Annotated in this window: 49 protein-coding genes (2 of these 49 running past the window's edge); 30 read left to right on the forward strand and 19 right to left on the reverse strand. The window is 60.5% G+C overall.

Going from position 1 to position 57,671, the window contains the following annotated elements:
• A protein-coding gene (locus tag RRB22_00535) for a TIGR04211 family SH3 domain-containing protein (GenBank protein MDT8382880.1) crosses the window boundary here: on the reverse strand, window positions 1–529 show its 5' portion. Its footprint begins 140 nt before the window's first position; 529 of the gene's 669 nt are visible here — the first part of the coding sequence; its start codon is at window positions 527–529; its stop codon lies beyond the left edge, outside the window.
• A gap of 485 nt (window positions 530–1,014) precedes the next feature.
• Between RRB22_00535 and RRB22_00540 the strand changes: the two genes are divergently transcribed.
• Window positions 1,015–1,674, forward strand: a complete 660-nt coding sequence (locus RRB22_00540) for a c-type cytochrome (protein ID MDT8382881.1) — start codon at window positions 1,015–1,017, stop codon at window positions 1,672–1,674.
• A 196-nt stretch (window positions 1,675–1,870) separates the two neighbouring features.
• Here RRB22_00540 and RRB22_00545 read toward each other — a convergent pair whose 3' ends face one another.
• From RRB22_00545 to RRB22_00575, 7 genes are all read right to left on the reverse strand, one after another.
• Window positions 1,871–2,917, reverse strand: coding sequence for an ABC transporter ATP-binding protein (locus RRB22_00545; protein ID MDT8382882.1), 1,047 nt, complete (start codon window positions 2,915–2,917; stop codon window positions 1,871–1,873).
• Between the two features lie 125 nt (window positions 2,918–3,042).
• Window positions 3,043–3,945, reverse strand: a complete 903-nt coding sequence (gene argF / locus RRB22_00550) for an ornithine carbamoyltransferase (GenBank protein ID MDT8382883.1) — start codon at window positions 3,943–3,945, stop codon at window positions 3,043–3,045.
• Window positions 3,946–3,976: 31 nt separating this feature from the next.
• Window positions 3,977–5,167 (reverse strand): aspartate aminotransferase family protein, encoded by a 1,191-nt coding sequence (locus tag RRB22_00555; GenBank protein MDT8382884.1) that lies wholly within the window; start codon window positions 5,165–5,167, stop codon window positions 3,977–3,979.
• 478 nt (window positions 5,168–5,645) lie between these two features.
• A complete protein-coding gene (locus tag RRB22_00560) occupies window positions 5,646–6,134 on the reverse strand; it encodes a urate hydroxylase PuuD (protein MDT8382885.1) in 489 nt (162 codons plus the stop codon).
• Between the two features lie 487 nt (window positions 6,135–6,621).
• Window positions 6,622–7,338, reverse strand: a complete 717-nt coding sequence (locus RRB22_00565; GenBank protein ID MDT8382886.1) for a rhodanese-like domain-containing protein — start codon at window positions 7,336–7,338, stop codon at window positions 6,622–6,624.
• Window positions 7,339–7,385: 47 nt separating this feature from the next.
• Complete coding sequence (locus tag RRB22_00570; protein ID MDT8382887.1) at window positions 7,386–7,853, reverse strand: hypothetical protein; 468 nt, start codon at window positions 7,851–7,853, stop codon at window positions 7,386–7,388.
• Between the two features lie 229 nt (window positions 7,854–8,082).
• The gene (locus tag RRB22_00575) at window positions 8,083–9,159 is read right to left on the reverse strand and encodes a GGDEF domain-containing protein (protein ID MDT8382888.1); all 1,077 of its coding nucleotides are present in this window, start codon (window positions 9,157–9,159) and stop codon (window positions 8,083–8,085) included.
• Window positions 9,160–9,397: 238 nt separating this feature from the next.
• Between RRB22_00575 and RRB22_00580 the strand changes: the two genes are divergently transcribed.
• Complete coding sequence (locus RRB22_00580) at window positions 9,398–11,227, forward strand: N-acetylglutaminylglutamine amidotransferase (GenBank protein MDT8382889.1); 1,830 nt, start codon at window positions 9,398–9,400, stop codon at window positions 11,225–11,227.
• A gap of 120 nt (window positions 11,228–11,347) precedes the next feature.
• Window positions 11,348–11,686: a Grx4 family monothiol glutaredoxin gene (grxD, locus tag RRB22_00585; GenBank protein MDT8382890.1), complete on the forward strand. Its 339-nt coding sequence runs from the start codon at window positions 11,348–11,350 to the stop codon at window positions 11,684–11,686.
• Window positions 11,687–11,837: 151 nt separating this feature from the next.
• Here grxD and rnt read toward each other — a convergent pair whose 3' ends face one another.
• Both rnt and pyrC read right to left on the reverse strand, forming a co-directional pair.
• Window positions 11,838–12,515 (reverse strand): ribonuclease T, encoded by a 678-nt coding sequence (gene rnt, locus RRB22_00590; GenBank protein ID MDT8382891.1) that lies wholly within the window; start codon window positions 12,513–12,515, stop codon window positions 11,838–11,840.
• Window positions 12,512–13,555: a dihydroorotase gene (pyrC, locus tag RRB22_00595; GenBank protein MDT8382892.1), complete on the reverse strand. Its 1,044-nt coding sequence runs from the start codon at window positions 13,553–13,555 to the stop codon at window positions 12,512–12,514. The genes rnt and pyrC overlap by 4 nt, the downstream gene beginning before the upstream one ends.
• A 167-nt stretch (window positions 13,556–13,722) precedes the next feature.
• Between pyrC and RRB22_00600 the strand changes: the two genes are divergently transcribed.
• From RRB22_00600 to RRB22_00660, 13 genes are all read left to right on the forward strand, one after another.
• The gene (locus RRB22_00600) at window positions 13,723–14,493 is read left to right on the forward strand and encodes a 16S rRNA (uracil(1498)-N(3))-methyltransferase (GenBank protein MDT8382893.1); all 771 of its coding nucleotides are present in this window, start codon (window positions 13,723–13,725) and stop codon (window positions 14,491–14,493) included.
• Window positions 14,490–14,984 carry a DUF4442 domain-containing protein gene (locus RRB22_00605; GenBank protein MDT8382894.1) on the forward strand — a complete coding sequence of 165 codons (495 nt, stop codon included), beginning with the start codon at window positions 14,490–14,492 and terminating at the stop codon, window positions 14,982–14,984. Before RRB22_00600 ends, RRB22_00605 begins: the two co-directional genes overlap by 4 nt.
• A gap of 264 nt (window positions 14,985–15,248) precedes the next feature.
• Window positions 15,249–15,881 carry a PAS domain-containing protein gene (locus RRB22_00610; protein ID MDT8382895.1) on the forward strand — a complete coding sequence of 211 codons (633 nt, stop codon included), beginning with the start codon at window positions 15,249–15,251 and terminating at the stop codon, window positions 15,879–15,881.
• Between the two features lie 349 nt (window positions 15,882–16,230).
• Window positions 16,231–18,894 carry a pyruvate dehydrogenase (acetyl-transferring), homodimeric type gene (aceE, locus tag RRB22_00615; protein MDT8382896.1) on the forward strand — a complete coding sequence of 888 codons (2,664 nt, stop codon included), beginning with the start codon at window positions 16,231–16,233 and terminating at the stop codon, window positions 18,892–18,894.
• Between the two features lie 42 nt (window positions 18,895–18,936).
• The gene (gene aceF / locus RRB22_00620) at window positions 18,937–20,250 is read left to right on the forward strand and encodes a dihydrolipoyllysine-residue acetyltransferase (GenBank protein MDT8382897.1); all 1,314 of its coding nucleotides are present in this window, start codon (window positions 18,937–18,939) and stop codon (window positions 20,248–20,250) included.
• 3 nt (window positions 20,251–20,253) lie between these two features.
• A complete protein-coding gene (gene lpdA / locus RRB22_00625) occupies window positions 20,254–22,074 on the forward strand; it encodes a dihydrolipoyl dehydrogenase (GenBank protein ID MDT8382898.1) in 1,821 nt (606 codons plus the stop codon).
• 19 nt (window positions 22,075–22,093) lie between these two features.
• Window positions 22,094–22,633 carry a cyclic nucleotide-binding domain-containing protein gene (locus RRB22_00630; GenBank protein ID MDT8382899.1) on the forward strand — a complete coding sequence of 180 codons (540 nt, stop codon included), beginning with the start codon at window positions 22,094–22,096 and terminating at the stop codon, window positions 22,631–22,633.
• 79 nt (window positions 22,634–22,712) lie between these two features.
• A complete protein-coding gene (locus RRB22_00635) occupies window positions 22,713–23,927 on the forward strand; it encodes an argininosuccinate synthase (protein ID MDT8382900.1) in 1,215 nt (404 codons plus the stop codon).
• A gap of 208 nt (window positions 23,928–24,135) precedes the next feature.
• A complete protein-coding gene (locus tag RRB22_00640) occupies window positions 24,136–26,538 on the forward strand; it encodes an EAL domain-containing protein (GenBank protein MDT8382901.1) in 2,403 nt (800 codons plus the stop codon).
• 148 nt (window positions 26,539–26,686) lie between these two features.
• Window positions 26,687–26,953 (forward strand): DUF2282 domain-containing protein, encoded by a 267-nt coding sequence (locus RRB22_00645; protein MDT8382902.1) that lies wholly within the window; start codon window positions 26,687–26,689, stop codon window positions 26,951–26,953.
• A gap of 13 nt (window positions 26,954–26,966) precedes the next feature.
• Window positions 26,967–27,833, forward strand: coding sequence for a DUF692 domain-containing protein (locus RRB22_00650; GenBank protein ID MDT8382903.1), 867 nt, complete (start codon window positions 26,967–26,969; stop codon window positions 27,831–27,833).
• Window positions 27,830–28,636: a DNA-binding domain-containing protein gene (locus RRB22_00655; GenBank protein ID MDT8382904.1), complete on the forward strand. Its 807-nt coding sequence runs from the start codon at window positions 27,830–27,832 to the stop codon at window positions 28,634–28,636. Before RRB22_00650 ends, RRB22_00655 begins: the two co-directional genes overlap by 4 nt.
• A gap of 78 nt (window positions 28,637–28,714) precedes the next feature.
• Window positions 28,715–29,182, forward strand: coding sequence for a DoxX family protein (locus RRB22_00660; protein ID MDT8382905.1), 468 nt, complete (start codon window positions 28,715–28,717; stop codon window positions 29,180–29,182).
• A 79-nt stretch (window positions 29,183–29,261) separates the two neighbouring features.
• On the opposite strand, the gene RRB22_00665 is transcribed toward RRB22_00660, so the two are convergent.
• Window positions 29,262–29,693, reverse strand: a complete 432-nt coding sequence (locus RRB22_00665) for a DUF1841 family protein (GenBank protein MDT8382906.1) — start codon at window positions 29,691–29,693, stop codon at window positions 29,262–29,264.
• Between the two features lie 25 nt (window positions 29,694–29,718).
• Window positions 29,719–30,354: an endonuclease III gene (gene nth / locus RRB22_00670; GenBank protein MDT8382907.1), complete on the reverse strand. Its 636-nt coding sequence runs from the start codon at window positions 30,352–30,354 to the stop codon at window positions 29,719–29,721.
• A gap of 605 nt (window positions 30,355–30,959) precedes the next feature.
• Between nth and RRB22_00675 the strand changes: the two genes are divergently transcribed.
• The 7 genes from RRB22_00675 (at window position 30,960) to RRB22_00705 (ending at window position 42,166) form a co-directional block, all read left to right on the forward strand.
• Window positions 30,960–33,197 carry a primosomal protein N' gene (locus RRB22_00675; GenBank protein MDT8382908.1) on the forward strand — a complete coding sequence of 746 codons (2,238 nt, stop codon included), beginning with the start codon at window positions 30,960–30,962 and terminating at the stop codon, window positions 33,195–33,197.
• Between the two features lie 245 nt (window positions 33,198–33,442).
• Complete coding sequence (locus tag RRB22_00680; protein ID MDT8382909.1) at window positions 33,443–33,844, forward strand: VOC family protein; 402 nt, start codon at window positions 33,443–33,445, stop codon at window positions 33,842–33,844.
• 196 nt (window positions 33,845–34,040) lie between these two features.
• Window positions 34,041–34,256, forward strand: a complete 216-nt coding sequence (locus tag RRB22_00685) for a hypothetical protein (GenBank protein MDT8382910.1) — start codon at window positions 34,041–34,043, stop codon at window positions 34,254–34,256.
• A 237-nt stretch (window positions 34,257–34,493) separates the two neighbouring features.
• Window positions 34,494–34,766 carry a hypothetical protein gene (locus RRB22_00690; protein ID MDT8382911.1) on the forward strand — a complete coding sequence of 91 codons (273 nt, stop codon included), beginning with the start codon at window positions 34,494–34,496 and terminating at the stop codon, window positions 34,764–34,766.
• Between the two features lie 187 nt (window positions 34,767–34,953).
• Complete coding sequence (gene argS / locus RRB22_00695; protein ID MDT8382912.1) at window positions 34,954–36,726, forward strand: arginine--tRNA ligase; 1,773 nt, start codon at window positions 34,954–34,956, stop codon at window positions 36,724–36,726.
• 15 nt (window positions 36,727–36,741) lie between these two features.
• Complete coding sequence (locus RRB22_00700; GenBank protein ID MDT8382913.1) at window positions 36,742–37,332, forward strand: SPOR domain-containing protein; 591 nt, start codon at window positions 36,742–36,744, stop codon at window positions 37,330–37,332.
• Window positions 37,333–37,528: 196 nt separating this feature from the next.
• Entirely contained in the window at window positions 37,529–42,166 is a 4,638-nt protein-coding gene (locus RRB22_00705) for a cyclic nucleotide-binding domain-containing protein (protein MDT8382914.1), read from the forward strand.
• Between the two features lie 75 nt (window positions 42,167–42,241).
• Here RRB22_00705 and RRB22_00710 read toward each other — a convergent pair whose 3' ends face one another.
• Together RRB22_00710 and speA are read right to left on the reverse strand one after the other, a co-directional pair.
• Window positions 42,242–42,799, reverse strand: a complete 558-nt coding sequence (locus RRB22_00710; GenBank protein MDT8382915.1) for a DUF2914 domain-containing protein — start codon at window positions 42,797–42,799, stop codon at window positions 42,242–42,244.
• Window positions 42,800–42,956: 157 nt separating this feature from the next.
• Window positions 42,957–44,870: a biosynthetic arginine decarboxylase gene (gene speA / locus RRB22_00715; protein MDT8382916.1), complete on the reverse strand. Its 1,914-nt coding sequence runs from the start codon at window positions 44,868–44,870 to the stop codon at window positions 42,957–42,959.
• Window positions 44,871–45,069: 199 nt separating this feature from the next.
• On the opposite strand from speA, the gene speE reads away from it, so the two are divergent.
• Window positions 45,070–45,927, forward strand: a complete 858-nt coding sequence (gene speE, locus RRB22_00720) for a polyamine aminopropyltransferase (protein MDT8382917.1) — start codon at window positions 45,070–45,072, stop codon at window positions 45,925–45,927.
• A gap of 33 nt (window positions 45,928–45,960) precedes the next feature.
• Here the strand turns inward: speE and RRB22_00725 are convergent, their stop codons facing one another.
• The 4 genes from RRB22_00725 to RRB22_00740 all read right to left on the reverse strand — a co-directional run bounded on the left by RRB22_00725 (window position 45,961) and on the right by RRB22_00740 (window position 49,122).
• On the reverse strand, window positions 45,961–46,419 hold the full coding sequence (locus RRB22_00725) for a DUF4124 domain-containing protein (protein MDT8382918.1): 459 nt from the start codon (window positions 46,417–46,419) through the stop codon (window positions 45,961–45,963).
• Window positions 46,420–46,710: 291 nt separating this feature from the next.
• Complete coding sequence (locus tag RRB22_00730; protein ID MDT8382919.1) at window positions 46,711–47,985, reverse strand: ammonium transporter; 1,275 nt, start codon at window positions 47,983–47,985, stop codon at window positions 46,711–46,713.
• Between the two features lie 18 nt (window positions 47,986–48,003).
• Window positions 48,004–48,342 carry a P-II family nitrogen regulator gene (glnK, locus tag RRB22_00735; protein MDT8382920.1) on the reverse strand — a complete coding sequence of 113 codons (339 nt, stop codon included), beginning with the start codon at window positions 48,340–48,342 and terminating at the stop codon, window positions 48,004–48,006.
• A gap of 120 nt (window positions 48,343–48,462) precedes the next feature.
• Window positions 48,463–49,122 (reverse strand): TorF family putative porin, encoded by a 660-nt coding sequence (locus RRB22_00740; GenBank protein MDT8382921.1) that lies wholly within the window; start codon window positions 49,120–49,122, stop codon window positions 48,463–48,465.
• Window positions 49,123–49,463: 341 nt separating this feature from the next.
• Between RRB22_00740 and RRB22_00745 the strand changes: the two genes are divergently transcribed.
• The 4 genes from RRB22_00745 (at window position 49,464) to RRB22_00760 (ending at window position 55,159) form a co-directional block, all read left to right on the forward strand.
• Window positions 49,464–49,721: an accessory factor UbiK family protein gene (locus RRB22_00745; protein ID MDT8382922.1), complete on the forward strand. Its 258-nt coding sequence runs from the start codon at window positions 49,464–49,466 to the stop codon at window positions 49,719–49,721.
• A gap of 67 nt (window positions 49,722–49,788) precedes the next feature.
• Complete coding sequence (locus RRB22_00750; GenBank protein ID MDT8382923.1) at window positions 49,789–51,300, forward strand: YifB family Mg chelatase-like AAA ATPase; 1,512 nt, start codon at window positions 49,789–49,791, stop codon at window positions 51,298–51,300.
• Window positions 51,301–51,362: 62 nt separating this feature from the next.
• Window positions 51,363–51,824, forward strand: coding sequence for a hypothetical protein (locus tag RRB22_00755; protein ID MDT8382924.1), 462 nt, complete (start codon window positions 51,363–51,365; stop codon window positions 51,822–51,824).
• A gap of 470 nt (window positions 51,825–52,294) precedes the next feature.
• The gene (locus RRB22_00760; protein ID MDT8382925.1) at window positions 52,295–55,159 is read left to right on the forward strand and encodes a hypothetical protein; all 2,865 of its coding nucleotides are present in this window, start codon (window positions 52,295–52,297) and stop codon (window positions 55,157–55,159) included.
• 176 nt (window positions 55,160–55,335) lie between these two features.
• Here the strand turns inward: RRB22_00760 and RRB22_00765 are convergent, their stop codons facing one another.
• Complete coding sequence (locus tag RRB22_00765; GenBank protein ID MDT8382926.1) at window positions 55,336–55,833, reverse strand: DsrE family protein; 498 nt, start codon at window positions 55,831–55,833, stop codon at window positions 55,336–55,338.
• A 225-nt stretch (window positions 55,834–56,058) separates the two neighbouring features.
• Between RRB22_00765 and RRB22_00770 the strand changes: the two genes are divergently transcribed.
• Both RRB22_00770 and RRB22_00775 read left to right on the forward strand, forming a co-directional pair.
• Window positions 56,059–56,523 carry a TerB family tellurite resistance protein gene (locus RRB22_00770; protein ID MDT8382927.1) on the forward strand — a complete coding sequence of 155 codons (465 nt, stop codon included), beginning with the start codon at window positions 56,059–56,061 and terminating at the stop codon, window positions 56,521–56,523.
• Window positions 56,524–56,913: 390 nt separating this feature from the next.
• Window positions 56,914–57,671 carry the 5' portion of an alanine--glyoxylate aminotransferase family protein gene (locus RRB22_00775; GenBank protein MDT8382928.1) on the forward strand. The gene runs 436 nt beyond the window's last position, so 758 of the gene's 1,194 nt are visible here — the first part of the coding sequence; it begins with the start codon at window positions 56,914–56,916; its stop codon lies off the right edge, out of view.

Below are 57,671 nucleotides of genomic sequence, written 5' to 3' on the forward strand. Positions count from 1 at the left end.
GGCGTAGCAGGTCATGCTCGCTCTCCAGTTTCAGCAGGTCCTTTTTCAGCTGCTGATTTTCGTTTTCCAGTTGCAGGGGTTTGGCGGCGACCCGGCGCAGATGGGTCAGTTCTTCCAGCTGTTTTTTGTTTTCGCGGGACAGTGTTTGCTGCTCTTTGCTCAGGTTGCCCTCTTTATCTCGCAGCGCGCCAAGCTCGGTGGTGAGTTGTTCATTGCGGGTTTTCAGCTTGGCCAGTTCCTGATTGGCGGCCTCCAGCAGGAGTTTTGCCGTGGGCTTGGCGGTGATGTACTGGTTCAGTACCCAGCCCTCGGTGCCATCCGGGCCGCGGACCCTGCTGTAGTCTTCCGCCGTCTCGAGGACCTCGAGTTTGGTGTTGCTGGGCCAGGTGCGCAGGATCTGATGCTGGGTGCTTTGTCCCGAGCGCATGGTAATGATCAGGGTGTCGACCACGTAGCGTACCTCCGCTGAGGCGGTGGCAGCCAGGCACAACATGCAGAAGGCGAAAAACAGGCGAGATCGTTTAATCATGATTTATTGGGGTACGGCAAGGTACCAGTCCTTGTTGGTGGTTCGGGTCAGTTTGGCCACGGGTTTTCCCACCAGCGACGATAGCTGGGCAGGGCCGTGACAGGGTCGGCCATTGGACGTCCCTGTATACATGTAATTGTCAGGAGATCAGACACTTGTGGGCAGATCATACTCCATTGTGGCAAGAGCTCAAATGGGCCGGCCGCTACTCTTAATCACGGGTTATGAGCGGGGACGAGTCTGGGTGCTTTATCCACAATGGTTTAAGACGTTGGCGCGGGGGGAGGGGTTCCGTGTCCCCGTCTCCGGCGCTGGAATTGACGCGAGGGAACGGATTGATATACTTGGGCGCTGAGTTTTGGGAGGGGCGGTGATATCCGAATGTCACCCTACACAAGAGCCCGATCGGGCCCCTGGTTGATAACCAGGCTTAAAACATAAAACACAGCACAGATAATAAATTAGAAAACAGGGGAAATACGTCGATGATGAAAAGAATCGGTCTATGGGCAGCACTCATCACGATGATGGCGGCTGTAGGGAGCGTGGGTGCAGAGACGACGATCGCCGGTGGTATGGTGCCGGGCGAGGGCGATGCGAAGGCCGGCAAGGAAAAATCCGAGCTGTGTCAGGGTTGCCACGGCGCCGATGGCATCAGTATTGATCCAGCCACATACCCGAACCTGGCGGGTCAGTTTGCCGGTTATATCTTCAAGCAGGTCCAGGACTTTCAGTTGGGCAATCGCCAGGATGACACCATGAGCGCCATGGCGGCGATGGTGGCCAGCCGTGAAGACCTGCAGGACATCGCCAGCTATTTTGCCAGCCAGAAACCGATGCAGGGTCAGCCTTCCGGTAATACCATCGCCAAGACCGGCGCCAAGATCTTTGAAAATGGCAACAAAGAGCTGGGTACCTATGCCGCCTGTGTGCGTTGCCACGGTGAAAACGGCAAGGGCAAGGGCAAGGACAACTCGCTGTTCCCGGTGATCGGCGGCCAGCAGAAGGCCTACCTCATCAAGCAGCTGAATGACTTCAAGGCCGACCGGCGGGCGAACGATCCGGCGGGCATGATGGCCATGGTCGCCAAAGGCCTGAGTGACAAAGAGATTGAGGCTGTGGCGGAGTATGTCTCTGGTCTGTAATGCCGGCGGTTAACGAGGGTCGGTAAAGCCCGTCACAATCGTATGTTCGCGGCACAGTCGATAAATAGTAGACAGATAGCAGATATAAAAAACGCGCCCCCTGATGCAGGGTGGCGCGTTTTTTTGTGTCCTGGCCTTCGGCAACAGGCTGCCGATAAAACGAGAGAGAGGGCGGTTGCCGTGCTGCGCGGATGCCTCAGTCTGTGGTGAAGGCCACCACATGGTGCATCTCGGCGCGGATGCCGACCCGCTCGCCGATGGCGTGGTCGTGATGACTGGGAAACAGCGATAAGACCTGGTGGCCCGATGGCAGCTCCAGTGTGTACAGGACATCGGCGCCCTTGAAGGCCTTCTGGATGATGAGTCCGCTGAGGCTGCTCTGTGGGTCGGGCACGATGTCGTCCGGGCGGATCAGGACTTCCACACGGGTGCCCGGGGGCCACTTGTAGGCGCGGTCGCCCCGCAGCAGACCCAGCTCGGTATTGACGGTATCGGTGTTGACCATACTGCCCTGCAGGAAGGTGCCCTGGCCGATGAAGTTGGCGACGAAGCGGTCATTCGGTTCATGGTAGAGATTGAAGGGGGTGTCCCACTGCAGGATCCGGCCCCCGTTCATGACGCCGACCTGGTCGCCAAGGGCAAAGGCCTCGTCTTGATGATGGGTGACGAGGATGCCGGTGGTGCCTTCATGTTTGAGGATATCGCGCACCTCCACGCTGAGGCGTTCGCGGGTATCCACGTCGAGGTTGGAAAAGGGTTCGTCGAGCAGGATCGCCTCCGGCTGCGCCGCCAGGGCGCGGGCCAGCGCGACCCGCTGTTGCTGGCCACCGGAGAGCTCATGCGGATAACGGTTCCTGAAGGCCTGCAGGCCGACCGTGTCGAGCATGCGATCCACCGTTTTGCGACGCTGCTCCGCCGAATTCTTGCGCAGCGCAAAACCGATGTTGTCCTCCACGGTCATGTGGGGGAACAGGGCGTAGTCCTGAAACACCATGCCGAGCCGACGCTTTTCCGGGGCCAGGGCGTAACCGGGGCGCGACAGGGTCTTACCGTCCATACGAATCTCGCCGCTATAGATGGGCTCGAAACCGGCGATGGCGCGCAGGGCCGTGGTCTTGCCACAGCCGCTGGGCCCCAGCAGGCAGACCAGGCTGCCGCGATTGACGTGCATCGACAGGCCGCTGACCACGGTCTGGCCACGGTAACGGCATTCGATATCGCGTAGCTCGAGCAGGGGGATCATGCGTGGGACATTCGGTCAGTGGCGGCGTGAGTGAGAATCATTCCGGATATGATACCAGATCACCTGCGCTGGGGCGGGGCAAAATCGTCATCAGGGTGGGTGCTCTCAGCAGGCCGGCTCGGGTATCAACCGATGAGAAATTCCAGTAGGGCCTTTTGCGAATGCAGGCGATTTTCGGCCTCGTCCCAGACCACGCTCTGTGCCCCGTCGATCACCTCGGCGGCGACCTCTTCGCCCCGATGGGCGGGCAGGCAGTGCATAAACAGGGCATCGGGCTGGGCCAGCGCCATCAGTTGCGCAGTGACCTGGTAGTCGGCAAACACCTGCGCGCGGGCGGCCTGCTCGTCTTCCTGCCCCATGCTGGCCCACACGTCGGTGACCACCAGGTCCGCGCCGCGTATCGCCTCGCGGGCGGTGTCCACCAGGCGGGCGTGACCTTCACCGGCGGCGAGGATCTGCGTATCGGGCAGATAGCCGGCGGGACTGGCGATGGCCAGCTGGAAATCAAACTGCCGGGCGGCGTTGATGTAGGAGTGACACATGTTGTTGCCGTCGCCAATCCAGGCCACGCGTTTACCCGCGATGTCGCCGCGATGTTCAAAGTAGGTCTGCATGTCCGCCAGCAACTGACAGGGATGGTATTCGTTGGTCAGCGCATTGATCACCGGCACCCGCGAGTGGCAGGCGAAGCGTTCGATGATGTCGTGCTCGAAGGTGCGGATCATCACCGCGTCCACCATGCGTGACAGCACCTGGGCCGAATCCTCGATGGGCTCGCCGCGGCCGAGCTGGGTGTCGCGTGAGGAGAGGAAGATCGCATGCCCGCCAAACTGGGCCATGCCCGACTCAAACGAAACGCGGGTACGGGTGGAGGACTTCTCGAAGATCATACCCAGCACCTTATTCTTCAGCGGCTCAAAAATCTCGCCCGCCCTATGCTTGGCCTTCAGTTCTATGGCGCGCTGGATCAGACGCCGTAATTCCTCGCGGCTTAAATCGTTCAGGGTAAGGAAATGACGCACAGGCATAGTTCGCTAGTCTCGCTCTATCAATGGGCGTTTAGTGGCTGGAAAGAAACTGGCAGATGAGCGGAGTGAGCTGGTCAACCAGCTGCTGCGCCTGCTCATCGGTCATCACCAGAGGCGGCAGCAGGCGCACGACATTATTCGCCGTGACATTGATCAGCAGGCCTTGCGCCAGCGCCAGGGACACCAGCGCCGCACAGGGGCGATCCAGCTCGATGCCCAGCATCAGGCCCCGGCCACGTACGGCGGTGACACCGGCCACCCCGGCGAGCCGTTCGCTAAACCGGTCCAGCAGTTGCTGGCCGAGTGCCGCGGCGTGGGCACACAGCTGGCCCTTTTCGAGGGTCTCGATCACGCTCAGGCCGACCCGGCAGACCAGGGGATTGCCACCATAGGTGGAGCCGTGCTGGCCGGGCTGAAAAATCTGTGCCGCCTCCCCCCGCGCCAGGCAGGCGCCGATGGGGACGCCATTGCCCAGCGCCTTGGCCAGGGTCATCACATCGGGCACGGCATTGCCCTGCAGGGCAACGTGCTGGTGGGCGAACCAGTGACCGGTACGGCCCATGCCCGTCTGGATCTCATCCAGCATCATCAGCCAGTGGTGCTCGTCACACAGGGCGCGGATACCGGGCAGGTAGTCGTCATCCGGAATCCGGATACCGCCTTCGCCCTGTATCGGTTCCACCAGCACGGCCACCACGTTCTGGTTGTTCTTGGCAACCGCGGCGATGGCATCGAGGTCGTTATACGGCACCCGCAGGAAGCCACTGACCAGCGGTTCAAAACCGGCCTGTACCTTGCGGTTGCCGGTGGCGCTCAGGGTGGCCAGGGTGCGGCCGTGAAAACTGCCCTCCATCACCACAATCGTGGGCTGCGTGATGTCCCGCTGGTGGCCATACAGCCGGGCGAGCTTGATGGCGGCCTCGTTGGCCTCGGCACCGGAGTTGCTGAAAAAGGCGCGCTCCATGCCGGCCAGCGCGGTGAGTCTTTCGGCCAGCGCCTGCTGCTGGGCAATGTGGTAGATGTTGGAGGTGTGTACCAGCTGCGACGCCTGCTGGCAAAGGGCCTCGGTGATCGCCGGGTGGGCATGTCCCAGGCCGCACACGGCGATACCGCTGAGGGCGTCCAGATAGCGTTTGCCCTCGGTATCCCACAGCCAGACGCCCTCACCCTTTTCAAAGGTCACGGGGAGGGGTGCATAGTTTTTCATGAGTGCATCTGACATGTGGCATCGTCCAGGTAGATTTAACGGCCAGAATAACCGTCTGACTAAATAACCCGAAAATAAAAAGGCAGTCCCCAATAGAGACTGCCGTTCAGTATCGGGACAAAATTCTATCCACAATCAGCGGGGGAGGCAACACTAGTACCCTGTAACACGCATAATGACGCATTCAGAGCCCCCGAGCGGCGTTAGGGCAAGGCGCAGCGCGCAGGCAAGGGCCCATTCCCTTGTCAAGCGCTGCAACGCCGCACTGGCGTCGCTCGGGGGCTCCCTTCGGGCGAGGCGATAAGCGGTCACCTGCAGCGTTACTTGCCCTTGAGGTAGAATGGCTACCCCGGCGGGCAAGTGCCTTGCATCTGACCGCTTCTCGCCTCGCTGAAGGTGTCATTATGCGTGTTACAGGGTACTAGTGGCCGGGCCATAAAAAAGGCCCGGTTTCCCGGGCCTCTGATGTTGGTAATTCATGCTGCGTTTTGGATTACATCACGCCGTGTGATTGTGCGGCCATAAAGAACAGCATCGGCACGGACAGCAGGGTGTTGGTGCGGGAGGCCAGAAAGGCGGTGCGTTTGGCCTTGGCGATCTCGTCGGCGCTGGCCTCGACCATGCCCAGAATCCTTTTCTGATTGGGCCAGATGATACCCCAGACGTTCAACAGCATGATGGTGCCCAGCCAGGCGCCGATACCGATGTTGACGAAACCACTCTGCAGGGTGAAGGCGGAGACGAGATTGGGGCCTAACAGGCCGGCGCCGGCAAGCCAGGTGACCAGGGCTGACCAGCGGAACCACAGCAGGGCGCGGGGGGCGATATATTTGCCGATGGCGGCAGGGCCGGGGCCGTCTTTATCGGCCAGGGCGGCGCCCATGGCGGGGACTTGCACGAAGTTGAAATAATACAACAGGCCAATCCAGGTGATACCTGCCATGAAGTGAATCCAGCGTTCAACAAATTGTACGTATTCCATTATTTTTACCTTTTTATCGAGATTAACGTTTGTCGAAATAGTAGAGGGTGGTTCTGCATAGCCACCGGGCCTTAGCTGCCAGACAGGCTCCTGGCGACAAAGACCAGGATGACGGTCAGTACGAAACCGGAAATGAGGGTGCCAAGGATGGAGTCGAGGGGGTTTTTCATTTGCTAGTTCCTTTCTTTTTTCAGGGGTAAATACTTGAGTTTTTTAGTTGGAGATAGCCTAGAGCAAAGCCTGTTTGAATGCAATATTCCTGAATCCGCGGTTAAGCCAGGGATTCAGGATATTATAAACTACTTATCTTCGCGGACCAGCCGGTTAGCGTGGACAGTATCGACGTGATTGGCGGCGGATGAACGGCTGACGGTGGCGACACCGGGTGGTGGGGGATGGCGCGCGGCAGGGACAAAAAAGGGAGGGTGACAGCCTGGCGGCCATCACCCTCCCTTTTTACTTTGCTGATAAAGGAAAAAAGCGGGATTTATTGCGGCATATACACGGTCAGGCCCAGAGACTGCCAGGCCTGCATGCCACCGCGGTAGTAGTGGATTTTTTCGGGTGGATAGCCGAGTGATAGTAGGTTATGGATGGCCGTGGGGGACTGGCCACACCACATGCCGTTGCAGTACAGCATGACCTCCTGCGCGTGTGAAAAATCCCAGGGGCTGTTGGCGGCACTGCTGGCACCGCTGAACAGGCCCTTGATGCTGTCCAGAAAGGAGCCGCCACCGGCCGCTTTCTTCTTCACATCCAGCTTGACCAGTATCTCCGCCAGGGCCTCGGCCGATTTTTCCGGATTGAATTCGGTAAAGGGGATATTGATCGAGCCGGGGATGGTGCCCTTTTGAAACCAGGAGGGCGTGCGGGCATCTATCAGCAGGCCTGTGCCGGCCTCCAGTTTCTTGTCAATGAACTCCAGTAGCTCCAGTTCGCCAACGGTTTCCACGCCTGGCGCCACCCGCAGTGGCTGGATGCAGAAGGGCGGGCACTTGCGCGATGTCTTGGTGAAACCGCCGGTGAGCACATTGTCCGGATCCTGTATGCGCTGGATCGTGATCAGGTCGCTGCCCTGGTGAACGGCCACGGAGTCGATATCCTGGGTGATCTTGACATCCAGTGCCAGGGTGCTGGTGCTGGCCATGCCCATCATCAGGGCCACTGAGCAGCCCAACAGGGTGTGATGGTATCTATGTTTCATAAGATTTTCCTTGCAGGGTGTTGAGAATGAAATAGCGTCATGGGCGTTCACTTTTTGAAGTAGAGGTCCATTACTCTTTTTTGCACATGTGAAAGCCGTTGGTCCGGGGTCGAGGTGGCTGCGCGGTAGTCATCAAAGATGCGGGCCTGATCCTCCAGACTGAGTTTTTCGTAAAATTTATAGGTGGAGGGCTTTTTGTCTTTTATCAGCGCCGCCATTTTTTCCAGCGCCTGATAGTAGGCGTCATCGTGCTGATCGGTGGTCACAATGCTGGAAGAGGACGCCGCTTCGGCAGACAGTGCATCCAGATAATTGCTGCCCACTGCCGGGGTAGCGGTGGTTTTGTTGCCGCTGTTACTGGATTCGGCCTCTAGCGAGCGAAGGTAATCGTCGTCGGCCGCAAAGCCCGGGAAGCTAACGGTAACTAGCAGGCACAGCAGGGGTGCTGACAGGCCGGATAGGTGAAGCTGCGCAAGGGGATGCTCGCAGGTCTTTTTCGGGGCGGCATTATTCAACGTGTAGATCCCTGACGATCGAGTTTGATGGTGCGAAACAGGTTTTGATGGTGCGAAATAAGTACAGATGGTTGTATGTATCGTCAGGGATGCGAAAAACCTTAGTGATAATAACCATGAATGGGCGCGTCGGGGCTGGGCTGACGGGGCGGTAATGACGATCTGGCGGAGGATGGTGCCCGCAATGTGTGTGGATAATGCCCAGTGTTTTTCCACGGTTCGTTGCGGGCTACAGTCTCTCCACCCGGTTACCGCCGGCCCGTTTGGCGGTGTACATGGCCATATCCGCCCGTTTGATCAGGCTGGTGACATCCTCGCCGGGGTGATATTCCACAACGCCGTAGCTGGCGGAAGGCAGCGGCGCGGTGTTCAGGGTCTCGTGGGAAAACAGGCTGCGTAGATTTTCGGCCAGTCGGGTGGCCTTTGCCTGATCGGTGTTGGGACACAGGATCATAAATTCTTCCCCGCCCCAGCGGAAAACGGTATCGGTTTTGCGCGCATTTTCGGTGAGCAGGTGTGCATATTTCACCAGGATGTCATCGCCCGCGGCATGGCCTCGCTCATCATTGATGGCCTTGAAGCCATCAATGTCGAGAAAGATCACGGAAAACGGCGTGTTGTAGCGTTGCTGGTTGTTGATGGCGGCAGACAGCAGTTCAAAGGATTTGGCGCGATTGTAGACATTGGTCAGGGGGTCGGTGACGGACCTGGACTCCAGTGCCGCATGCGAGTCCTCGAGTTCGCTGAGCGTGGTCTGTAGCCGGTTAAAAATCGCCGCGCGGCTGGATTCGTAGTAGCAAAGGAACAGCACGATCACAATGGTGCTGGCGACCAGGTTGGTAAAGCCCAGTTCGGTGATTTTCGAGCCTACTAACAGGTAGTAGTAGCTGAATACGCCGCCGCAAAACAGCAGCGCCAGGAGCAGCCCGATATTTTTCCCATAGATCAGGAAGGCGGCGATGATGAAGCAATAGACCCACACAAAGGCGGCGCTCTCCGCCTTGGAGACGAGGAAGAACAGGGCGAGGATCGTAAACAGCATGCCGATGAACAGGGCCGATGCCCGGGCGATGTTGCGGTGGCGTTTCAGGTGCCAGAGGATGTAGGTCGAGAACACCGCAAAGCTGAAGTCGATGGCCGCCAGCGGGTAGTGGTGATTGATGAAAATGTTGAAAAAGGTAAAAAAGCCCAGGGCGAAAATGGCGACGATCAGGAAATAGCCGATAAAAACGGCCGAGTGGAAGGCTTGCACATCGTGGCCCTCGTCGAGTTCACCAATGAGAAATTTCCTGAGTCGTCCTGACATATGCGATCGTCCTGTCTTATGCTTATTGTTGTTATGTAAACGAAATAACCCCTGTTCGCCATGCCCATGAGGCTCCGCTGAGGGAATTGGTTGCCTGATGCGTGCGAGTATGGGGACAGCAGAAGTGGCTGTCTAATAATTGTGTGGACCATTTTTATATCGTCTTTTTATGGCGTCTTTCACGCTAGAATGGCAGCCAGGTTTTTCCTTCGGCAACTCACTAACAGGGCTCTGATCTATGTGCGGTATTTGCGGCGAATTACGCTTTGACGGTAGTGCCCCGGAGGCGGCGACCCTGTCGCGGATGAACGAAAAGCTGGCGCGACGGGGTCCCGATGATGAGGGCGTCTACATCAGCGGGCCGCTGGGTTTCGGGCATCGTCGCCTGTCGGTGATCGACCTTTCGAGCCGTTCCCATCAGCCGATGGTGGATGAGGCGCTGGGTCTGTCACTGGTGTTTAACGGGGCGATTTACAATTACCGGGCCCTGCGCGACGAGTTGATCGAGGCCGGCTATGCCTTTTTCTCCGAGGGCGACACCGAGGTTATCATCAAGGCCTTTCATCGCTGGGGCGAGGCGTGCGTGGAGCGCCTGCACGGCATGTTTGCCTTCGCGATCTGGAGCGAGCAACGCCAGCAGCTGTTTCTGGCGCGGGATCGTCTGGGCATCAAGCCGCTGTATTACTGTTTGCCGGGGGATTCATCGGGCGGCGAGCCGTCCGCAAAAGTCGGCTTTCGTTTTGCCTCCAATATACAGGCTCTGCTGGCGGCGGGTGGAGTGGATACCGACATCAATCCGGTGGGCCTGCATCATCAGCTGACCCTGCATGCGGTGATCCCTGCGCCGCACACCATCCTCCAGGGGGTCTCCAAACTGGCCCCCGGTCACAGCCTGCTGATCGGGGCGGATGCGGCGCAGCAAAAGATCGAGCCCCGCCAATACTGGCAGCTGTCCGCCACGCGCCCGGCCGAACCCCGGCACGAGATCGAGTGGACCCAGCTGATCCACGATGCCCTGCGCAAGGCGGTGGAGCGGCGGTTGTCGGTGGCGGATGTGCCGGTAGGTGTGCTGCTCTCCGGCGGGCTCGATTCCAGTCTGCTGGTGGGGCTGCTGGCCGAGGCGGGGGTGAAGGATCTGCGCACCTTCTCCATCGGCTTCGAGGATATCGGCAGCGAGGCGGGCAGCGAGTTTGAGTATTCGGACGCGGTGGCCGAGCGTTTCGATACCCGGCACCGCAAAATTCACATTCCCAATGCCGAGGTGTTGCCGCATCTGCCGGATGCCATACGCAACATGGCCGAGCCGATGGTGGGACAGGACGCGGTGGCCTTTTACCTGCTGGCCGAGCAGGTCGCCAAAGAGGTGAAGGTGGTGCAGAGCGGCCAGGGGGCCGATGAGGTATTCGGTGGTTATTTCTGGTATCCGCAGATGGATGCCGACACCGGCACCGACCTGGAGCGCTTCCGGCGGCACTATTTTGACCGCCCGCACAGCGAGTTTCTTGATAGCGTGACGCCGCGCTATCGGGGGGAAGACCACACCTCCCGGCTGGTGCACGAGCGCCTCGCGCTGGGCGGGGCCGACACCTTTCTCGACCGCGTGCTGCGTTTCGATGTCACCACGCTGATCGTGGATGATCCGGTGAAACGGGTGGATAACATGACCATGGCCTGGGGGCTGGAGGCCCGGGTGCCGTTCCTGGATCACGAGCTGGTGGAGCTGGCGATGCAGGTGCCGCCCGAGCTGAAACTCAAGTCCGGTGGCAAACACCTGCTCAAATCCATCGCCCGCGGGCTGATCCCCGATGCAGTGATCGATCGTCCCAAGGGCTACTTTCCCATGCCGGCGCTGAAATATGTGCGCGGCGATTTTCTGCGCTTCATGTCCGAGGTGCTCAATTCCGAGGCCTGCCGGCAGCGGGAGCTGTTCAACCGGGATTACATCGACAAACTGTTGGCCGAACCGGACCGCTACTTCACCAAATTGCAGGGCAGCAAGCTATGGCACATGGCGCTGCTGGAACTGTGGCTGCAGCTGAATGTCGATACGGTGACCGGTGGCAGCTAATACCATACTTTATTGCTCAGGAATTATGGGTTACACTTTAGATCTGGTTTAATTGCCCCATATCGGGGACAGCAGCATCAATATCTTTTTATGACATTCAGCAGTGAGGTGATGAACGCAATGGACGTATTGGAACGTATCAAAGAGCAGGTGGAGAGCCACCCGGTAGTGATTTACATGAAGGGCACGCCCCAGTTGCCGCAGTGTGGCTTCTCCTCGCGCACCGCCCAGGCGCTGCAGGCCTGCGAGCAGGAGTTCGCCTACGTGAACGTGCTGGCGGATCCGGAGATTTTTGAGAATCTGCCGCGTTATGCCGACTGGCCGACCTTCCCGCAGGTGTATGTGGGCGGTGAACTGATTGGCGGTTGTGATATCACCCTGGAGCTGTTTCAGCAGGGTGAGCTGAAAAGGATGGTGACCGAGGCAAATGCCGCGGCGGCCAAGTCGGCCGAGGGTTAATCCACCAACCGGCGTCTGCGGGCGAGTGTGAAAATCGTGGTACAAAAAAAGCGGCCGTGATGGCCGCTTTTTTATTGTTTGGGATTTTCGGTCGTCCAGGCCGACCTCATCCCTTCATGCATGGCGCCGGAGGCCCGCGACGACGCGAGCATCAAAAGGGACTGCCTCCTAGCGTCTTCCAGCGGTTGACGATGATGCAAAACAGTTCGGCGGTCTTTTCCGTGTCGTAGACGGCGGAGTGGGCCGCATTGCTGTCCCATTCGATGCCGGCTGCGGCGATGGCCCGGGCCAGCACGGTCTGGCCATAGGCCAGCCCCCCGAGGGTGGCGGTATCGAAGGTGCTGAACTGGTGGAAGGGATTGTGCTTGATGCCGGTGCGCGCCACGGCGGCCTTGACGAAGGCGAGGTCAAAGGACGGATTGTGGCCGACCAGGATGGCGCGGGAACAATTGCTGCCCTTGAGGATATTGCGAATGGGCTCAAAGATCTTTTTCAGCGCCCGGCCCTCGGGCTCGGCAATGCGCAGTGGGTGGTGCGGGTCGATGCCGGTAAAGGCCAGTGCCGAGGCCTCCAGGTTGGCGCCGGGGAAGGGCTCGACGTGGGCGCTGATGGTCTCGCCCGGGTAGACCAGCCCCTCCGCATCCATGTGGATGGGCACGGCGGCGATTTCCAGCAGGGCGTCGGTGTCGGCGTTGAAGCCGGCGGTCTCGACATCCACCACCACCGGCAGAAAACCGCGGAAGCGACGTGCAATGCGACTGCCCGTGGGGGTGGGCTCGGCCAGTTCCTCGGGGGTCTCGGGGGCGTCAGGATTGATGGGGACGTTCATTGCAGTCTCCACGCCAGGGTCTGGCCGGCGAAAAAGGGCACCAGCGTTTCGCAGCCGAAGCGGTACTCGTCGGCCACCGTCTGCTCCTGGCGCAACAGGGTGATGCGGTCGGCGTTGCGCGGCAGGCCATAAAAATCGGCGCCAAAGTGACTGGCAAAACCCTCCAGTTTGTCGAGCGCATCGGCCTGCTCGAAGGCCGTGGCATACAGCTCCAGCGCAACCGGGGCGCTGTAGATGCCGGCGCAGCCACAGGCGGATTGTTTGGCGCCTTTGGCGTGCGGGGCGCTGTCGGTACCGAGGAAGAACTTGGCATTGCCGCTGGTGGCGGCTGCCAGCAGTGCCTCGCGATGGGTCTCCCGCTTCAGCACCGGTAGACAATAGTTGTGGGGGTGAATGCCGCCCACCAGCATGGCGTTGCGATTCAGTAACAGGTGTTGCGGGGTGATGGTGGCGGCGATGTTGGCGCCGGCCTCTAACACAAAGTTGACGGCATCGCGGGTGGTGATGTGTTCGAACACGATCTTCAGATTGGGAAACTGTTTGGTGAGGGGGATCAGCTGCTGGTCGATGAATACCTTTTCGCGATCGAAGATATCGATGGCGGGATCGGTGACCTCGCCGTGCACCAGTAACGGCAGGCCATGCGCCTCCATGGCCGCCAGCGCGGAATAGGTCTTCTGGAGCTGGGTCACGCCGCTGTCGGCATTGGTGGTGGCGCCGGCCGGATACAGCTTGACGGCATACACCACGCCGCTGTTTTTGGCGCGCGATATCTCGCCCGGAGAGGTGCTGTCGGTGAGATACAGGGTCATCAGGGGCTGAAAATCGCTGCCCTCCGGCAGTGCTGCAATAATGCGCTGGCGATAGGCGACGGCGCGTTCGGTGGTGGTCACCGGCGGCCGCAGATTGGGCATGATAATGGCGCGGGCAAACTGTCGCGCCGTGTGGCCGATAACGCTCGCCATGGCGTCACCATCCCGCACATGCAGGTGCCAGTCATCGGGGCGGGTGAGGGTGAGCTGGGTGATGGCGGGCTTCAAGGTATTCGATTCCAACGGGCTTCAACTTTGGTGGTGTGTACAGACGTTTGGCCGCAGGTCATGGCGAGCGGCGAGATTGCGGCCGTAGTATGCCATGTTTGTGCTTGGTGCGCTGACTCCTGACGGTGCACAATGCGGCCCATGCTGTTTCCTGTTGTGGAGGTTTTGTGCGGATTCCCCGAATTTATCAACCGATCCCCCTGAGTCGCGGCCAGCGGCTGGAGCTGGATGCGCAGGCCACCGTGCATCTCACCAAGGTGCTGCGGCTGCGGGTGGGCGACAGCCTGGTGATTTTTAATGGCCAGGGTGGGGAATATACGGCGCGGCTCGGTGACATGGCGCGGCGCACGGCCACGATCGAGATCGGCGAGTGGATGGAGCGCTCGGTGGAGTCGCCGCTGGAGCTGGTGTTGTTGCAGGGGGTCTCGCGGGGTGAGCGCATGGATTACACCGTGCAGAAGGCGGTGGAGCTGGGCGTGTCGCGGATTGTGCCGGTGATCACCGAGCGCACGGTGGTGAACCTCAAGGCGGATCGCCAGCTGCGGCGGTGCGAGCACTGGCAGTCGGTGGTCAATAGCGCCTGCGAGCAGAGCGGTCGCAATCGGGTGCCGCGAGTGTCGCCCATTGCCTCGTTCGCCGAGGCCATCGGGGAGGCGGCTGCGGCACCAGGCCTGAAGCTGGTGCTGCATCACCGGGCGGCGACAAATCTTATTGCCCTGCCGGCCCCCCAAGGCCCGGTGAGCCTGCTGATCGGCCCCGAGGGCGGCCTATCGGCGCAGGAGATCGCGGCGGCCGAGGCCGGCGGTTTTGTGCCACTGTGTCTGGGGCCCCGGGTGCTGCGTACCGAAACGGCGGCGCTGGCGGCGTTGGCGGTGTTGCAGTGGCAATGGGGTGATTTTTCCGCCAGCGGCGGCATCGCCTGGGATGACGGCGAATGAGCGTGCTGCGCCTGTTGCGGGCGTTGCCGTTTCTCTCGGCACGCCGGCGCCTGGAATGGTTTCCGGCCTTTTTCCTGATGCGGGTCAAGGTGCTGGAGTTGGACGACGACTGGCAAACCGCACGCCTGCGCCTGCCGCTCAACGCCTTTTCGCGCAATATGGGCAACAGTATGTTCGGCGGCTACCAGGCCTCGTTGGCCGATCCGATTGCGGCGCTGGCCTGTGCGCAACGCTTTCCCGGTCACGAGATCTGGACCCGGGCGATGAGCATCGATTTTGTGGCGCAGGGGACCAGTGATCTGGAGCTGCGCTTTGTCTTCGATCCCGCGCTGGATCGCCAGATCCGGGAGGAACTGGCGAGTCGCGGCCGCAGCACGCCGCAGTTCGAATACGGCTTTTATCGACAGGATGGCGTGCTCTGCACGCGGGTGAAAAATACGGTGGCGATTCGCCCCAGGGGCTACGCCGCCCCACAGCCCGATCCGGGATGAGAAATGAAACCTTTTGTTTAGCGTCACCGTTTGTGGTGTTAATTGTAGGTATTTTCTGACAAAATGCGCCGCATCAGCGAGCCAGCAAATCAAACCAGCGCTAAAAAAAAGCGAGTCGAAACAATAATAACCATTGCCTGTCGTTAGCCCATGCACGCCTGGCGTGATATTGGGCTATGTTTTCAGGGCAGGCTCGTTAGCGATTGCCGGCAGTGATGGTTGGACGAGCAACTTCGGACAGATGAGCGAACTAAGGTGAAAACCATGCGAGAACAAGAAACATTTGCAAATCGACTGGCGGGCCTGATACAGGAACACGCCATTTCTCATGCGGAGATTGGCCGTGTGGTGGGCGTTTCCGGGCAGGCGGTGGGAAAGTGGGCCAAGGGCGGCAATATCGAATATGAGAACCTCAAGTCCCTGGCGACACACTTTGGCGTGAACTGGATCTGGCTGCGTTATGGTGACGATGCGATGATCTCGTTTAGCGAGCGCCGCTCGGGCAGCAAGACCCGGCGCGCGGTGATCAAGGACATCGTTGAAAACGAACAGCGTATGCGCCTGGCGCTGGATGCGGCCACCATCGGCACCTGGGACATGGACCTGCTGGGCGATCAGATTGTGTTGTCGGATGTCGCGCAGCGCTTGCTGGGCGTGAGCGGTGACAGTTTTGTGGGCGGCAAGGATGATCTGCTGGAATATGTCGCCGAAGAGGACCGTGAGCGCGTGGATGCGGTGCTGAGCCAGGTGATCGAAAACCGGGAGCCGGGCTTTGATGTCACCCACCGTACCCGCAATGGCGGCGGCCAACTGCGTCACCGCGGTAAGGTCATGCCGGATGAGGCGGGCCGGCCGGTGCGCATCGTGTGTGTAGTGACGCTCATCGAGCCCGCCTGAGATCTGCCTGACGACCGGCCTGAGACGGGCCGGTGCGCCCGCCGCTTTACCCTTTTAGCATATTGTTTTATATAGGCTTTTTCCTGCTCTCCGTGGGTTGAGTCTCCTCCCCTGAGCTTGACCTGTGCAGGCAAAACGACGATTATACGCGGCTCTCAGCGCCCCACGTGCGCTGAGATGCGTGCGCCCGTGGTTTTTGTCTGTGGCGTTGACAGGTGGCGGTAAGAAACCGCAGCCCAATTAAATCCCGGCATTATGCCGTTGCGGGGAGCTGTTAGAGCCGCTACGCCGCCATCGTAGCCGCAGGCCCCCGTAGAGTGACTGGCCAGAATTTTAGAGAGGTTGGAATATGTCCCAGCAATTACAGATGTCTGATGATGTGGATGTCACAGAGACCCAGGAATGGGTTGAGGCCCTGGCCGCGGTAATCGAAAATGAGGGCGTTGAGCGCGCCCATTTCATATTGGAGCAGCTGATCGACAAGGCGCGACGCTCCGGCGCCAACCTGCCCTTCTCGGCCAATACCGCCTACGTCAACACCATTCCGCCCCAACTGGAGGTGCACAGCCCGGGTGACCAGGAACTGGAAGACCGGATCCGTTCCTACATCCGCTGGAATGCGATGGCGATGGTGGTCAAGGCCAATCGCAAAAGTACCGAGCTGGGCGGTCACATCGCCACCTTTGCCTCGGCGGCCACCCTCTACGATGTGGGGTTTAACCATTTCTGGCATGCCCCCAGCGAAACCCACGGCGGCGACCTGATCTTTTTCCAGGGCCATGCCTCACCGGGTATGTATGCCCGCGCCTTTCTTGAAGGTCGCCTGACGGAAGAACAGTTGGACAACTTCCGCCAGGAAGTGGATGGCAAGGGCCTGTCTTCGTATCCGCATCCCCATCTGATGAACGACTTCTGGCAGTTCCCCACCGTGTCCATGGGGCTGGGGCCGATCATGTCGATCTACCAGGCCCGCTTCATGAAGTACCTGCAGGACCGTGGTCTGGCCGTGACCGAGACCCGCAAGGTGTGGGCCTTCATCGGTGACGGTGAAACCGACGAGCCGGAAACCCTGGGCGCCACGTCGCTGGCCGGGCGTGAAAAGCTCGACAACCTGGTGTGGGTGGTGAACTGCAACCTGCAGCGGCTCGATGGCCCGGTGCGCGGCAACGGCAAGATCGTACAGGAGCTGGAGGCCGGTTTCCGGGGTGTGGGCTGGAACGTGATCAAGGTATTGTGGGGCAGTTACTGGGATCCCTTGCTGGCCATGGATAAGGACGGCCTGTTGCAGCAGCGTATGATGGACTGCGTGGACGGTGATCTGCAAAACTACAAATCCAAAGATGGCGCCTATGTGCGCGAGCACTTCTTTAATTCCCCCGAATTGAAGGCCATGGTGTCGAAGATGACCGATGATGACATCTGGCGTCTCAATCGAGGCGGCCACGATCCGCACAAGGTGTATGCAGCCTACCATGCAGCGGTGAATCACAAGGGACAGCCGACGGTGATTCTGGCGCAAACGGTGAAGGGCTACGGTATGGGTTCCGCCGGGGAGGGTCAGAATCGCACGCATTCGCAGAAGAAATTGCAGAACAGCGAGATGATCGATTTTCGTAATCGTTTCAATATCCCGTTGAATGACGAGGATGCGGCGGTGGGCAAGTATTATGTGCCCGAGGCAGACAGCGCCGAAATGAAATATATGAATGCGCATCGTGAGGCCCTGGGCGGATACCTGCCGGCGCGCAGCAGTGGTGCTGCACCGTTGGAAATTCCGCCGCTGTCTATTTTTGATGCGATGCTGGCCGGTAGTGGTGAAAAAGAAATGTCCACCACCATGGCCTGGGTGCGCATGTTGACTATGCTGTGCCGCGACAAAAACATCGGCAAGAATGTGGTGCCTATCGTGCCGGATGAGGCGCGCACCTTCGGCATGGAAGGCATGTTCCGCCAGTTGGGCATCTATTCATCGGTGGGCCAGTTGTACACGCCGCAGGATAAAGACGAGATCATGTTCTACAAGGAGGACAAGAGCGGCCAGATCCTTGAAGAGGGTATCAACGAGGCCGGCTCCATGTCGTCGTGGATTGCTGCGTCAACGGCCTACAGTGCCCATGGCGTCAACATGATTCCGTTCTACATCTATTACTCCATGTTCGGTTTCCAGCGTATTGGCGATCTGGCCTGGGCGGCCGGCGACATGCAGGCGCGTGGTTTCATGATCGGTGGCACCGCGGGGCGCACCACCCTGGCCGGCGAAGGCCTGCAACATCAGGATGGTCACAGCCTGATTATGTCCGGCACCATCCCCAACTGCATCAGCTATGACCCGACCTTTAGTTATGAGATGGCGATCATCATTCATGACGGCATGCGCCGCATGTTCACTGATCAGGAAAACGTGTTTTATTACATCACTGCGATGAACGAGAACTACGTGCATCCGGCCATGCCCAAGGGAGCCGAGGCAGGTATCATCAAGGGGCTGTATCTGTTCAAAAAGGGCGGCAAGAAAAAGCAGCGCGTACAACTCATGGGTTCCGGCACCATCCTGCGTGAAGTGATTGCGGCAGCCGACCTGCTGCGCGAGGACTGGGACGTGGATGCCGATATCTGGAGCGCCACCAGCTTTACCGAGCTGGCCCGCGAGGCGCGGGACTGCGATCGCTGGAACCGGCTGCATCCCACCAAAAAGGCGCGAGTGCCCTATATAACGCAGTGTCTCGAAGGGCAGTCTGGCCCGGTGATCGCCGCTACTGACTATATTCAGTTATATGCCGACAAGGTTCGCAAGTGGGTGCCGGCACGTTATGAGGTGCTGGGTACCGACGGCTTCGGTCGCAGTGATACCCGCGCCCAGTTACGCAAGCATTTCGAGGTCAGCAGTGTGTATATCGTGGTGGCTGCGCTGAAGGCGCTGGCAGATGAAGGCGCTATCGACGCCGCGACCGTGGCCAAGGCGATCAAGCAATACGCGATTGATCCGGAAAAAATCAACCCGCTGCATGCCTGACTAATGGCGGCGAGGCATAAACAACTTTAGTTGGCAGAAACTATGGCAAAAAACGCTTCTTTAAAAGAAATACTCGTTCCTGATATTGGTGATTTCGACGGTGTCGAGGTGATCGAGGTGCTGGTCAAGGCCGGCGATACGATTGCGGCGGAAGACTCGCTGATCTCGGTGGAGTCCGACAAGGCCACCATGGAGATTCCTGCACCCGAGGCCGGCGTAGTGGCGGAGGTGAAGGTCGCGGTGGGTGATTCGGTTTCCCAGGGCAGCCTGATCCTGTTGCTGGAGCCCGGCGGCGAGGCGGCTACCAAGGCCGCGCCGGCGACACAGGCGTCGAGTCCGGCGCCCGCCGCCAGCGAGCCGGCGGCTGCACGGGTAGCGACGCCTGCCCCGCCGCCGGCGAAACCGGCTGCGCCACAGCGGGTGGCGCCCACCGCAAAGATCGACGAGGTCAGTTTTGCCCGAGCCTATGCCAGCCCCTCGGTGCGCAAATTCGCGCGCGAGCTGGGCGTGGATCTGGGACGGGTCAGCGGCAGCGGTCGCAAGGGCCGCATCATCCAGGACGACGTCAAGGCCTTCGTGAAGCAGACCTTGAGTCAGGGCATGAGCACGGGCGGTGGGCTGGGTGTCGAGCCGATGCCCGACATCGACTTCAGTCAGTGGGGCGATATTGAGATCCAGAAGCTGGGCAAGATCAATCGACTCACCGGCAAGTTTCTGCACCGCAACTGGGTCACCGTGCCCCATGTCACCCAGTTCGATCAGGCGGATATCACAGAGCTGGATACGTTTCGCAAAACCATGGCCGCCGAGTACCAGGATCGGGGTATCAAGATCACCATGCTGGCGTTTCTGATCAAGGCCGTGGTGTCGGGGCTGCGCGAGTTGCCGCGTTTCAATGCCTCGCTGGATGCCAGCGGTGAAAACCTGATCCTGAAACACTACTACAACATCGGCATCGCGGTGGATACAGCGGATGGTCTGGTGGTGCCGGTGGTGCGCGATGCCGACTGCAAGAGTCTGGTGGATATCGCCGCGGAACTGGGTGAGATCAGCCAGAAGGCGCGCGACAAGAAACTCAAGCCATCCGATATGCAGGGTGGCTGCATGACTATTTCAAGTTTGGGTGGCATCGGCGGCACGCAATTCACGCCCATCGTCAACGCGCCGGAAGTAGCGATCCTCGGCGTCTCGCGGCACAGCATGACGCCGGTGTGGAATGGCGAGACCTTTGAGCCGCGACTGATGCTGCCACTGTCGCTGTCCTATGACCATCGGGTGGTTGATGGCGCCGATGGCGCAAGATTCACCGGCTTCCTCGGCACCGTGCTGTCCGATGTGCGTCGGTTGGTGATGTAGGCCATGGCGAATCCAGTGGAAATAAAGGTGCCGAACATCGGCGATTTCGATGGCGTGGAGGTGGTTGAGGTACTGGTGAATGTCGGCGACCGTATCGCCGTCGAGGATTCGCTGATTTCCGTGGAGTCCGACAAGGCCACCATGGAGATCCCCGCGCCACAGGCTGGCGTGGTCAAGCAGCTGCTGGTGGCCGTGGGTGACACGGTGGCAGAGGGCAGCCCCATCCTGCTGCTGGAGGCGGGTGAGGCCACGGACGCGGAACCCGTGGAGCCGGCGCCTGTCGAGCCGGAATCCGAGCCGGAATCCGCGACGACGACAACGCCGGCCGCAGCCGCCCCGGTTGCGGATTCGCCGGCCGCCGCCCCGGCCGCGGTCGAGTACCAGGGCGAGGTCGATATCCGTGCCCAGCTGGTGGTGCTGGGTTCCGGCCCCGGCGGTTACACCGCCGCCTTCCGCGCCGCCGATCTCGGCCTCAAGGTGGTGATGATCGAGCGCTATGACGTTATCGGTGGCGTGTGTCTGAATGTTGGCTGCATTCCCTCCAAGGCACTGTTGCACACCGCGCAGGTGATCAACGAGGCCGCCGAGTTCGGTGACATCGGTGTCAGCTTTAACAAGCCGGAGGTCGATCTCGACAAACTGCGCGCCCACAAAAACGGCGTGCTGGACAAGCTCACCGGCGGCCTCAAACAGCTGGCCAAGCAGCGCAAGGTGCAGCTGCTGCAGGGCTACGGAAAATTCACCTCGGCCCACACCATCGAAGTGGTGGCGGATGACGGCAGCAAAAAGGTCGTGGGCTTTGAACACTGCATCATCGCGGTTGGCTCCCGTGTCACCAAGCTGCCGTTCATCCCCTGGGATGATCCGCGGGTGATGGACTCCACCGACGCGCTGGAAATCGAGGAAGTGCCGAAGCGACTACTTGTGGTTGGTGGAGGCATCATCGGTCTGGAGATGGCCACGGTATATGATGCGCTGGGCTCCAAGGTCACGGTGGTGGAGCTATCGGCGGGCCTGATTCCCGGTGCCGATCGCGACGTGGTGCGCCCCCTGGAGCGACGCATCAAGAATCGTTACGAAAATATTTTTCTCAATACCAAGGTGACGGCCATCAAGCCCGGCAAGAAAGGCCTGCTGTGTTCGTTTGAGGGCCCCTCCAGCGGCAAGAATCAGGCCCCGGCGAGCGATACCTTTGACCGGGTGCTGGTCGCCATTGGCCGCAGCCCGAATGGCCTGCTGATCGACGCCGACAAGGCCGGCGTGGCCGTCGACGAGCGGGGTTTTATCGCCGTCGACAAACAGCAGCGCACCAACGTCAATCACATCTTTGCCATCGGCGACGTAGTGGGCCAGCCGATGCTGGCGCATAAGGCGACGCATGAAGGCAAGGTGGCGGCGGAGGTGATCAGCGGCAGGAAGACCTTTTTTGATGCACGCGCCATTCCCTCCGTGGCCTACACCGACCCCGAGGTGGCGTGGATGGGCAAGACCGAAGAGGAGTGCAAGGCGCAGGGCATCGCGTTTGAAAAGGGGGTGTTCCCCTGGGCGGCCAGCGGCCGTTCCCTGTCGATCGGTCGCGACGAGGGCATGACCAAGGTCCTGTTCGATGAACAGCATCGCCTGATCGGCGCAGCGATGACCGGCCCCAATGCCGGCGAGCTGATTGCGGAGGCGGTGCTGGCGCTGGAACTGGGCGCGGACATCACCGACATTGCCTTGACCATTCACCCGCATCCGACCCTGTCGGAGACCTTTAATTTCGCGGCGGAAGTGGCCGAGGGAACCTGCACCGATATCTTTGCCCCCAAAAAGGCGGGCAAGTAGCCCCGCGCGATGAAGAGTGATGGAGAGTAAAGGCACACCGATGAGCGACACCGGCAACCTGGATGGCCTGGAACTGCTCGGCGATGGTGAGCGCTTTCAGGAGACCCTCTGCGAGATGATCGAGGGGGTGCCCATGTTCAGCGAGCTGACGCGCGCGGAGGTGGAATCCCTGGCCGGCTATCTGCGCGCCTATGAGGCCAAGCAGGGTACGGCGATTTTCAGAGAGGGCGCCAAGGGCATGTTTATGTGCATCGTGCTGAGCGGTCGGGTCGACATTCTCAAACAGGACCAGGAGCACGAACAGAAGAAAGTGGCGGTGGTGCGCCCCGGAAAATCCATGGGCGAAATGTCACTGCTGGATGAACTGCCCTATTCGGCGACGGCGGTGGCGCAGGAGGATACCCGGCTGCTGCTGTTGACGCGCATGAGCTTTCTGCGTCTGGGTGAAGAGCGACCGCTGTTGTGTAATCTCGTGCTGCGACAGATCGCGCGCCTGATGAGCCTGCGCCTGCGCCAGACGACAGGTGTGTTGCTGGACTTTCTGAACGTGGAAAAATAACCCCGAAAAAAACCGACCGAACGCGACTGTACAAAATCAATAACCCGATCTTCAATCCTCTAAAAAAATCGATACCAAAATGAAAAATAAAGCGGCAATCAATAAAGTAGTGCTGGCCTATTCCGGCGGCCTGGATACCTCCATCATCCTCAAGTGGTTGCAGGACGAATATGATTGCGAGGTGGTGACCTTTACCGCCGACATCGGCCAGGGTGAGGAGGTCGAACCGGCCCGCGCCAAGGCCAGGGCGGCCGGGGTGAAAGAGATTTACATTGACGATCTGCGCGAAGAATACGCGCGCGATTTTGTGTTTCCGATGTTTCGCGCCAATGCGATCTACGAAGGCCAGTACCTGCTGGGTACCTCTATCGCGCGGCCCTTGATCGCCAAGCGCCAGATCGAGATTGCCAACGAGACCGGCGCCGATGCGGTGTCACACGGTGCGACCGGCAAGGGTAACGACCAGGTGCGTTTTGAGCTCGGCTATTACGGCCTCAAACCGGACGTGCAGGTTATCGCCCCATGGCGCGAATGGGATCTCAACTCGCGTGAAAAACTGATGGCCTATGCCGAGCAACACGGTATCCCGGTCGAGCAAAAGCGCGGTAAAAAATCCCCCTATTCCATGGACGCGAATCTGCTGCACATCTCCTACGAGGGCGGTGTCCTCGAAGACCCGTGGACCGGCCCGGAGGAGGACATGTGGCGCTGGACGGTCGCGCCGGAGGCCGCGCCCGATGTGCCGACTATTATCGAACTGAGCTATCGGCAGGGCGACATCGTCGCCATCGACGGCGAGCCCATGAGCCCGGCGCAGGTGATGGCGCACCTGAACAGGGTGGCGGGCGCCAATGGCATCGGTCGCGACGACATCGTCGAAAATCGTTATGTGGGCATGAAATCCCGCGGCTGTTACGAGACCCCGGCGGGTACGGTCATGCTCAAGGCCCACCGCGCCATGGAATCGATTACCCTGGATCGGGAGGTGGCCCATCTCAAGGATGAGCTGATGCCGCGTTACGCCGCGCTGATCTATAACGGTTACTGGTGGGCGCCGGAACGCAAGATGATGCAGGCAATGATCGACGCCTCGCAGGCCACCGTGAATGGCCGGGTGCGGCTCAAGCTGTACCGGGGCAATGTTATCGTGGAAGGGCGCGAGTCGGCGACGGATAGCCTGTTCGATGCGACCATCGCCACCTTCGAGGACGATGCCGGCGCCTATAACCAGCAGGATGCGGAGGGATTTATCAAGCTTAATGCGCTACGCCTGCGCATCGCCGCGAAAAAATAGTACTTATTCTACAATCGCTTATTGTTAATATCTGTTGTATCTGGTTATTATGCCGCCAGCGACTGTTAAACCGTCAGTTTGCTGACATCCCCGCTGTAGAGAAAGGGCTTGTAGCGCGGTTTGGCAGATAACCAAAATAATCGTGTCGCCTGAATGTCGCATCGAAGGTGTCTTGAAAGCGTAAAGGGTGAATTTTTTGCAGACGAAGTTGAATCTCGTCAAAGGCATTACCCAGAGGGAGTTGCCCGGCATTGTTGTCGAGTCGGGTGAAGGGATCGTCAGTCTCGATCAACAGGGAGGTGTAGTCAGTGTCAATTCCGAGGCGGAGCGCATGCTCGGCTGGAAAACCGATGAGATTATCGGTCAGGACTTTTTTGCCCTCAGTAAATTTTCACTCGACGACACCGCCGCATTAGGTACCGGCAGCGCCTGTCCGGCGCTCAAAACCATCAACTGTCCCCATCTGAATGTCAGTGCGCGCATCTCGCGCAAGGATGGCAAGTCGCTGCGCGTCAGTTTCATGATGACCTCCGTCTTTCATCAGGGGCTGATTACCGGCAAGCTGTTTGTGTTTCGCCGGGCCGAAACCGAGCCGCTCCCCGCGCAGGCATTGCTCGAGGCGGCCGCCAGTATCGTGGTCAGGCTCGATGCCGATGGCGGCGTGACATTTAGCAATCCCCATACCCAGTGGCTGCTTGGTGACGTGAGCGTTGACGCCCTGATTCCCGACGCGATTCGCACCCTGCTGAGGGACTGTCCGCAGCAGCTGGACCAGCAGACCCTGCTGGACAAGCGCTGGCTGGAGGGTCAGGAAAAAGAATTGTGTATCGTCTGGTCGGTCTCGGTGACGCGTGATGCGCAGGGCAGGGTCGATGGCGCCGTGTGTATCGGCAACGACTTTACCGACCACCATCACGACCTGAAGGGCCGGCTGCACGAAAGTCAGACGGTGCAGAAAATCTTTGAACACCTCAACGACGGGGTGATTACGGTCGATGCGCAAGGCCGGGTCATCTACCTCAATCGCATCGCCGAACAGCTAACGGGCTGGAACACGGCAAAGGCGGCAGGGCGGCTGCTCAGCGAGGTCTATCATGTCGTCGATGAGCGCCACCACGAGGTCGAGGATGATCTGCTGGGCCGCTGTCTGCGCGAGCGCGGCAGAGTCAACAGTAGCAGCAACCGCGTACTGCTGCGCCGGGGCGGATGGGAATTCATTGTCCAGGACATGGCCACGCCGGTGCATGACATCAATGATGAAATCACCGGCGCCGTGCTGGTGTTCACGGACGTCTCCGAGCTGCGCGGTATGGAACGCTGGATGGAATACGAGTCCCGCCATGATGCGCTCACCGGGCTGATCAACCGCCAGCAGTTTGAGGAACGCCTGCAACTCGCGCTGAACCATGCGCGGGAGGCCGATCAACAGCACGTGCTGTGTTACCTGGACCTGGATCAGTTCAAGTTAATCAATGACACCTACGGTCATGCCGCCGGTGACCAGCTGCTAAAAGAGATCTCCCTGCTGCTGAAGGAATGTCTGGGTGACGATGACAGCCTGGCGCGTCTGGGTGGCGACGAGTTCGGCGTCATCCTCAAGTATCAGGACATGGAGATGGCGCAGCGTGCGGCCAAGGCGCTGTGTCGCGCGGTACGCGACTTCCAGTATGTGTGGGAGGGCAAGCCCTTTGAGGTCGGTGTCAGCATCGGCCTGGTGCCGATCACCTCGCAATGGGAGGACCTGGCGGAGATCATGCGGGTGGCGGATTCGGCCTGCGATGTCGCCAAGGAAATGGGCCGTAACCGCGTGCATGTCTATGCCACGCGAGACCTCGCACTGCGCCAGCGCGAAGTGGAAATGCGCTGGATACAGCAGATACGTCAGGCACTGAATGGCGATCACTTTCGACTCTATTGCCAGAATATCGTGCCGCTCGGCAGTGGTGCGGCGAGTGAGCCGCACTACGAGATATTGCTGCGCCTGATCAGCGAGGATGGCAAGGTGATTCGTCCCGGCGAATTTATCGCCGCGGCGGAACGCTATCACCTGATGCCGGCGATTGACCGCTGGGTGGTGAAGCGCGCCATGCAGCTGCTGAGCGCACGCCACGCGCGCGGTGAAATCAGCGGCATGTTTGCGATCAATATCTCCGGCCAGTCGCTGGATGACGAAGAATTCCTGGGGTTTGTGGTCGACACCCTGCAGCGCACGGCGCTACCGCCGCAGGCCATCTGCTTCGAGATCACCGAGACTGTCGCCGCAACCCATCTGTCCGTGGTGCAGCGGTTTATGTCAGTGTTGAGCGATATGGGCTGCCGCTTCGCGCTGGATGACTTTGGTCGCGGCATTTCATCGTTTGCCTATCTCAAGAACCTGCGGGTCGATTATCTGAAAATAGATGGCATGTTTGTCAGGGACATCGCGGAAGATAAAATCGATCACGCCATGGTGGAATCCATCAACCACATCGGCCACATCATGGGCATCCAGACCATCGCCGAGTTTGTGGAGTCACAGGAAGCGCTGGAGAAACTCATCGCCCTCGGTGTGGATCATGTGCAGGGCTACCGACTGGGTCGTCCCCGCCCCTTGCAGCCCGCCTTTCAGTAGTATCAGCCCAGTCTGCCGGGCCCGCCCGGGTCCAGAATTCCATCTGTAACATTCCCATCGGTCAGTCATCTGTACAGTGCGTCAGGTGGATTGGTTGCTGTCTGCCTGTTTTGCGAAAATCTTATGTCGACAATGGAGAATGATGGAAATGAAAAACACTAAATTGATAGCCCAGACTGCCCTGGCCAGCTTGTTCGCGGTCAGTGTGCTTGCGGTCAGCGCGCCCGTAGAGGCGGGCAAGAAGGATATGGAGAAATGCTACGGTGTGGTGAAGGCCGGCCAGAATGACTGCCAGACATCGAATAGTGCCTGTGCCGGCACCGCCGAGGTCGACAGTAAACCCACCGCCTTCATTGTGTTACCCAAGGGTAGTTGCGAGAAGATTGTGGGCGCCAGCCTGAAGCCCAAGGCATAAGCCGAGCGGCAACATGCCCCACCGTAAGCATACCGCAGCAGAGATCCCGGCGCGCGCAGGCATCGGCCTGCGCGCGCCGCATTTTGCAGCCGTCACTGAGCAGTGGCCGGAGGTGGCCTGGTTTGAGGTCCACAGCGAGAATTTTTTTGCCCTGGGCGACGGACCTCTCGGCGGAACGCCCCTGGCCTATCTTGAACGGGTGCGTGAACGCTACCCGCTGAGCCTGCATGGCGTGGGCCTGTCGCTGGGTTCGACCGACCCCCTCAATCAAGTGCACCTCAAAAAGCTCAGGCAGCTCATTGCCCATATTGAACCAGGCCTGGTATCTGAGCACCTGTCATGGAGTTCGGTAGATGGTCGCTATTTTAATGACCTGCTGCCTCTGCCCTATACCCAGGCATCGCTGGACCACATGGTGGAGCGGGTCAGCGAAACCCAGGAGTTTCTCGGTCGGCAGATCCTGATCGAGAATGCCTCCTCGTATCTGGAGTTTGCGACCTCGACGATTCCGGAGTGGGAGTTTGTCGTCGCCCTGGCGCAGCGCGCGGGGTGCAAGATACTGTTGGATGTCAATAACATCTACGTGAATGCCATGAATCACGGTTTTGATCCTCTGCTGTTTGTGCGCTCGGTTCCGGCCGAGCTGGTGGCGGAGATACATCTGGCCGGCCATACCACCAGGACCTTTGACGAAGGGGTGTTGCGCATCGATACCCATGATCAGCCGGTGTGTGCTGCGGTATGGGATTTATACCAGGCCACCGTTAGGCAGCTCGGTGAGGTGCCCGCGCTGATCGAATGGGACAGCAATTTGCCATCGCTGGAGGTGTTGCTGGCCGAGGCGGCGCGCGCCGACGCGATGGCGGGAGGGCCGCTATGAGCGAACGGCCTGAGCAGGCGACAGTGTCCCTGCGTGAACAGCAGCGCGCCTTTGTGGCGCAGGTGTTTGATGGCCAGCCGCTTGCCCCGGAACTGTCGCGCCTCAGGCAGGCCGGTATGGCCCGCTTTACTGAGGCGCAGCGTTTTCAGTTGTACCACAATAATATCTTTATCGGTCTGCGGGAGGCCCTGTCGGCCACCTATCCCGTGATCCATCGGCTGGTGGGCGATGAATGTTTCCAGCACGTCGCGCGCCAGTACCTGCCCCGGCATCCGCCCCGTAGCGGCAATGTCCACGAGTTCGGCGCTGCCTTCGGCGAATTTCTGCAGGCCTTTCCCGGACTGCAGGACTGGGCCTATCTGGGTGATGTGGCGCGGCTGGAGTGGGGCTATCATCGGGTTTTTCATGCGTCGGAGGACGGTGTGCTCAATCTCCAGCAACTGTCCCTGCTGGATACGGATGCCAGCGAACGACTGCGCTTTCAACTGGCCAGCGACTGCTGTCTTGTATCGTCAGACTATCCGGTGTTAGACATCTGGCAGGCCAACCAGCCCGGCAGCGAGCCGGTGGAGGTCCGCCTCGATCAGGGTGGCGTGCAGTTGGTGGTCCGGCGCCTGGGCCCCGACGTGGTGTTTGAGCCCTTGAATAAGGCGGTTTTCGCACTCTTGCAGTGTCTCTCGGAAGGGCGCCGGTTCACCGATGCCTGCGCCGCAGCACTCGCCGTTGACCCGGAGTGTGATGTGGGCGCGATCCTCAAGGGCTTGATGGGTCGGCGCCTGTTGAGTGGATTTTCCTGTGCATAGGCCAACAAGTAGGTCAACAAGTAGGCCAACAAAAGACAAGAGGGTAAGGCGATGTCGGTATCGAGTAGGGATGGGTTGATGGAAAACCCGCTGGTGAAAAAAATACTCTCGTGGGTCATTCCGCTGTATGAAAAACTGGACTGGCTTTCGCCCCTGAGCATCCTCGGCATTCGTCTGTGGGTGGCCTGGGTATTCTTCAGGTCCGGCCTGACCAAGATAAGTTCCTGGGACTCCACGCTCTATCTTTTCGAATATGAATATGCCGTGCCGCTATTGTCGCCGGAAATGGCCGCCTATCTGGGCACCGCCGCGGAACTGGGTCTGCCGATATTATTGGCCCTCGGCCTGGCCGGGCGTTTCGGCGCCATCGCGCTGTTTGTGTTTAACATCGTCGCGGTACTGTCCTACCCGGATCTGAATGCCGCCGGCATACGCGATCATCAGGTGTGGGGGATTATGCTGCTGGTGCCGCTGTTGCAGGGGCCGGGCAAACTCTCTGTCGATTATCTGTTGTGTCAAAAGCTGTGCCCTTCGCAGGCCCGATAGCCAGACCAGGTTGTTTAACCCAAGTTGTTTAACCCAAGTTGTTTAACCCAAGTCACTTAACCCAGGCCGCTAACTGGATTCAGCGGCCGGCCAGTCGCTGCACGCACAACAGATAGGCACCCTCATCGGGCGCGGAGTTATTGCGCTGCGCCTCCCACAGGGCGTGTCCCAGACACTCCATCATCTGATGCTCGACCTGGTGCGGGTCCTGCGAACGCAACAGCAATTTTTTGTAGGCGGTGGCGATGCCCGCCGGGCGGTCGGTGCCGAGCTGCTCGCGGATCGCGATGTGCATGCCCATGTGCATGAAGGGATTGGACTCCCCTGACTCCGGCGAAAAATCACGCTCCAGAGCCTGCGCATCCTTTTCCAGCAGGGCGTGGTATTCGGGGTGCAGGGCGATGATCCCGGCGATCATCGATTCCAGCGGTTGCAGCAGGGCGCCGGTCTGGTGTTTTTGCCAGGCGTCAAGATACATCTGTCGTAACTGGTTTCTGTCTTGTCCGAACACGCGGGCCTCTTGGTGCGTAGTAATATTAGTCGTAGACCTTGTGCCGATATTCACACAGGTCTTCGATGATGCAGGAACCACAGCGCGGTTTGCGGGCCACGCAGGTGTAGCGCCCCAGCAGGATCAGCCAGTGGTGCGCGTCATGCAGGAACTCCTGCGGGACAAACTTCAGCAGCTTTTTTTCCACCTCCAGCACCGTCTTTCCCGGCGCGATGCCGGTGCGATTGGCCACTCGGAAGATGTGCGTGTCCACCGCGATGGTGGGGTGGCCAAAGGCCGTATTGAGAATGACATTGGCGGTCTTGCGGCCGACGCCGGGCAGGGCCTCCAGTGCCGCGCGATCATCGGGCACGGTACCGTTGTGCTTTTCCACCAGCAGGCGGCAGGCCTGAATAATGTGCCGGGCCTTGCTGTTAAACAGGCCGATGGTCTGGATGTATTTTTTCAGCCCATCCTCGCCGAGCGCGAGTATCGCCTCGGGGGTATTGGCCACCGTAAACAGCTTATCGGTCGCCTTGTTGACCCCCTTGTCGGTGGCCTGGGCCGACAGCACCACCGCCACCAGCAGCTCGAAGGGGGAGCGGTAGTGCAGTTCCGTGGTGGGTGCCGGATTGTGTTCCCGTAATCGGCAAAAGATTTCATGGCGTTTGTGGCGATTCATGCGGCGGACATTTTACCCCCTTTTGCCTGGAGATGGGTTGCCGGACCGGGGTGTCGGAATGGGTACCGGAAGCAGTGGCCAAAACAGGCGGCGGGGGTGGGATGGGTGGACACCAGAAAGCCAGGACGCGGCCGCCAGGGTTGGCCGCAATGGCGGAAAAGGCCGAAAAAAGTGGTGCCTGACCTGCCGGGCCTTGCGGCGCTTAGGTTTAAAATAGTCAAGCAATTTTCGGCTTTATTCACAAGACTTTATTGCCCCTGACGGTATAAGGGATTGCCGCCAAAAAACGCGCAGCTAAGTCATTGAAAGACTGTAACTCATTGTTTTATAGTTATTATAATGCGTGGTCAAAAATTGACCAATCTGAAATCGGAGTGGGTATTGTAGCGCGGATCCCGTTTTTACCGATCTTGTCCACAAAGTTATCCACAGGTTTTGTGGATAACCGGGAAAGCATTTTCGGGACAGGGACTTAGCGCTATCTGCTGATAAATGCGGTGAATCCCGGTGATCAAATGGCTGATCACTGACTGCGCAAATCCCCATCAGTCGAGCCCGGCGGGGCCGGCTATGGCGGCGTGGGCCGGTCTGCTAAAGTAGGCCGGATGTCCGCCTCACACACCTTCCTGCACCTTGCGGTGCCGTCTCCCCTGCGTCGTGGTTTTGATTACCTGCCACCGGCGGGTACCGATCCGGCCGCTATCCGACCCGGCATGCGCGTGCGCGTGTCGTTCGGCCGCACCACGGTCGTCGCCCTGGTGCTGGAGGCGCGCGACACCACCACCGTGCCCGCGCACCGCCTCAAGCCGGTGCTGGAGGTGCTGGATGCGGCGCCGCTGTTTTCCGCCGAGCTGCTGGCGTTGCTGGGCTGGGCCAGTGCGTATTATCAGCACCCCATCGGCGAGGTGGTGAGCAATGCCCTGCCCGCGCTGTTGCGCCAGGGCGACGCCGGCGCGCTGGCCGTGGCCCTCAAGGGGGAGCCGGCCTGGAAGATCACGGCGGCGGGGCGGGAGCAGGATAGCCAGGGCCTGGGCCGCGCCCCCCGCCAGGCGGCCCTGTTGCAGATAGTGGCCGCCGCGGGCGAGGCCGGGCGTGTGGCCGGCGACATCAATGCACTACAGAGCAATTGGCGTGCGACCCTGCGCGTCCTGGTGGAAAAGGGCTGGGTGGCGGTATCCGAACGCCCCTGTCTGCCCGCCCCCGTGTCGGTGTCCGAGGTCCAGCGCGGCGGGCAGTTTGTGCTGCACGCGGCGCAGGCGCAGGCGGTTGAGGCGGTGGCCGCGCAGCTGGGCACGTTCGGCGTCGCGCTGCTGGATGGCGTCACCGGCAGCGGTAAGACCGAGGTGTATCTGGCGCTGATCGATCGGGTCCTGGCCCGTGGCGAGCAGGTGCTGGTGCTGGTGCCGGAGATCGGCCTCACTCCCCAGCTGCTGGCGCGGTTTCGCCAGCGCTTCGCCGTGCCCATCGCGGTACTGCACTCGGGGCTGTCCGACCGCGAACGCCTGTGCGCCTGGCAATCGGCCCGCGAGGGGATCGCGCCGGTGGTTATCGGTACGCGCTCGGCGGTGTTCACCCCGCTGCCACGGCTCGGCCTGATGATCCTCGACGAGGAGCACGACATCTCTTTCAAGCAGCAGGAAGGCTTCCGCTATTCCGCGCGCGACGTGGCCGTAAAGCGCGCCAAGGCGCTGGGTGTGCCGGTGGTGCTGGGTACCGCCACCCCCTCGCTGGAGAGTCTGTACAATGCCCAGCAGGGCCGCTATTCACAGTTAGTTCTGCCGGAGCGGGCCGGTGCTGCCAGTCATCCCGGCATCGCGGTGCTTGATGTGCGCAAACAGCCGATGTTTGATGGCCTGTCCACCGCGCTGATCAATGCCATTCGGCGCCACCTTGAAGCCGGTGGCCAGGCGCTGGTGTTTCTCAATCGGCGCGGCTATGCCCCGACCATGCTCTGCCACGATTGCGGCTGGGTCGCAAAGTGCCGCCGCTGCGATGCGCACATGACGCTTTTTAATGGGAATCATCGCCTGCGCTGCCACCACTGCGGCAGTGAGCGACCGGCCGACCCCAGTTGCCCCGACTGCCAGAGCACCGAGCTGCGGCCGGTAGGCGCCGGCACCGAACGTCTGGAAACCGCCCTGCAACAGCAGTTTCCCGAGGTAGGCATCGCCCGCATTGATCGTGACACCACGCGCCGCAAGGGCGCCATGCAGGGCCTGCTGGACAGCGTGCATGACGGCAGCAAGCGGATTCTGGTGGGCACTCAGATGCTCGCCAAGGGCCACCACTTTCCCGACGTCACCCTGGTGGGCATCGTCGATATCGACCAGGGCCTGTTCAGCGCCGACTTCCGCGCCACCGAGCGCATGGCCCAGCTGATCGTGCAGGTGGCCGGGCGCGCAGGGCGGGCCGAGCGGCCCGGTCAGGTGCTGATCCAGACCCACCACCCGGACCACCCGCTGCTGCAAACCCTGCTCCACGAAGGCTACGCCGCCTTTGCCCGCGCCGCCCTGGAAGAGCGGCGCCAGGCCCAGTTGCCACCCTTTTCGTTCATGGCGCTGTTGCGCGCCGAGGCGGTGGATGGCCAGCTGCCGATTCAATTTTTGCAGCACGCCCGTGAACTGGCAGAAGCTGTGGCCGTGCCGGGTGTGATTTTAATGGGGCCGGTGCCCGCCCCTATGGAGCGTCGTGCCGGGCGCATCCGCGCCCAGCTTTTATTGCAGGCCCGTAATCGCTCGGACTTGCATCGCCTGCTCAGCCCCTGGCTGTTGCAGCTGGAGACGTCGAAGTTGGGTCGCAAGGTGCGGTGGTCGATTGATGTGGATCCACAGGAGATGTTTTGAGTTAGGCCCGGCGTCATGTTGCGAGCTCTAACGTTATAAACCCCGCCTGCCCGAATCAATATTCACCTAAATATCGTATACGCCACGCGCATCAAAAATGTAGCGGTTGATAAGCAATTGATTAGCTGACAGATTGAGTGGAAGCTTAAAAGCTCGACAATGGATTAACTATAAACTCCCATCCCCAGGCAGCGGATCGTACAACAGGTTGGGGATATTAACTGTCGTGTTTAAAAAGGAATTATATGACAACACCAATAACACAAGGCGCTCATCACATTGGTTTCACGGTATCCAGGCTGGAAGAAAGCGCATTATTTTTTACAGCGTTGCTAGGCTGGGAAGAAGTGCGACGAAACAGTGAATATCCTGCAATTTTCGTAAGCGACGGAAAAATCATGGTTACTCTGTGGGCAATAAAAGAAAATCCATCGAGCGAGTTTAACAAGAATAAAAATATCAGCTTGCACCACATTGCATTCAACGTAAACAGCGAAAATGATTTAAACAACGTCTATAAAAAGATGCTCAATAACAATGTAAATATTGAATTCGCGCCGGAATTATTGCGAGACGGGCCTGCAAAACACATGATGTGCTATGAACCTAGTGGTATTCGAGTGGAATTTATATGGCGCGGGAACTGAAAAACATAACTATCGACTGTGCAGCAGCAGTGGGAATGAAGTCATGAATCGAGACCATGCGCCCGCATCGTGATGATCTGGTCGCGAGGTAGCTCAACTGTAATCTAGCAACGGGCGCCTGGGCCATTCGGCCCGGTGCGGATGGCGTCAGCGGCCGAATAATGAGGCCAGGATAAAAAGCTTAGGAGTGAGTCTGATGTTTCAGTGTCGTGGTTATATTTCATTGGCCGTCTTTTGTATGGCGCTGCTCACCGCTCAGAACGCCTATGCCCTGCGTTGCGATGGCGGGCTGATTGGAGAAGGCGATGCCATTAATCCTCGCATCAAAGTCAAAGATGGCGCGACCAAAAGGCCAGGTTCGATTTATCGCGCCAGCAGCGCCATCTCTATCCCCTCTCTATTGTCCCATTAGAATCTGCCTGATGTTCGTGAAGCAGTAGTGGATTTATTTCCTCGCGGTCTTCAGAATATCGCCACGACCACTACCCGATAATTTAGGCTTCCCGATGAACGATACCCTTGAAACGACACTGGGTTTCTACGAATTTTTTGATTGCTACGTGATTGCTACGTGATTGCAACTTTCAACGAGGGCGTAACCGTAACACGAGACTGTGCGCCCGAGATTATTGAGATGTTGAACAGTAGGATGGAAAACCGCTTTGGCTTTATCTCAAACAAAATCAACAGCTATTCTGCTGACCCATTCATCATGCGCGATGTTGTTCCGGCCGTGCCGCTGCTCGCCAGCTATTGCAATGTGGTCTACGGCAGGCAATCACGCGATTATACAAAGTACGGGAATTTTGTGGTGCCGGAAACCTTTCCGTTGGGCAATTTTAATCTCTTGAACGAGGGCATTGCGTGGAGCATTGCTATGGCCTCAAGGGATGAAGGCTGTCAGGCGACGGACGAAACCTGAAGTCCCGGGCGGCCTTTTCGCCCCTGTCTTTTTATCTCTGCTTTTTGTCTCTGTCTTACGGCCCGCACCGGCCTTTGCCATCGCCGCCTTCCTGACGTCCGCGCAGATTTCCTGGCCGGACTGCCTCCCTTGTGCTGAGCCAGCCCCTCAAGGGATAATAGCCCGCTTTTCCGCGACGACAGACACTATGAAACAACAGCTTGCCCTCCTGATCCAGACCGCCATCGATGCCCTGCAAACCCAGGGTGTGTTGCCTGCGGACCTGGCCCCCACGATCCAGATCGACCGTACCCGCGACCCTAGCCACGGCGACTATGCCTGCAATATCGCCCTGTCGCTGGCGAAGGCGGCGGGCTGTAAGCCGCGCGATCTGGCGGAGCAACTGGTCGCGGCCCTGCCGGCGTCGCCGCAGGTGGCCAGGGTCGAGATCGCCGGGCCGGGCTTTATCAATTTTCGCCTGACCGAGGCCGCCGCCTACGCGGTGGTGGCGGCGGTGCTGGAGGCGGGCGAGGCCTACGGGCGGTCGACCATCGGCAATGATCGCTCCGTGCAGGTGGAATTTGTGTCGGCCAACCCCACCGGCCCGCTGCATGTGGGCCATGGTCGCGGTGCGGCCTATGGCGCGGCGGTGGCGGACCTGCTGGCGGCGGTGGGTTTCAGGGTGCATCGCGAGTATTACGTCAACGACGCCGGGCGACAGATGGATATTCTGGCCGCCTCGGTATGGCTGCGTTATCTCGATCTGTGCGGCGAAAACACCCATGACGAGCTGCCGTTTCCCGTCAACGCCTACAAGGGCGATTACGTGTGGGATATCGCCGCCACCCTGCGCCGCGAGCACGGTGATGCCTATTGTCATGCCGCCGCGATCGTGTTGAGCAATCTGCCCGCCGATGAGACCGAGGGCGGCGACAAGGAGCGCTATATCGATGCGCTGATCCATCGTGCCCGCGAACTGCTGGGTGATGCGGCCTATCGTGTGGTGTTTGATGCGGGGCTGAACAGTATTCTGGATGATATCCGCCGTGACCTGGAAGGCTTCGGCGTGGTCTACGAGGAGTGGTTTTCGGAGCGCTCGCTGACCGAAAGCGGTGCGGTGGGTCGGGCCATCGAGCGGCTCAAAGAGGCGGGCCATCTGTATGAGCAGGGCGGCGCCTGGTGGTTCCGGTCTACCGATTTCGGTGACGAGAAGGACCGTGTGGTGGTGCGCGATAACGGGCAGACGACGTATTTTGCATCCGACATCGCCTACCACATGCAAAAACTGGAGCGCGGCTTTGATCGGGTGATCGATGTGTGGGGCGCGGACCATCACGGCTACGTGCCACGGGTCAAGGCGGCGCTCACCGCGCTGGGCGATGATGCCGACCGGCTGGACGTGTTGCTGGTGCAGTTTGCGATCCTGTATCGCGGCGGGCAGAAGGCGCAGATGTCGACCCGTTCCGGCGAATTCGTCACCCTGCGCGAGCTGCGTGAAGAGGTGGGCAATGATGCGGCGCGTTTCTTTTACGTGATGCGCAAGTGCGAGCAGCACATGGATTTCGATCTGGATCTGGCCAAGTCGCAGAGCAGCGATAATCCGGTGTACTACATTCAATACGCCCATGCCCGGGTATGCAGTGTGCTGCGGCAGATGGAAGAAAAAGGTCTAACGCATAATAGCGATAACGGCCTCGCCAACCTGGCCGTGCTGACGGAATCGCATGAACAGGCGCTGCTCACCGGGCTGGCCCGTTATCCCGAAGTGGTGGAGGCCGCGGCACTGAATCATGAGCCCCATCAGCTGGCGCATTTTTTGCGCGAGCTGGCCAATGAATTTCACACCTATTACAACGCCCATCAGTTTCTGGTGGAGGATGTGGCGCTGCGCGATGCGCGCCTGTGCCTGATCAAGGCCACGCGGCAGGTGATCGCCAACGGCCTGGGCCTGTTGGCGGTATCCGCGCCCGACAGCATGTAGGGCCTGCCCGAAGCCATGGCCAAGGATTACAAGAACACCCCCCGACCCAAAAACAAGGCACCCAGGGCGGCCGCCCCCGGCTGGCTGTGGATGCTGGCCGGCCTGGCGATCGGCCTGTTTATCGCCCTGCTGGTCTACCTGAAAGATCAGTCGCCGAGCGGCGATGCGAGCCGCAAGCCCGCGCCGGTGGTGGAGAAGGGACGGGCGGCGGGCAAGCCGGTGGCGTCCTCTGCAAAGCCGTCCGCCGCTGAAGACGCCGCGCCCGAGAGCAACAAGCCGCGGTTTGATTTCTATAACCTGCTGCCGGAGATGGAGGTTTTCATTCCGCCGCAGACCCTGGAGACCGAACGCGAACGGGAGCCGACGGAGTCCATCACCTATTACCTACAGGTCGGCTCGTTCAGGAATTTTGCCGATGCCGATCGTCTGCGCGCCCAACTGGCGCTGAGCAATATCGAGTCGCACATCCAGCGTGTGACCATAAATGACACCCAAACCTGGCACCGGGTGCGGGTTGGCCCCTTCCAGAGTGCTCGCAAAATGGACACGGTGCGGAATCGCTTGCGTGCCCAGTCTATTGACCCTATCGTCCTAAAGGTTAAATGACCGCCGCCCGGCGGTGGTGAAATGACGCTCAGGGTCAGCTTCTGACACTCTGTGACAGCCATCACGGTACGGCGAGTTGCCCGGTTTTACACTGCATTTCACGGCTTTCTGTTGTAAACCTTTTGTTGCCCTTGCCGCTATATCTCGCAGTAAAAGCATTATAGTCAGTCGTCTCTTCAGTTTGCCGGAATAGGACATGAGCGCCGCAAAACAACACTTGGACCATAAGCTGCTGAGAACCCTGTCGCCGCTGTGCGATCTTCCGCCCGATATGCTGGCGGAATTGAGCGGCAAATCGCAGGTGGAACAGGTGGTGGCCGGGGCGACCATATTCACTATCGGCGAACGCGATCACCGCACCCTGTACCTGGTCGCCGGTACGCTGGAACTCACCGATGCCACCGGGCGCAGCCGTCAATTAAAGGCCGACAGCAAAGAGGCCCGCCAGCCGCTCGACCCCCAAAAACCTCACCTCTATACCGCAGTCGCCAAAAGCGCCGTCTCACTGCTGAACATCGATACCAGCCTGCTGGAGATGCTGCTGGGCTGGGGCAGCAAGCAGACCTACGAAGTCTCCAATATCGAGGTGCATGAAGAGGAAGAGACGGATTGGATGAGCCGCTTCCTGCAATCCCGGGTTTTCCTCAAGCTGCGCGCCGAGAATATCCAGAGCATGCTGATGCGTATGGAGGAGATCGCGGTACGCGCGGACGACGTCATCATCCATCAGGATGATATCGACGATAACTATTACATCATTGCCAAGGGATCGGCCAAGGTGGCCCGGCGGGTGGCCCCCGGCGCCCCGCTGATGAAACTGGCCATACTCACGGCCGGCACCGGCTTTGGTGAAGAGGCGCTGATCGGCAACAGCAAGCGCAATGCCTCGGTCACCATGATGGAGGACGGCACCCTGATGCGCCTGTCAAAGGCCGATTTCATCAGCCTGCTGGTGGAGCCCATTTTGCAGTATGTGTCCTTTGATGCGGCGCAGGCGATGCGTAACCCGGACCTGGAATGGCTGGACGTGCGCAAGCTGGATGAGTTTTCCCGTGGCAGCCTGCCGGATGCCAGAAATGTCCCCCTGGCGGAGCTGCGCCTCGGTATCCGCAAGCTGAATAAACTCCACAAATACGTCGTCTTCAGTAATAAAGGTGATCGTGCCGCCGCCGCCGTATTCCTGCTGAATCAGCAGGGCCTTGATGCCTATGTGCTGGAAAAGGGGCTGGCTGCCGTGCCCGCCGCGAGCCTGCAAAAGACGGCACCGGAAGGCAAGGCGTCTACGACAGCTAAAACAACTACGACAACAACCAAGGCAACCACGGCGCCCGCAGTGGAGGTGCCCACCCTGAAGACCCTGCCGGCGCACAGCGCGCCCGAAACGGCGGACAACAAGGTCGTCAATCTGCGCGGTGAAGCGGCCGACAACAGCGCCGAGAGCGATGGCCGGGTTGAGGCCTTGATGAGCAAGGCCAAGCAACGTGTGCAGCAGGAGATGCAACGCACACAGGTGGCGGAAAATGCGCGCAAACAGGCGCAGGAAGAGGTTGCGCGCCTGAGGGCCGAGGCGGATGTCGCCCGGCAGCAGGTGGAGGCCGAGGCCCGTCGCGCGGCGGACCAGGCGCGCTCCGAGGCCGAACGTGCCGCGGCCCAGAAGCGGGCCGATGAGCTGGCGGTGCAGCAGGTCGAAAGAGAGGCCGCCGTACAGCGGGTACAGGCCGAAGTTGCCCGGGCAGAACATGCCGAGGCGGCCCGCGCGGCCGCTGAGAAAGAGATCGAACGCATCAAGCAGGAAACCGCCCAGGCCCGCCGGGAGATGGAAGAGCAGGCAAGGCAGGCGGCGGAGAAGGCCAAGCAGGACGCCGAGGGCGAGATCATTCGCCTCAAGGCGGAGGCGGAGATGGCCCGTCAGCGCGTGGAAAAACAGGCAAAGCTGGCCGCCGATCAGGCCCGCAGCGAGGCCGAGCGTCAACTGTCGGAAAAGCAGGCCGAGGAGGTGCGCCGTCATCACCAGGAGGTAGAGGGCGCCCTGCAGAAGGCCGAGATCGAGGCGATGCGTGCCCAGCAGGCGGAGGCGGCCCGGCAGCAGGCGGAGGATGAAGCCGAGCGCATGCGCCAGAAGGCGGAAGAGACACAGCGCGAGATGGAAGAACAGGCGCGTCTGGCGGCCGATCAGGCGCGCTCCGAGGCGGAGCGTGACGCGGCCCGGCAGCGTGCGGAATACCTGGCGGAAAAGCAGGAAGAGATTGAAGAGGCACTGAGCCAGGCGGAGGTCGCGGCGGCGCGGGCGCATGCCGCAGAGAACGAGGTAGAGAAACTTAAACAGCAGGCCGAAGACGCCCGTCTGCAGGCCGAGCAACAGGCCCGTCTGGCCGCGGATGCCGCGCGTAGCGAGGTCGAGCGTGAAATCGCCGCGCAACGTGCGGAAGAGATGAGCCGTTTTCAGGCCGAGCGGGAGGAGATGGCCCGGCTCGCCGAAGAGGGAACCCTGCGCGCCAGGGCGGCCGAGGATGCCCGCCGACAGGCGGAGGCAGAGATTCAGCGCCTGAAGGTCGATGCCGAAGTGGCCCGCATGCAGCTGGAGGAGCAGGCGCAACGGGTGGCCGATGCGGCGCGCACCGACGCGGAGCGCGAGTCTGCACGGGCGACCGCCGCCGAACAGGCGCGTCTGCAGGCGGTCAATGAACTCGAGCGCCTACAGGCCGAGGTGGAACAGGCCCGGCTGGAGACCCAGGAGCAGGCCCGGCTGGCCGCCGATGCGGCGCGTTCCGAGGCGGAACGTGAGGCGGCGCGCCTGCGTGGCCAGGAATTGGCGCTGCAACAGGAACAGCTCGAAGAGATCGCCCGTCGCGCCGAGGAGGAGACCGCCCGGGCGGAGCTGGCGGATGAGGCCCGGCAACGGGCGGAGAATGAGATCGCCCGTCGCCAGCTTGCGGCGGAAGAGGCCGAGGCCCGTGCCGCGGCCGAGGCACAGCGGGCGCGAGAGGCCGAGGCGGCCCGTCAGCAGATGGAAGACGAGATGGCGCAGCTGCGGGCCGAGGCGGCGGCCGCGCGGGCGCAGGTGGAAAAACAGGCGAGACTGTTTGCCGCCGCACAACGCCTGGAGGCGGAAGAGTCCGACCGGGATCAGGCGGCACTGGAGGCCGAGCGTCAACGCCGTGAGGCGGAGCAGCAGCAGGCGGCGGCGCAGAGGCGTGAGGCCGAAGAGCTTGAGCGGCGGGAGCAGCTGGCGGCAGAGGTCACGGCCCGGCGCAAGCAACAGGCGGAAGAGGCGGTGCGTCTGGCCAATGAAGAGGCCGAGCGCGCGCAGGAGATCGCCGCGATCATGCGCCGCGAGGCGGAGGAAGAGATCAAGCGTCTGCAGGCCCAGGCAGATGCCTCGCGCCTGAAGGCCGAGCTCGAAGTGAAGCGTTCCATCGCGGCCTCGCGTCGTGAGGTGGATAAGAACAAGGTGAAGCAGGCGGCACAGGCCAAGGCCCGTAAGGTGGCCGCCAGCCAGGTCAGCAACAAGGCCGATGAGGATAAGGCGCAGCGCACCCGCGAGGCGCGTGCGGCGGCACTGCGCGCGATCGGCAGGAGCGAGGAAAATCTCGATGAGTTTCTGGATCTGGAGACGTCCGCTGCCGAGGTGCATGCGGCGGACGATGCCATTATTGTCAACGAGGCACAGATTGAACAGCGGGCAAGAGACCGCGAAAACCTGATCGATCCCACCGAGGTTATGAAGGTCGAGAGACAGGAACAAAAACGTCAGTGGGTATCGGACGACTTTATCTGGGAGGCCACCCTGGGCTATCGCACTGACCCGGATGTCGAGGCTGTGGGTTCTCCTGCGGACTCTGTCGGCGTACAGCCGGAGACGCCGAAAAAGGCGGACAAGCCGACGGGCAGGCAGTCGACCGAAGCAGCCGAAAAGGGCGCCGCGGCAAAACCCTCCCTGTTTGAGACACAGGAAATCAATCGCAATATCCGCCCGCAACTGGATGTGCCCCAGCGACGCCGCAAGCGCGCCTTCGGCATGAAGATGATGATCGGGGCAGTGCTGTTTCTGGCCGTGGTTTCGGGGGGCGGTTGGTATTACCTGTCCGGTGATCAGGCCGCGTCCCAGCTGAAACAGGCCGTTGGCCAGGGGACGCAGGCGCTCACCTCGATCAAGGATAAGGTGAATCAGACTATCGGCAACATGGGGAGTAAAGAGGATGAGGCCCCGGTCGCTGACAAGGCCGCCAAGCCGGTGGATGAGGCGGCGATGCAACGCCTGCGTGAGCGCCTGGAGTCGATGAAGGCCAGCGCAAAGGCGGAGACCGCAGACAAGGAAAGGCGTGAGCAGGCGCAACAGGCGGTTAGGGCCGATGCGCAGGCCCCATTCGCATCACCCCCGGCATCACCCCCGCCGGAGACCGTCCCGGTGGTCACCGCGCCGGGACCGGTCACGCCGGAAATGGCAGCCACAGCAATCACGGAAACCACGGAGACCACTGGGCAGGATGTCGCCCCGCTGGAGACCGTAGAGGACGTGATGAGGGCGCTGTCGGAACCGGCCGGTCCGGTTGAGGATGCAGGGTCCGATCAGCAGCAGGACGTGGTGGAGTCGGTTGACGGTCTGCCCATCATTGATGAGGCCGTCCCAGCAACCCTGCCGGAATCGGCGGGCAATGCAGCGACGGTGGACGAGGCCGTTGTTGATACTGTGGTTGAAACCATTGTTGAAACCATTGTTATCGAACCCACGGAATCGGTGGCGACGCCGGCGGAGGCGAGCACGCCCACAGAATCATCCATCGCAGCACCCACCGAGACGCTGGCCAACCCTGCGGAGCCGGCGGTCGAATAAAAGACTGTGGTGAGGTTGCCGTAAGGCAGACAGGCCCTTCGGCGCTGTCGCTGAGGGTTCAGGTGTGTCAGGCAATCAGGGTGAAACCGTTGTCGCCGTCCCGTCCGTTGTTTTCGCCGTATAGTCAAAGCGGCTGGTCGCCAGCGGCTGACCACTGGCGTTACTCACCACCACCGTCCACTGGCCCGTCCATTCGGGCAACAGATTTTTGCTGGAATAGACCCGCCAGCGAGCCCCCTCGCCGACCTTGAAGGTCACCTCTGCCATCACCCGATCCTCGTATTCCCAGCGGTGGGTGACGATCTCACCGGCCAGACCCCGTAAATCCGAAAAGAAAAACAGGCGTTGAATGTCGTTTGCAACCGTGCTCAGGTTGTCCACCGGCTCGCGGTTGACGATGGCCGAGGTGAACAGGGCGCGGGCGACGCTGCCTTCCACCGGCTCAGCATTGCTCTCTACCTGAGGCGTGTCGGCGATGACCGCCGGCGCGGTGTCGGTGGCCTCGGGCGCGGCCGTTTCCGCCATGCCTGACAGTGGCAGGCCGATGAGCAGGCCCCAGAGCAGGCCGGTGGCGAGGTGGCGTTTTCGGCGGATGGTCCCGGCGATCAGGGCAAGACGGCGTGCGGCAAACATAGTGACGGCTCCTGGCGTAAGGTGGTTTGTTGGGTGTAGGTTTCCGATGCAGGTTGAGGTGCGGGCATGCTGGTCGCTATCCCAGCCGCTACCCCAGCCGCTACCACGGGTTGGGGCCAGTGTAGCAGAGTCGCCCTGCGCGAGCAGGCTGCTGCGCTCACGCACTGTTCTTGAAATAGGTGTAGCCACTGAGCCCCGCGGTCAGTTCGGCCAGGTATTGGTCGCGCTGGCCGGCGCTGAGCGCACCCTGCTGGAGTTGCTGCCGATAGGCACCGAGCATCAGCTGGGCGTCAAAGTGTACGACGCGCAGCACGCTATCCACCGTGTCGCCATGGTGGAAGTGCTCCAGCCGGGGCTGGCCCTCGGCGTCCAGGCGCACATCCACGGCATTGGTGTCGCCGAACAGGTTGTGCATGTCGCCGAGAATTTCCTGATAGGCGCCGATGAGAAAGAAGCCCAGCCGATAGTTTTCACCGGCGCTGATGTCATGCAGCAGCAGGCTGGAATCGATGCCCTCGCCGTCGACATAGTGGTCGATCCGGCCGTCAGAGTCACAGGTGATATCCTGCAGGGTGGCCCGCCGGGTGGGCTCTTCGTCCAGCCGACTGAGTGGCACGATGGGGAAGATCTGGTCGATGGCCCAGACATCGGGCAGTGACTGGAACAGCGAGAAATTGCAGAACACCTTGTCCGCCAGTTTTTCGCTGAGCTCGTCGAGAATCGCCCGGTGGGCGCGCTGGGCCGGGTCCAGCTGTTGCTGCACCTGCCGGCATATCGCGAAATAGAGCTCCTCCGCCTGTGCCTTCTGCGGCATGCTGAGCACCCCGTGCACGTACATGGAGTGCGCCTCGGCCAGCCAGTGCGCGGCGGTGTGGTAGGTCTCGATGGCGGTACGGGGGTCGCTCCTGGCGCACAGCCCGTTCCAGAGATCATGCAGCACCACCGGGGCATCCACGTCGGGCTCGCTGGTGATGCGGGCGCCAATCTTTTCCACATCGATGACATCGGTAATCAGCAGCGCATGGTGCGCAGTGAGCGCGCGGCCGGACTCGGTGATGATATCGGGGTGGGGCAGCCGGTGTTCGTCACAGGCCTCCCACAGGGTATGCACCACGTTGTTGGCGTATTCCTGCAGGCTGTAATTCATGGAACAGAGATTGCGTGAGCGGCTGCCCTCGTAATCGATGCCGAGTCCGCCGCCCACATCGATGCAGTGGATCTTCACCCCCATGCGATGCAGTTCGACATAGTAGCGGGCAATCTCGCGCAGGCCCTGCTGGATATCGCGGATGTTGCTCAGCTGCGAGCCCATGTGGCAGTGCAGCAGGCCGAGGCAGTCGAGCATGCCGGCCTGTTGCAGGCGTTCGATCACCTGCAGGGCCTGGGCGGCCGACAGTCCGAATTTGGATTTCTCCCCGCCGGTGTTTTGCCAGTTGCCCTTGCCGATGGAGGCGAGTCGCAGGCGCAGCCCGAGACGTGGGCGGATCGCGAGTCTGGCGGATTCCTCGATCACCAGCGCCAGCTCGGCGGGCTTTTCCAGCACGATGGTGATGTGGTGGCCGAGCTGCTGGCCGATCAGCGCCAGGCGGATGTATTCGCGGTCCTTGTAGCCGTTGCAGATGATGGTGCCCTGGGTGTTGTCGGGCGAACCGCCAGGGATGGACAGCGCCAGCACCGCCAGCAATTCCGGTTTGCTGCCACACTCCAGCCCGACCCGGGTCTGCGCATCGCTGGCCGCCAGCAACTCGCTGACCACGTTGTATTGCTGATTCACCTTGATGGGATACACCGCAGTGAACCGGCCCTGGTAATGATGCGTCTCGATGGCCGCGGCAAAGGCGCGGCTGAGCTGGTGGACGCGATCGCGCAGGATGTCGGGAAAACGCACCAGCACCGGCAGCTCCAGCCCGGCCTGCTGGATGTCATCGGCCAGGTGATGCAGGTCAATGCTGGCAGTGGTGTTCTGCGGTGAGGGACGGGCGTGCAGGTGCCCCTCGTGCACATCAAAGTAGCCACCACCCCAGTGCGCAAAATTATAGACCGCGCGTGCCTTTTCGTTAGTCCATGTCATGGGCGGAGTATATCGGATTTAGCCGGACAATCGATGACACATTCTTGCGCCGACACGATGTAAAAATGGCGGCCGAGCCCGCATAATAGCGCCCACTGAACTGTGGTCTGTACTGTGGTCTGTACTGTGGTCTGCACTACGGCGTGTGCTGCGGTGTTTTTAATGGCATGTTTTCTGTACACAAATTGAGGATGAGAGAATGAGTGAAATCGCCGGCAACTGGTTTACCGAGATCTACGCGCCGCAGGGGACTGCCTTTTCATTGCGCATCACCGAACGCCTGGCCGAGGTGCAGACACCCTATCAGCGCATCGAGATCTTCGACACCACCGACTTTGGCAAGCTGATGGTGATTGACGGTTTTGTGATGCTCAGCAGCCGCGACAATTTTCTCTATCACGAGATGATGTCGCACCCAGTGCTGTTTACCCACCCCCACCCCCGGGACGTGCTGATCGTCGGTGGTGGTGATTGCGGCACCCTGCGCGAGGTGCTGCGGCATGACAGTGTGGAGTCCGCGATCCAGGTGGAAATTGATGAGCAGGTGACGCGCCTGGCCGAACAGTATTTCCCGGAGCTGTGTGCGGCGAATCACGATGCGCGCGCCTGTCTGGTGTTCGATGACGCGATTCAGTGGGTCAGGGACGCCGCGGCGGAAAGCCTCGACATCATCATTGTCGACAGCACCGACCCCATCGGCCCTGCCGAGGGCCTGTTTTCCGAGGCCTTTTATCGCGACTGTCTGAAGGCGCTGCGGCCAGGGGGGCTGGTGGTGCAACAGAGCGAGTCGCCCCTGTTGCACATGGCGATCCTGCGCGACATGCACGCGGCGATGCGGGCGGCCGAGTTTGCCGATGTGAAGTCGCTGCAATTTCCGCAGCCGGTGTATCCGTCGGGCTGGTGGTCGGCGACCGCGGCGCGCAAGGGGCAGATGATAGAAGGGTTTCGTGAGGATGCCGTGCTGGCAAAGTCATTCGAGACAGAATATTACAGTGCCGAGATCCATCGCGCGGCCTTCGCCATGCCGCCATTTTTTTACCGCGGACTCGGTGCCTGAGGCGCAGGCCCCTTGCCTATATAAAATCTCGGTCTAGTTGCACCACTGGTCCACGGCCTTGCGGGCCTCGGCCAGGCGGGCCTGGATGTCGGCCTCTTCCAGATAGCGGCGTTCACCCTCCTCGGTGATGTCGTAAATGCGACCACCGATGCTGAGGCTGGCGACCCGCTTGCGGGCATTGGAACAGTTCTTGTCGCGCACGGCCTTTTCCTTGTCGGCCTTGGCGGTGGCCTCGGCCTTGTCGGCGCGCTCCTTGTCGAAGGCCTCCAGCAGGTTCTTGCGGCTATCCGCCTGACTGCTGGGGGTGGCCGCCGTCGCGCCCGAGGAAGGCGGGGTGCTGGGGACATGGATCTGCTGGCTCTGCCCGTTGGGTGGGCGCTCGCCGTAGTGAATGTTGCCCTCGCTGTCGGTCCATTTATAGATCTTGCCGGCAACGCTGAGGGTGGAGGTGCATAACAGGCCGATGGCGATGAGGAGCAGTAATCTTTTCATGCAAACCCTTTTTTAGTCTGGATGCTGGCCTGGATAGTAGGCCGGCGTATTGACGGTCGTGGGTGGATGGGGCAATGCGCTGTCTCGAGCATAGCGCGCCGCTTTGGGCCTGTAAATTGAACGGCATCACAGCCTGAAACTTTAGTGATATGCAGGGTTTAGCGCAGATTTTGAGATGAGAGCGAGCCTCTGAATCGATGGGGGAAGGCCCGGCAAAAAAAAGCGGGTGTCCTCGTGTTGAGGAACACCCGCCAAGGCTTGTCTGTGTCGACAGACGTTGTGTAGAAGGTATTACTTGTTGGTGAACTCGGGGTAGGCCTCCATGCCGCACTCGGCAAGGTCGACACCCTGGTACTCGTCCTCTTCGCTGACCCGCACGCCCATGATCATCTTGATCACTATCCAGACGATGTAGCTGGTAATGAACACCCAGGCCAGGATGGTGGTCAGGCCGACGAACTGGCCGACGAAGCTGGTCTCGGCATTGGTCAGCGGCACCGCCATCAGACCCCACATGCCCACCACACCGTGTACCGAGATGGCGCCGACCGGATCGTCGATCTTCAGCTTGTCCAGGGTGACGATGGAGAACACCACCAGCGCGCCACCGACAGCACCGATCAGGGTGGCCGCCAGCGGTGTGGGCGTGGAGGGTTCAGCGGTGATCGCGACCAGACCGGCCAGCGCCCCGTTGAGGACCATGGTCAGATCGGCCTTGCCGAACATCAGCTTGGCGACGATCAGTGCGGCAATCACACCACCCGCTGCCGCCGCATTGGTGTTCAGGAACACCATGGCCACCGCGTTGGCATTGGCGATATCACCCAGCTTCAGCACCGAACCGCCGTTGAAACCGAACCAGCCCATCCACAGGATGAAGGTGCCCAGGGTTGCCAGCGGCAGGTTGGCGCCGGGGATGGCGTTGATGGAGCCGTCCTTGCCGTACTTGCCTTTGCGAGCGCCCAGCACCAGCACACCGGCCAGGGCGGCAGCCGCACCGGCCAGATGCACGATGCCGGAGCCGGCGAAGTCGGAGAAGCCGAAGTCATCTCCCAGGCTGAACAGGCCGAACACGGAACCGCCGCCCCAGGTCCAGAGGCCTTCCATGGGGTAGATGAAGCCGGTCATCACCACCGCAAACAACATGAACGCCCACAGCTTCATGCGTTCGGCCACCGCGCCCGAGACGATAGACATGGCCGTGGCCACGAACACCACCTGGAAGAAGAAGTCAGAGGCGCCGGAATAGACCGAACCGCCGGTGAAACCGTCTTCACGTTCACCCATGCTCTTCAGGGCATCGTCCACCAGGCTCTCACCACCGGCGATGCCGGACAGGAAGAAGCCACCACCGTACATGATCTGGTAACCGCAGATCAGGTACATGGTACTGGCGATGGCGAACAGGGTGACGTTTTTGGTGAGAATCTCGGTGGTGTTTTTGGAGCGAACAAGGCCCGCCTCCAGCATGGAAAAACCTGCTGCCATCCACATCACCAGGGCGCCACAGACCAGAAAATAAAAGGTGTCCATGGCGTACTGTAAATGAAAAATATTTGCTTCCATTGTCGTGTACTCCCCGTATTAAAGTGCTTCCGAACCGGTTTCACCGGTACGAATGCGAACCACTTGCTCCAGAGGAGCAACGAAAATTTTGCCATCACCAATCTTGCCGGTGTTGGCCGCCTTACTGATGGACTCAATCACCTGATCCAGCAGATCGGCGGCGATGGCCAGCTCGAGTTTGACCTTTGGCAGAAAGTCCACCACGTACTCTGCGCCGCGATAGAGTTCGGTGTGGCCCTTCTGCCGCCCAAAGCCTTTCACCTCTGTGACGGTAATGCCCTGAACCCCGATCTCTGACAGGGCCTCGCGCACGTCGTCCAGCTTGAAGGGCTTGATAATTGCTGTAACTAATTTCATGGGATCTCTCCCTCCTATGCTCTGGCGCCCGGCACGGTTGCGAGGCGCGATATTGCTGTGCTGTTGTTGCTCGGTAAGCGATGACCGGACCAGGCCCCGGCCATCGGATTCATGTCGGTATTACAGATCGAAGGACTTGCCCAGGCTGAAGACCATGGACACCTCGGCATCTGTAGAACCATCACTGTCTTGGTCAACGGTGCTCAGGTCGTCGTCGGCACTGATGATCGCCACGCCCAGATCAAAGCCGCCCGCCTCCATGCCGTAACCCGCCTCGATGTAGGAACCGTCGAAATCGTTACCGAAGGTGCCGTACTTGGCGTAGGCACCACCCTGCTCGAAGGTCAGGGCCAGGAAGGTGTAGTCCTGGCTCGGGCTGGAGTCATAGGAGCCGATGCTGTATTCCAGGCTCACCGGGCCAGTACCCAGACCCAGGTTGACCTCGTTGTAGGTCTCGTCGAACTCGCCGGTGTACTGGTAACTGGTGAAACCCACGCTGTAGGAGAAGTTGTTCACCTCGCCCGAGTAGCTGCCGTACAGGTCAACCTCCAGGCCATCGCCCACATCGGCGCCCCAGATACCCACTGCCAGTCCGGTGCCGAAGTCATAATCGACGCCGGCATTGGCGGTGGCGCTGGTGCCCTGGTCGATACCCCGGTAGAAATAATCGGACATCACGCCGACATTGCCGCTGAGACCGGCGGCCAGGGTGGGGCCGCTGATCAGGGTTGCGGCGGCCAGTGCGCTGCCCAGTACGATAGTGTTGGTTATCTTTTTCATTAGTGAAATTCTCCTGCGTTAAAAAGTTGTGCTGTCTGAGTCTGTAATAGCTCCGATCAGTCCATTGCATTCACTGTGCCAAAAACAGGAATGTATTTTTTTTCAAACACTTACGAGCAATTTTAGGGCTGTTTTCAGGACCGGTCGCACTGAAATGAGGAGGCGTTCCGGATTTTGCACCAATAATGTGCGCCATTTTGGTGCAATCGGGCTTCGTGCATACTTCACTGGTCAATGTTCCCCGAACCTCGTTAAGATGCGTCGGGGAACGGGGCGTGTGCCTGTCGATCCGTCTATAACGATGTCTGTGGCACGAATTAAGTCTAGAGGGGGTGAGCAAAGTGTTTGAAAACAGATTGGATGCCAAAAAACTCGATGAGCTGGCCCGGGGGGTGCTGGACAGACTGCCCAGCGGTTTTCAGACCCTGCAGCACGATATGGAAAAAAACCTGCGGGCGGCCCTGCAGGGTGCGCTGGGGAAGCTGGATCTGGTGACCCGCGAGGAGTTCGAGGTGCAGAGCGCGGTGCTGCAGCGTAGCCGCGAAAAACTGGAGGCGCTGGAGGCCCGGGTCACCGAGCTGGAGGCACGCCTGAAATAGCGCCCCGATTTATTCCCCCCTTCCTGTTTATAGGCAACTCATACGCAATACCCTGGCAAGGAGCGCCATGTCACTCGCAACGGTTTTCAGTCGGGCCCAGGCGGGCATTGATGCCCCCCTGGTGACCGTCGAGGTGCATCTCTCCAATGGCCTGCCCAGCCTGTCCATCGTCGGCCTGCCCGAGGCGGCGGTGAAGGAGAGCAAGGACCGGGTGCGCGGCGCCCTGATCAATGCGCAGTTCGATTTTCCCGCGCGGCGTATCACCATCAATCTGGGCCCCGCCGATCTGCCCAAGGAGGGCGGGCGTTTTGACCTGCCCATCGCTCTGGGCATCCTCGCCGCCTCCGGGCAACTGCCGACCGAAACCCTGTCGCGTTACGAATTCATGGGCGAGCTGGCCCTGAGTGGGGAGCTACGCCCCCTGCGCGGGGTGCTGCCCGCCGCCATCCACACCCGCGCCGCCGGGCGCACCCTGGTAGTGCCACGGGACAATGCGGCGGAGGCCAGTCTGGTGAAGGGGGGGGAGGTGCTGGCGGCCGGGCACCTGCTCGAGGTGTGCGCCCACCTCAACGCCGTGGAGCGGCTCAGTCCCGTCGTCCACCTGCCGCAAACACCGACCCACGACCTGCAGGACGACCTCATCGAGGTGCGCGGCCAGCACCACGCCAAACGCGCCCTGGAGGTGGCCGCCGCGGGGGGCCACAGCCTGCTGATGGTGGGGCCGCCCGGCACCGGCAAAACCATGCTCGCCAGTCGCCTGCCCGGCATCCTGCCGGCCATGAGCGAAGACGAGGCCCTGGAGGCCGCCGCCGTGGCCTCGATCAGTGAGCGCGGCTTCAGTGTTGAACAGTGGCAGCGGCGACCCTTTCGCGCGCCGCACCATACCGCCTCCGGCGTGGCCCTGGTGGGCGGCGGCAGCAATCCACGTCCGGGGGAGATTTCGCTGGCCGATCACGGGGTGCTGTTTCTCGATGAGCTGCCGGAGTTTGATCGACGGGTGCTGGAGGTATTGCGGGAGCCGCTGGAGTCCGGGCGCATCATCATCTCCCGCGCCGCCCGACAGGCCGAATTCCCGGCGCGGTTTCAGCTGGTGGCGGCGATGAACCCCTGTCCCTGCGGCTATCTGGGGCACAGCAACGGCCGCTGTCATTGCACCGGCGAGCAGGTGCAGCGCTACCGCTCCCGGGTCTCGGGGCCCTTGATGGACCGTATCGACATGCACGTGGAGGTGCCCTGCGTGCCGCAGGCGGTATTGCGGGCCGCGCCGGGTGAACAGGGCGAAGATTCCGCTGCGGTGCGCCGGCGTGTGGAACGGGCGCGGGGCCATCAAACCGCCCGCAGCGGCAAGCCCAATGCGGTGCTGAAGAATCGGGAGGTGCAGCAGCACTGCCGCATCAGTGACGCCGATAGCCGGCTGCTGGAGCAGGCCATCGACCGGCTGGGGCTCTCCGCCCGGGCCTATCACCGCATCCTCAAGGTGGCCCGCACCGTGGCCGACCTCGCCGGTGCAGACGCCATCGGCACCGCGCATCTCACCGAGGCCATCGCCTATCGTCGACTGGATCGCGCCGTACAGTAGTGGTCTGGCCGACTGTGTTAAGATCGGCGGCGTTTCGAAGCTGCCACGAGTGTGATCATCCGATGAAAAAGCTTTTCCTTTGGCCGAGTCTGTTGCTGCTGATCCTGGTGGGCCTGCCGGCCTGCGATGACAGTGAGCGTGCCTACAATCCTTCCACCAATCCCGCCGTCGAGGCGCGGGCCACGGCCCTGTTTGAGGCGATGAAGGCCGAGGATTATGGGCAGGTCGTGGCGCAGTATTATGAAAAGTTTTTTGCCCAGCGTTCAAAGGAAGAATGGGTCGATGCGATGAAGCGCCTGCTGGCGGAACGCGGCCCGTTGCAGCGCCACATTCTGCGGCGCAGCCAGGCCGATACCCGGTTTTCCGGTAAGTTCTACATCCTCGAATACGAAACCGTGCACGATGGCGACAAGCGCCTGCACCATGTGATCACCGTGGTATTGCCCGTGGAGGGCGGTGAAATGCAGCTGGTCGGCCACAAGATGACACCCTGGGAAGCGGTCGAGGCCGTGACCCAGAAATAGGCAATCTATTTATGGTGATGTCCCATCCTGCTGCCAGCCGGTTGCGGCCCGGCGAGCCGATCGCGACGGGCGTTGCGACCCACCGAAAACCGTCGCAGGCATATTTCGGTTGGTGCTATCGGCAGTGATTAACAGCAGAAAATCCATTATCCGATGATTTTGCTAGGTTTTTTGGTAGCGTTTCACTGGTATCAATCGCGAGTTTCATTGTTCCCCTTCCTGCGCTGAAATTTTCTCCCCCCAATCTCCTGCGATACAGCCCCGGTTTCCGGGGTGCAGGCGCCCCTTTTAGTCTGAAGTGAGATAACCGGCGCTCCCTATATCCAATATAAGGGTATTTAATGCGCCCATATTCCGGGTATCCTAGGGAAAATTACGAAAGATATTGCTAGATATTACGTAAGCGTGCGGTTCGAATAATCAACAGGATGTAGGGGGGTAGTATGGATTTTAATAAAAGGTGGACATGGGTGTCACGATTCACTCTGACAGCATTAGTGGTAACTGCGGGTTTGTTTGCAGGGGGGTTGCAGGCCAGCGAAGAGACCTACACCCTGTTTGAGGCGGGTCAGGTGCGACCGCTGGCGATGTCGCCCAACGGTAGGAAACTGTTTGCGGTGAATACACCGGATAACCGGCTCGAGGTCTTCAAAGTGAGAGAGGGCGGGCTGGAACATGTCGGTTCGGTGCCGGTGGGCATGGAACCCGTGGCCGTGGCGGCGCGCACCAATGGCGAGGTGTGGGTGGTCAATAATGTGTCCGACAGCGTCAGCATCGTCAATGTGGAAGTCCTGTCCAATATGTATGTCACCAACACCCTGCTGGTGGGCGATGAGCCCCGGGATATCGTGTTTGCGGGCAAAAATGGCCTCCGCGCCTTTATCACCACGGCCCACCGTGGCCAGAACGCCCCCTTTGATCCGCAGTTGACCACGCCCGGTATCGGTCGTGCCGATGTGTGGGTGTTTGACGCCCCGCAGGCCAGCGGCTCCACGGTGCTGGGCGGTGAACCGCTGTCCATCATCACCCTGTTTACTGATACGCCCCGCGCCCTGACCGTGTCGCCCGATGGCAGCCGTGTCTACGCCGCCGGTTTCAAGACCGGTAATCAGACCACCACCATCTTTGAAACCAATGTGATCGCCGAGGGCGGTCTGCCCGGTGAGAAGGTCTGGGTGGACACCAATGGCGACGGTATCGTCGAGCCGCACGCGGTGAACGTCGAGGGCAATGTGCAGCCCTCGGTGGGCCTGATCGTGCGCTTCAATGGCGAGCACTGGGTGGATGAGGAAGGCAAGGCCTGGGATCAATACGTCAAATTCAATCTGCCGGACAAGGACGTGTTTGTGATCGACGCGTTGGCCACTCCTCCGGCGCAGCTGCCAGGTGATGACGGTTTCTATCAGTCGGTGGGCAGCACCCTGTTCAACATGGTCACCAACCCCGTCTCGGGCAAGGTCTACGTCAGCAACCTGGAGGCCCGCAATGAGGTGCGGTTCACCGGTCCGGGCACCACCGGTGGCTCGACCGTGAAGGGCCATTTTGTGGAGAGCCGTATTACGGTGCTGGGCGATGACGTGACGCCGATCCATCTCAACAAACACATCGACTACGCGCAGTGTTGCGCGCCGGTACCCAATGCGGAGAATGCCCGCAGCCTGGCCCAGCCGGGCGGCATGGCGGTCAGCAGCGACGGTAAGACCCTGTACGTGGCCGGTTTTGGTTCCAGCAAGGTGGGTATCTATGACACCGCCAAACTGGAAGATGACAGCTTTGAGCCCAGCACCGACGATCAGGTGGTTGTCTCCGGCGGCGGCCCCAGCGGCATGGTGCTGGATGAGGCCAACGCTCGCCTGTATGTGTTGACGCGTTTCAATAATGCGATTTCGGTGATCGATACCACCAGCCGATCGGAGCTGGCGCACGTCGCCATGCATAATCCGGAACCGGCCAGCATCACCCAGGGCCGTCGGTATCTGTACGATGCCTCACTGACCTCCAGCCATGGCGATAGCTCTTGCGGTGGCTGTCACATCTTTGGTGACTTTGACAACCTGGCCTGGGACCTGGGCAACCCGGATGGTACGGCGACCCCCAATCCCGGCCCGCTGAAGATCAATCATGCGGCCTTTGGTCTGCCCCTGGATCCCAGCTTCCAGCCGATGAAGGGCCCGATGACCACGCAGAGCCTGCGCGGCATGGCCAATCACGGCGCCCTGCATTGGCGTGGGGACCAGACCGGCGGTAACGAAGAGCCGACCGTGCAGCCCGACGGCGGTACCTTCAACGAGGACCTGGGCTTCAAGAAGTTCAACGGCGCCTTCGTCGACCTGCACGGCCTGGGGGTACAACTCTCGCCCTCGGCCATGCAGGAATACACCGATTTTGCCCTGCAGATCACCTATCCGCCGAATCCGATTCGGGCCCTGGATGATTCGCTGACGCCTGCGCAGCAGGCCGGTAAAGACTTCTTCTTCGATCCCACCAAGGTGGTCGATACCGTGTTCCACTGCAACGGCTGTCATACGGTGGAACGCACCGCCAATGCCGAATTTGGCGTGCTCAAGCCGGGCTTCTTCGGTACCGATGGCAGCAACACCTTTGCCTTCCAGCCGCAGTTCCTGAAGGTGCCGCATCTGCGCAATATGTATCAGAAGGTGGGCATGTTCGGCATGGCCAACACCGGCTTCTTCCTGGCCGACAACCCCTTTGATCCTGTTGATCCGTTCAACGCCAATGAGAACCCGCACATGGGTGACCAGATCCGCGGCTTCGGTTTTGTGCACGACGGCAGCGTGGATACCATGTTCCGTTTCCACAACATCATCGGCTTCCTACCACGCCCGGCCGGCGCGGTGACGCCGCTGGATCCGGGTAATCCGGCCAACCTGCCGATCTCCCCCGAGGGCATGGAGATCCGTCGCGATCTGGAGCAGTACCTGATGGTGTTTGACAGCAACCTGTTCCCGATCGTCGGTCAGCAGGTGTCGATCACCGCCGCCAACGCGATCTCGGTTATCCCGCGTCTGCGCCTGTTGATGCAACGCGCCGACCTGGGTGAGTGTGAGCTGGTGGCGCGCCGTGATGATGCCCACGGTTACCTCTATGTGGGCAACGGTGAGTTCAAGCGCAATCGCGCGGCGGCCTCGGTGGTGGAGCTGAGCGACCTGCGCCGGTTCCTCATCAACAATCCCACAGCGGTGGTGACCTTCACCGCCGTGCCGCCCAACAACGGCCACCGCCTCGCGCTGGACCGTGACGAGGATGGCTTCCTGGATGGTGACGAGATTGCCGCCGGTAGCAATCCGGCCGATGCGAACAGCGTACCGCTGTAGCCTCATCGCATAACGGGTATTAGATGCCCATCAAAAACCCGGACCATGGATCATGGCCCGGGTTTTTTTTGGGTGCTCAGCAGTATCATTCATTATCAGGCAGTCGGCGCAATGTTCTACGAACTGAGTGCTAAGTCATGCGGCGCAATGCCCTTCGGTTATTGCGCTCTACGGCATTAATCCTTCCTAACCACCACGAGCACATAACCCATGGCCTCATAGTTGCGAATCTCGGTGGGGCCGGCGGGGGCCACGTCGACGTAATCGGGGAAGTCTTCGGCGTCCTTGCCGCGCCAGGAGGCGTGGGTGCCGCAGACGTGCACCGGCACGTCGCTGGCGACCAGGGACTGGACGGTCTTGTGCATCTGCGCCTGTTCGCTCTGCTGGCTGGTCATCAGACCAAACTGTTCGTTGCCATGCGAGACAACGGCCAGACCGATATCAGGAAAGCGCTCGCGCAGCCGTTTGACGTAGCCATTGACGGCGGGAATGGCCCATTGCAGCGCCTTGCCGCTGCCTTCAACGATCTCAAACACCACCCCGAAGGGGGCGTCGTTCTGGGCGAGAATGTCATTGATCTCATCCTCGGTGCCGGCGTGGGCCGTGGTGCCGAAAAGGGCGATGGCCCCGGCAAGGCTGAACAGGGTGAAAGCGAAAAAGCGGCGCATACGCATGAATAGAAGGGCTCCTGACCGGGTGGAGGGATAATGTAGCAGGCTGCATAACGTGGGACTACCGTGCGGGTATTCCGTTCCACTGCTGTGGCCCCGTTATGCCGGCTATGCTATTTGAGTCGGGACTGTCGTTTTAGTTACACTGCGGTGCGATCGCAGTAGCGCACAGGCGTGGCGGCAGTCGGAGTAAGCGGCAAGTTAACAAAGTCAGGGTCCCGGTAAACGATGATCAAACGCTTTAAACAATTCTTTGAAAAACACCTGTCGCCACCGGCCGATGACGAAGTCGTGGATCAGGATCGGCTGCACCTGGCCACGGCGGCGCTGCTGGTGGAGATGACGCGCGCCGACGGCGAGGTCCGCGAGGACGAGCAGGCCGCCGTGGCGCGGGCAATATCCAGGACCTTCAATATCGATGCACAGAAAACGGCGGAGCTGATCGAGCTGGCGGAATCGGAGATCGCCGACGCCACCTGTTATCACCAGTTCACCTCCCTGATCAACAGGCACTTTTCCAGGCCGCAGAAGGCGCAGGTGGTGGAGATGTTGTGGGAGGTGGCCTACGCCGATGCGGAGATGGAAAAATACGAAGAGCACCTGCTGCGCCGGCTTTCCGATCTGCTGTACGTACCACATGCCGACTTTATCCAGTCCAAGCTGCGGGTCAGGCGGCGTCTGGGGCTGGAGTAGGGCGCGGTTTTTTCGTAGCGTTTTGTGCCTTAAAAACACCCCCCCCCACCAGGTACTCCACAAAATCCCGGCCTGAGGCCCCAAAATTCCCACGCGCATAATCGCCTGCGTTTTATTTTCCCGGCGGATGGATGCGGCATGGATCACCGGCCGCGCTGCCAGGGGCGCGGGTCGTGCCGTTTCGCCACACCCTTACCTGCTTATCTGTCGCCATCTGGTATTGGGTCGAGGGGCGGGCAGATTGCCTGACAGTCAAATAACCGATAAAATCCGTCAACTTTTTTTGCGTGGATTGATGGTCTTGCGCAGCCGTGCGGATGCATGTCACAGGCCGATCACGTGTGATCGGCCTGTGTTTTTTCAACCCTTTTACAGACGAGATTGAAGATTATGGCGACTGATGCCCCCACTATTACGACATTTATCCCGCCAGTGCGCACCCTCATGGGCCCCGGCCCGTCAGACGTCCATCCGCGCATCCTCAATGCCATGGCGCGGCCCACCATTGGGCATCTGGATCCGCAGTTTGTGGCGCTCATGGACGAGATGAAGACCCTGTTGCAATATGCCTTTCAGACCGAAAATCCGCTGACCATCCCGGTCTCCGCCCCCGGTTCGGCCGGTATGGAGACCTGTTTCGTGAACCTGGTGGAGCCCGGCGACACGGTGGTGGTGTGCCAGAACGGGGTGTTTGGTGGGCGGATGAAGGAGAACGTCGAGCGCTGTGGCGCAATCCCGGTGATGGTGGAAGACGACTGGGGCATGCCGGTGGACCCGAACAGGCTGGAAGAGGTGCTGAAGGCCCACCCCGAGGCGACCACGGTGGCCTTTGTGCATGCGGAGACCTCCACGGGCGCGCAGTCAGACGCCGAAACGCTTACCCGGATCGCCCATCAGCACGGCTGCCTGGTGATTGTGGATGCGGTGACCTCGCTAGGCGGCACCCCCATCCGGGTGGATGAGTGGGGGATCGATGCCATCTATTCGGGCTCGCAAAAGTGCCTGTCCTGTACCCCGGGCCTGTCGCCGGTGAGCTTCAGCGAGGCTGCCATCGCCCGTATCAAGGGCCGCAAGACCAAGGTGCAGAGCTGGTTTATGGACCTGAATCTGATGATGGGTTACTGGGGTGAGGGCGCCAAGCGCGCCTA

Source organism: Gammaproteobacteria bacterium, from assembly GCA_032250735.1.
Taxonomy (GTDB): Bacteria; Pseudomonadota; Gammaproteobacteria; order SZUA-152; family SZUA-152; genus SZUA-152.

Excerpts from the sequence above, each read along its gene's own strand:
- aceF (MDT8382897.1), top strand. The coding sequence starts at position 18,937 with ATGGCAAAAAACGCTTCTTTAAAAGAAATACTCGTTCCTGATATTGGT.
- RRB22_00755 (MDT8382924.1), top strand. The coding sequence starts at position 51,363 with ATGAAAAAGCTTTTCCTTTGGCCGAGTCTGTTGCTGCTGATCCTGGTG.
- RRB22_00635 (MDT8382900.1), top strand. The coding sequence starts at position 22,713 with ATGAAAAATAAAGCGGCAATCAATAAAGTAGTGCTGGCCTATTCCGGC.
- RRB22_00645 (MDT8382902.1), top strand. The coding sequence starts at position 26,687 with ATGAAAAACACTAAATTGATAGCCCAGACTGCCCTGGCCAGCTTGTTC.
- RRB22_00660 (MDT8382905.1), top strand. The coding sequence starts at position 28,715 with ATGGAAAACCCGCTGGTGAAAAAAATACTCTCGTGGGTCATTCCGCTG.
- RRB22_00575 (MDT8382888.1), bottom strand. The coding sequence starts at position 9,159 with ATGTCAGGACGACTCAGGAAATTTCTCATTGGTGAACTCGACGAGGGC.
- RRB22_00700 (MDT8382913.1), top strand. The coding sequence starts at position 36,742 with ATGGCCAAGGATTACAAGAACACCCCCCGACCCAAAAACAAGGCACCC.
- RRB22_00705 (MDT8382914.1), top strand. The coding sequence starts at position 37,529 with ATGAGCGCCGCAAAACAACACTTGGACCATAAGCTGCTGAGAACCCTG.
- glnK (MDT8382920.1), bottom strand. The coding sequence starts at position 48,342 with ATGAAATTAGTTACAGCAATTATCAAGCCCTTCAAGCTGGACGACGTG.
- RRB22_00655 (MDT8382904.1), top strand. The coding sequence starts at position 27,830 with ATGAGCGAACGGCCTGAGCAGGCGACAGTGTCCCTGCGTGAACAGCAG.
- RRB22_00710 (MDT8382915.1), bottom strand. The coding sequence starts at position 42,799 with ATGTTTGCCGCACGCCGTCTTGCCCTGATCGCCGGGACCATCCGCCGA.
- speA (MDT8382916.1), bottom strand. The coding sequence starts at position 44,870 with ATGACATGGACTAACGAAAAGGCACGCGCGGTCTATAATTTTGCGCAC.
- RRB22_00675 (MDT8382908.1), top strand. The coding sequence starts at position 30,960 with ATGTCCGCCTCACACACCTTCCTGCACCTTGCGGTGCCGTCTCCCCTG.
- RRB22_00545 (MDT8382882.1), bottom strand. The coding sequence starts at position 2,917 with ATGATCCCCCTGCTCGAGCTACGCGATATCGAATGCCGTTACCGTGGC.
- speE (MDT8382917.1), top strand. The coding sequence starts at position 45,070 with ATGAGTGAAATCGCCGGCAACTGGTTTACCGAGATCTACGCGCCGCAG.
- argF (MDT8382883.1), bottom strand. The coding sequence starts at position 3,945 with ATGCCTGTGCGTCATTTCCTTACCCTGAACGATTTAAGCCGCGAGGAA.
- aceE (MDT8382896.1), top strand. The coding sequence starts at position 16,231 with ATGTCCCAGCAATTACAGATGTCTGATGATGTGGATGTCACAGAGACC.
- RRB22_00560 (MDT8382885.1), bottom strand. The coding sequence starts at position 6,134 with ATGGAATACGTACAATTTGTTGAACGCTGGATTCACTTCATGGCAGGT.
- RRB22_00610 (MDT8382895.1), top strand. The coding sequence starts at position 15,249 with ATGCGAGAACAAGAAACATTTGCAAATCGACTGGCGGGCCTGATACAG.
- RRB22_00685 (MDT8382910.1), top strand. The coding sequence starts at position 34,041 with ATGTTTCAGTGTCGTGGTTATATTTCATTGGCCGTCTTTTGTATGGCG.
- RRB22_00580 (MDT8382889.1), top strand. The coding sequence starts at position 9,398 with ATGTGCGGTATTTGCGGCGAATTACGCTTTGACGGTAGTGCCCCGGAG.
- RRB22_00740 (MDT8382921.1), bottom strand. The coding sequence starts at position 49,122 with ATGAAAAAGATAACCAACACTATCGTACTGGGCAGCGCACTGGCCGCC.
- rnt (MDT8382891.1), bottom strand. The coding sequence starts at position 12,515 with ATGAACGTCCCCATCAATCCTGACGCCCCCGAGACCCCCGAGGAACTG.
- RRB22_00725 (MDT8382918.1), bottom strand. The coding sequence starts at position 46,419 with ATGAAAAGATTACTGCTCCTCATCGCCATCGGCCTGTTATGCACCTCC.
- RRB22_00540 (MDT8382881.1), top strand. The coding sequence starts at position 1,015 with ATGATGAAAAGAATCGGTCTATGGGCAGCACTCATCACGATGATGGCG.
- RRB22_00565 (MDT8382886.1), bottom strand. The coding sequence starts at position 7,338 with ATGAAACATAGATACCATCACACCCTGTTGGGCTGCTCAGTGGCCCTG.
- RRB22_00690 (MDT8382911.1), top strand. The coding sequence starts at position 34,494 with ATGGAAAACCGCTTTGGCTTTATCTCAAACAAAATCAACAGCTATTCT.
- argS (MDT8382912.1), top strand. The coding sequence starts at position 34,954 with ATGAAACAACAGCTTGCCCTCCTGATCCAGACCGCCATCGATGCCCTG.
- grxD (MDT8382890.1), top strand. The coding sequence starts at position 11,348 with ATGGACGTATTGGAACGTATCAAAGAGCAGGTGGAGAGCCACCCGGTA.
- RRB22_00630 (MDT8382899.1), top strand. The coding sequence starts at position 22,094 with ATGGAGAGTAAAGGCACACCGATGAGCGACACCGGCAACCTGGATGGC.
- RRB22_00555 (MDT8382884.1), bottom strand. The coding sequence starts at position 5,167 with ATGTCAGATGCACTCATGAAAAACTATGCACCCCTCCCCGTGACCTTT.
- RRB22_00730 (MDT8382919.1), bottom strand. The coding sequence starts at position 47,985 with ATGGAAGCAAATATTTTTCATTTACAGTACGCCATGGACACCTTTTAT.
- RRB22_00650 (MDT8382903.1), top strand. The coding sequence starts at position 26,967 with ATGCCCCACCGTAAGCATACCGCAGCAGAGATCCCGGCGCGCGCAGGC.
- RRB22_00680 (MDT8382909.1), top strand. The coding sequence starts at position 33,443 with ATGACAACACCAATAACACAAGGCGCTCATCACATTGGTTTCACGGTA.
- nth (MDT8382907.1), bottom strand. The coding sequence starts at position 30,354 with ATGAATCGCCACAAACGCCATGAAATCTTTTGCCGATTACGGGAACAC.
- RRB22_00770 (MDT8382927.1), top strand. The coding sequence starts at position 56,059 with ATGATCAAACGCTTTAAACAATTCTTTGAAAAACACCTGTCGCCACCG.
- RRB22_00750 (MDT8382923.1), top strand. The coding sequence starts at position 49,789 with ATGTCACTCGCAACGGTTTTCAGTCGGGCCCAGGCGGGCATTGATGCC.
- RRB22_00765 (MDT8382926.1), bottom strand. The coding sequence starts at position 55,833 with ATGCGTATGCGCCGCTTTTTCGCTTTCACCCTGTTCAGCCTTGCCGGG.
- RRB22_00605 (MDT8382894.1), top strand. The coding sequence starts at position 14,490 with ATGAGCGTGCTGCGCCTGTTGCGGGCGTTGCCGTTTCTCTCGGCACGC.
- lpdA (MDT8382898.1), top strand. The coding sequence starts at position 20,254 with ATGGCGAATCCAGTGGAAATAAAGGTGCCGAACATCGGCGATTTCGAT.